44 protein-coding genes and 1 riboswitch are annotated in these 49344 nt (G+C 72.6%); of the genes, 20 read left to right on the forward strand and 24 right to left on the reverse strand.

The annotated features are described in order from the left end of the window. Positions 1-150: 150 nt before the first annotated feature. The gene (locus ACGFIE_RS24875; RefSeq protein ID WP_393298564.1) at positions 151-2427 is read right to left on the reverse strand and encodes an ATP-binding cassette domain-containing protein; all 2277 of its coding nucleotides are present in this window, start codon (positions 2425-2427) and stop codon (positions 151-153) included. Positions 2428-2589: 162 nt separating this feature from the next. Here ACGFIE_RS24875 and ACGFIE_RS24880 point away from each other — a divergent pair, with 162 nt between their 5' ends. From ACGFIE_RS24880 to ACGFIE_RS24890, 3 genes are read left to right on the forward strand one after another with little or no spacing between them, the layout of a single operon-like run. Continuing rightward, complete coding sequence (locus tag ACGFIE_RS24880) at positions 2590-3354, forward strand: MerR family transcriptional regulator (protein ID WP_393298567.1); 765 nt, start codon at positions 2590-2592, stop codon at positions 3352-3354. 10 nt (positions 3355-3364) lie between these two features. Then, positions 3365-4672 (forward strand): D-alanyl-D-alanine carboxypeptidase family protein, encoded by a 1308-nt coding sequence (locus ACGFIE_RS24885; RefSeq protein WP_393298570.1) that lies wholly within the window; start codon positions 3365-3367, stop codon positions 4670-4672. Positions 4673-4713: 41 nt separating this feature from the next. Further along, complete coding sequence (locus ACGFIE_RS24890) at positions 4714-5538, forward strand: peptidylprolyl isomerase (RefSeq protein WP_393298573.1); 825 nt, start codon at positions 4714-4716, stop codon at positions 5536-5538. A gap of 198 nt (positions 5539-5736) precedes the next feature. Here the strand turns inward: ACGFIE_RS24890 and ACGFIE_RS24895 are convergent, their stop codons facing one another. Continuing rightward, positions 5737-6759 carry a LacI family DNA-binding transcriptional regulator gene (locus ACGFIE_RS24895; RefSeq protein WP_363685329.1) on the reverse strand — a complete coding sequence of 341 codons (1023 nt, stop codon included), beginning with the start codon at positions 6757-6759 and terminating at the stop codon, positions 5737-5739. Positions 6760-7031: 272 nt separating this feature from the next. Here ACGFIE_RS24895 and ACGFIE_RS24900 point away from each other — a divergent pair, with 272 nt between their 5' ends. Together ACGFIE_RS24900 and ACGFIE_RS24905 are read left to right on the forward strand one after the other, a co-directional pair. Next, complete coding sequence (locus ACGFIE_RS24900) at positions 7032-8051, forward strand: acetylxylan esterase (RefSeq protein WP_393298576.1); 1020 nt, start codon at positions 7032-7034, stop codon at positions 8049-8051. Between the two features lie 66 nt (positions 8052-8117). Further along, a complete protein-coding gene (locus ACGFIE_RS24905) occupies positions 8118-8993 on the forward strand; it encodes a M15 family metallopeptidase (RefSeq protein ID WP_393298579.1) in 876 nt (291 codons plus the stop codon). A gap of 3 nt (positions 8994-8996) precedes the next feature. Here the strand turns inward: ACGFIE_RS24905 and ACGFIE_RS24910 are convergent, their stop codons facing one another. After that, positions 8997-10184, reverse strand: a complete 1188-nt coding sequence (locus ACGFIE_RS24910; RefSeq protein ID WP_393298582.1) for a spore photoproduct lyase family protein — start codon at positions 10182-10184, stop codon at positions 8997-8999. A gap of 160 nt (positions 10185-10344) precedes the next feature. On the opposite strand from ACGFIE_RS24910, the gene ACGFIE_RS24915 reads away from it, so the two are divergent. The 3 genes from ACGFIE_RS24915 to ACGFIE_RS24925 all read left to right on the forward strand — a co-directional run bounded on the left by ACGFIE_RS24915 (position 10345) and on the right by ACGFIE_RS24925 (position 14124). After that, the gene (locus ACGFIE_RS24915) at positions 10345-11667 is read left to right on the forward strand and encodes an RICIN domain-containing protein (RefSeq protein WP_393298585.1); all 1323 of its coding nucleotides are present in this window, start codon (positions 10345-10347) and stop codon (positions 11665-11667) included. A gap of 23 nt (positions 11668-11690) precedes the next feature. Beyond that, positions 11691-12152: a hypothetical protein gene (locus tag ACGFIE_RS24920; protein ID WP_393298588.1), complete on the forward strand. Its 462-nt coding sequence runs from the start codon at positions 11691-11693 to the stop codon at positions 12150-12152. 772 nt (positions 12153-12924) lie between these two features. Next, positions 12925-14124: an RtcB family protein gene (locus ACGFIE_RS24925; protein WP_393298591.1), complete on the forward strand. Its 1200-nt coding sequence runs from the start codon at positions 12925-12927 to the stop codon at positions 14122-14124. Positions 14125-14168: 44 nt separating this feature from the next. On the opposite strand, the gene ACGFIE_RS24930 is transcribed toward ACGFIE_RS24925, so the two are convergent. From ACGFIE_RS24930 to ACGFIE_RS24955, 6 genes are all read right to left on the reverse strand, one after another. Then, positions 14169-14960 (reverse strand): maleylpyruvate isomerase N-terminal domain-containing protein, encoded by a 792-nt coding sequence (locus ACGFIE_RS24930; RefSeq protein ID WP_393298594.1) that lies wholly within the window; start codon positions 14958-14960, stop codon positions 14169-14171. 100 nt (positions 14961-15060) lie between these two features. Continuing rightward, the gene (locus ACGFIE_RS24935; RefSeq protein ID WP_393298597.1) at positions 15061-16554 is read right to left on the reverse strand and encodes an MFS transporter; all 1494 of its coding nucleotides are present in this window, start codon (positions 16552-16554) and stop codon (positions 15061-15063) included. A gap of 33 nt (positions 16555-16587) precedes the next feature. After that, positions 16588-17199: a TetR/AcrR family transcriptional regulator gene (locus ACGFIE_RS24940; RefSeq protein WP_393298599.1), complete on the reverse strand. Its 612-nt coding sequence runs from the start codon at positions 17197-17199 to the stop codon at positions 16588-16590. Between the two features lie 157 nt (positions 17200-17356). Further along, on the reverse strand, positions 17357-18310 hold the full coding sequence (locus ACGFIE_RS24945) for a Gmad2 immunoglobulin-like domain-containing protein (protein ID WP_393298602.1): 954 nt from the start codon (positions 18308-18310) through the stop codon (positions 17357-17359). Continuing rightward, positions 18307-19773: an ATP-binding protein gene (locus ACGFIE_RS24950; protein WP_393298605.1), complete on the reverse strand. Its 1467-nt coding sequence runs from the start codon at positions 19771-19773 to the stop codon at positions 18307-18309. The genes ACGFIE_RS24945 and ACGFIE_RS24950 overlap by 4 nt, the downstream gene beginning before the upstream one ends. A 13-nt stretch (positions 19774-19786) precedes the next feature. Beyond that, positions 19787-20467, reverse strand: coding sequence for a response regulator (locus ACGFIE_RS24955; RefSeq protein ID WP_393298608.1), 681 nt, complete (start codon positions 20465-20467; stop codon positions 19787-19789). A gap of 230 nt (positions 20468-20697) precedes the next feature. On the opposite strand from ACGFIE_RS24955, the gene ACGFIE_RS24960 reads away from it, so the two are divergent. After that, complete coding sequence (locus ACGFIE_RS24960) at positions 20698-21036, forward strand: L-rhamnose mutarotase (RefSeq protein ID WP_393298611.1); 339 nt, start codon at positions 20698-20700, stop codon at positions 21034-21036. 27 nt (positions 21037-21063) lie between these two features. Here ACGFIE_RS24960 and ACGFIE_RS24965 read toward each other — a convergent pair whose 3' ends face one another. Further along, positions 21064-22014, reverse strand: coding sequence for an NADP-dependent oxidoreductase (locus ACGFIE_RS24965; RefSeq protein WP_393298613.1), 951 nt, complete (start codon positions 22012-22014; stop codon positions 21064-21066). A 96-nt stretch (positions 22015-22110) separates the two neighbouring features. Then, complete coding sequence (locus tag ACGFIE_RS24970) at positions 22111-22749, reverse strand: HD domain-containing protein (RefSeq protein ID WP_393298616.1); 639 nt, start codon at positions 22747-22749, stop codon at positions 22111-22113. Positions 22750-22941: 192 nt separating this feature from the next. Between ACGFIE_RS24970 and ACGFIE_RS24975 the strand changes: the two genes are divergently transcribed. Next, a complete protein-coding gene (locus tag ACGFIE_RS24975; protein ID WP_363685739.1) occupies positions 22942-23910 on the forward strand; it encodes a GlxA family transcriptional regulator in 969 nt (322 codons plus the stop codon). A 13-nt stretch (positions 23911-23923) separates the two neighbouring features. Here ACGFIE_RS24975 and ACGFIE_RS24980 read toward each other — a convergent pair whose 3' ends face one another. Next, entirely contained in the window at positions 23924-24487 is a 564-nt protein-coding gene (locus tag ACGFIE_RS24980; RefSeq protein WP_393298619.1) for a hypothetical protein, read from the reverse strand. 257 nt (positions 24488-24744) lie between these two features. Here ACGFIE_RS24980 and ACGFIE_RS24985 point away from each other — a divergent pair, with 257 nt between their 5' ends. Then, positions 24745-25401 (forward strand): hypothetical protein, encoded by a 657-nt coding sequence (locus ACGFIE_RS24985; RefSeq protein ID WP_393298622.1) that lies wholly within the window; start codon positions 24745-24747, stop codon positions 25399-25401. A 24-nt stretch (positions 25402-25425) separates the two neighbouring features. On the opposite strand, the gene ACGFIE_RS24990 is transcribed toward ACGFIE_RS24985, so the two are convergent. Further along, positions 25426-26271, reverse strand: a complete 846-nt coding sequence (locus tag ACGFIE_RS24990) for a DUF3152 domain-containing protein (protein ID WP_393298625.1) — start codon at positions 26269-26271, stop codon at positions 25426-25428. A 140-nt stretch (positions 26272-26411) separates the two neighbouring features. On the opposite strand from ACGFIE_RS24990, the gene ACGFIE_RS24995 reads away from it, so the two are divergent. After that, on the forward strand, positions 26412-26912 hold the full coding sequence (locus ACGFIE_RS24995) for a SigE family RNA polymerase sigma factor (RefSeq protein ID WP_363685377.1): 501 nt from the start codon (positions 26412-26414) through the stop codon (positions 26910-26912). Beyond that, positions 26909-27691, forward strand: coding sequence for a hypothetical protein (locus ACGFIE_RS25000; RefSeq protein ID WP_393298629.1), 783 nt, complete (start codon positions 26909-26911; stop codon positions 27689-27691). The genes ACGFIE_RS24995 and ACGFIE_RS25000 overlap by 4 nt, the downstream gene beginning before the upstream one ends. A gap of 18 nt (positions 27692-27709) precedes the next feature. Here the strand turns inward: ACGFIE_RS25000 and ACGFIE_RS25005 are convergent, their stop codons facing one another. Then, entirely contained in the window at positions 27710-30667 is a 2958-nt protein-coding gene (locus ACGFIE_RS25005; protein ID WP_393298632.1) for an ATP-binding protein, read from the reverse strand. A gap of 205 nt (positions 30668-30872) precedes the next feature. Here ACGFIE_RS25005 and ACGFIE_RS25010 point away from each other — a divergent pair, with 205 nt between their 5' ends. Together ACGFIE_RS25010 and ACGFIE_RS25015 are read left to right on the forward strand one after the other, a co-directional pair. Next, on the forward strand, positions 30873-32636 hold the full coding sequence (locus ACGFIE_RS25010) for a M28 family peptidase (RefSeq protein ID WP_393298635.1): 1764 nt from the start codon (positions 30873-30875) through the stop codon (positions 32634-32636). A 125-nt stretch (positions 32637-32761) separates the two neighbouring features. Then, positions 32762-33268, forward strand: a complete 507-nt coding sequence (locus tag ACGFIE_RS25015) for a hypothetical protein (protein WP_393298638.1) — start codon at positions 32762-32764, stop codon at positions 33266-33268. A 106-nt stretch (positions 33269-33374) separates the two neighbouring features. Here ACGFIE_RS25015 and ACGFIE_RS25020 read toward each other — a convergent pair whose 3' ends face one another. Further along, positions 33375-34073, reverse strand: a complete 699-nt coding sequence (locus tag ACGFIE_RS25020; protein ID WP_393298641.1) for an SDR family oxidoreductase — start codon at positions 34071-34073, stop codon at positions 33375-33377. Between the two features lie 207 nt (positions 34074-34280). Here ACGFIE_RS25020 and htpG point away from each other — a divergent pair, with 207 nt between their 5' ends. Further along, positions 34281-36197, forward strand: a complete 1917-nt coding sequence (gene htpG / locus ACGFIE_RS25025) for a molecular chaperone HtpG (protein ID WP_393298644.1) — start codon at positions 34281-34283, stop codon at positions 36195-36197. A gap of 56 nt (positions 36198-36253) precedes the next feature. Here the strand turns inward: htpG and ACGFIE_RS25030 are convergent, their stop codons facing one another. After that, positions 36254-36907, reverse strand: a complete 654-nt coding sequence (locus ACGFIE_RS25030) for a response regulator (RefSeq protein ID WP_393298647.1) — start codon at positions 36905-36907, stop codon at positions 36254-36256. Between the two features lie 55 nt (positions 36908-36962). Next, on the reverse strand, positions 36963-38111 hold the full coding sequence (locus tag ACGFIE_RS25035; RefSeq protein WP_393298650.1) for a sensor histidine kinase: 1149 nt from the start codon (positions 38109-38111) through the stop codon (positions 36963-36965). Between the two features lie 109 nt (positions 38112-38220). On the opposite strand from ACGFIE_RS25035, the gene ACGFIE_RS25040 reads away from it, so the two are divergent. Next, positions 38221-39648, forward strand: a complete 1428-nt coding sequence (locus ACGFIE_RS25040; protein WP_393298653.1) for a nitrilase-related carbon-nitrogen hydrolase — start codon at positions 38221-38223, stop codon at positions 39646-39648. Here the strand turns inward: ACGFIE_RS25040 and ACGFIE_RS25045 are convergent. Then, on the reverse strand, positions 39614-42436 hold the full coding sequence (locus tag ACGFIE_RS25045) for a BTAD domain-containing putative transcriptional regulator (RefSeq protein ID WP_393298656.1): 2823 nt from the start codon (positions 42434-42436) through the stop codon (positions 39614-39616). The two genes, ACGFIE_RS25040 and ACGFIE_RS25045, sit on opposite strands and share 35 nt — an antisense overlap. A gap of 183 nt (positions 42437-42619) precedes the next feature. Between ACGFIE_RS25045 and ACGFIE_RS25050 the strand changes: the two genes are divergently transcribed. Next, positions 42620-43021 carry a peptidase inhibitor family I36 protein gene (locus ACGFIE_RS25050; protein ID WP_393298659.1) on the forward strand — a complete coding sequence of 134 codons (402 nt, stop codon included), beginning with the start codon at positions 42620-42622 and terminating at the stop codon, positions 43019-43021. Positions 43022-43104: 83 nt separating this feature from the next. On the opposite strand, the gene ACGFIE_RS25055 is transcribed toward ACGFIE_RS25050, so the two are convergent. Then, positions 43105-43593: a peptidoglycan-binding protein gene (locus ACGFIE_RS25055; RefSeq protein WP_393298662.1), complete on the reverse strand. Its 489-nt coding sequence runs from the start codon at positions 43591-43593 to the stop codon at positions 43105-43107. Positions 43594-43876: 283 nt separating this feature from the next. Beyond that, positions 43877-44046: riboswitch (cyclic di-AMP (ydaO/yuaA leader) on the forward strand. On the opposite strand from ACGFIE_RS25055, the gene ACGFIE_RS25060 reads away from it, so the two are divergent. Continuing rightward, positions 44047-44724: a transglycosylase family protein gene (locus ACGFIE_RS25060; protein WP_393298665.1), complete on the forward strand. Its 678-nt coding sequence runs from the start codon at positions 44047-44049 to the stop codon at positions 44722-44724. Between the two features lie 75 nt (positions 44725-44799). Here ACGFIE_RS25060 and ACGFIE_RS25065 read toward each other — a convergent pair whose 3' ends face one another. From ACGFIE_RS25065 to ACGFIE_RS25075, 3 genes are all read right to left on the reverse strand, one after another. Beyond that, positions 44800-45162: a hypothetical protein gene (locus ACGFIE_RS25065; protein WP_393298668.1), complete on the reverse strand. Its 363-nt coding sequence runs from the start codon at positions 45160-45162 to the stop codon at positions 44800-44802. Between the two features lie 114 nt (positions 45163-45276). Beyond that, positions 45277-46464, reverse strand: a complete 1188-nt coding sequence (dinB, locus tag ACGFIE_RS25070) for a DNA polymerase IV (protein WP_393298671.1) — start codon at positions 46462-46464, stop codon at positions 45277-45279. Between the two features lie 57 nt (positions 46465-46521). Next, complete coding sequence (locus tag ACGFIE_RS25075) at positions 46522-46959, reverse strand: VOC family protein (protein ID WP_393298698.1); 438 nt, start codon at positions 46957-46959, stop codon at positions 46522-46524. 94 nt (positions 46960-47053) lie between these two features. Here ACGFIE_RS25075 and ACGFIE_RS25080 point away from each other — a divergent pair, with 94 nt between their 5' ends. Next, entirely contained in the window at positions 47054-48028 is a 975-nt protein-coding gene (locus ACGFIE_RS25080; RefSeq protein WP_393298674.1) for a helix-turn-helix transcriptional regulator, read from the forward strand. Here ACGFIE_RS25080 and ACGFIE_RS25085 read toward each other — a convergent pair. Both ACGFIE_RS25085 and ACGFIE_RS25090 read right to left on the reverse strand, forming a co-directional pair. After that, positions 47923-48492, reverse strand: coding sequence for a GNAT family N-acetyltransferase (locus ACGFIE_RS25085; protein ID WP_393298677.1), 570 nt, complete (start codon positions 48490-48492; stop codon positions 47923-47925). The genes ACGFIE_RS25080 and ACGFIE_RS25085 overlap by 106 nt on opposite strands. Next, on the reverse strand, positions 48489-49040 hold the full coding sequence (locus tag ACGFIE_RS25090) for a GNAT family N-acetyltransferase (RefSeq protein WP_393298680.1): 552 nt from the start codon (positions 49038-49040) through the stop codon (positions 48489-48491). The genes ACGFIE_RS25085 and ACGFIE_RS25090 overlap by 4 nt, the downstream gene beginning before the upstream one ends. Positions 49041-49344 lie beyond the last annotated feature (304 nt).

A 49344-nucleotide genomic window follows, 5' to 3' on the forward strand; every position in this document is an offset into this window, starting at 1 on the left:
CCACGCCGCTGGCACCGGACGCTGCCCCGCCCGCGCCGCCTGACTGACTACCAGTGCCGGACGCCGCGCCGCCTCGCCCCGGCCCGCCGCCCGCTGTGCAGCGACGGACGCCGGGCGGGCCGAGTCCACGTCGACCGCCCCGCCGACCCCTCAACCTCGTGCCGCTGGCCGGTGGACGTATTCGCGCAGGTGGGTGGCGGTGAGGGTTTCCCCGTGGGCGACCAGGTCGGCCGGCGTGCCGGTGAAGACGACGCGCCCGCCGTCGTGTCCGGCGCCCGGACCCAGGTCGATGAGCCAGTCCGCGTGGGCCATCACGGCCTGGTGGTGCTCGATGACGATGACCGTGTTGCCGGCGTCGACCATACGGTCCAGCAGGGCCAGCAGCTGGTCCACGTCGGCCAGGTGCAGGCCGGTGGTGGGCTCGTCGAGGACGTACGTGCTGCGCTTCTCCGCCAGGTGGATGGCGAGCTTGAGTCGTTGCCGCTCCCCGCCGGACAGGGTGGTCAGTGGCTGGCCGAGGCTGAGGTAGCCCAACCCGACGTCGACCAGTCGGCGGAGAATGGGGTGCGGGAAGAAGTCGTACGCCTCGGTGACCGACATGGCCAGCACCTCGCCGATGTTCCTGCCGCGCAGCGTGTACGTGAGGACCTCGTCGGTGAACCGTCGGCCCTCGCACCGCTCGCAGACGCTCGCCACGCCGGCCATCATCGCCAGGTCCGTGTAGATCAGCCCGATGCCCTTGCAGGCCGGGCAGGCGCCCTCGGAGTTCGCGCTGAACAGCGCCGCCTTGACGCCGTTGGCCTTGGCGAAGGCGGTACGGATCGGGTCGAGCAACCCGCTGTACGTGGCCGGGTTGCTGCGTCGTGACCCGCGGATCGGGGACTGGTCGACGATCACGACCCCGGATCGCCCGCGTAGTGACCCGTGGATGAGCGAGCTCTTGCCGGAGCCGGCCACGCCGGTGACCACGGTGAGGACGCCGAGCGGGATGTCCACGTCCACGTCGCGCAGGTTGTGCAGGTCGGCGTGGCGGATGGTGAGCTGGCCGGTCGGTTGGCGTACCTCGTCGCGCAGTGTCACCCGGTGGTCCAGGTGCCGCCCGGTGAGCGTGTCGGAGCGGCGCAGGCCGGGGACGTCGCCGGTGAAGCAGATCTGCCCGCCGGCGCCGCCCGCGCCCGGCCCCAGGTCGACGACGTGGTCGGCGATGGCGATGGTCTCCGGTTTGTGCTCCACCACCAGCACCGTGTTGCCCTTGTCGCGCAGGCGCAGCAGAAGGTCGTTCATCCGGGCGATGTCGTGCGGGTGCAGGCCTACGGTGGGCTCGTCGAAGACGTACGTGACGTCGGAGAGGCTGGAGCCGAGGTGTCGGACCATCTTCACCCGCTGCGCCTCGCCGCCGGAGAGGGTCGCGGACTCCCGGTCCAGGCTGAGGTAGCCCAACCCGATCTCGACAAGCGAGTCGAGCAGGTCACGCAGGTTGCCGACCAGCGGCGCCACCCCGGGGTCGTCGATGCTCCGCACGAACGCGGCCAGGTCGCTGATCTGCATGGCGGAGCACTCGGCGATGCTGCGCCCGGCGATCCGCGACGACAGGGCCGCGGCGTTGAGCCGGGTGCCGTCGCAGGTGGGGCAGGTGGTGAAGGTGACCGCCCGGTCGACGAAGGCGCGGATGTGCGCCTGCATCGAATCGCGGTCCTTGGCCAGGTAGAGCCGCTTGACCTTGACCGCGAGGCCCTCGTACGTCCAGTTGTTGCTGCCCACCTTGATCTTCGTGGCCGGCTTGTGGAGGAAGTCCTCCCACTGCTGTGGCGTGTAGTCCTGCAGTTTGACGTCCGGGTCGAAGAGCCCGGAGCCGACGATGGTCTGCCAGTACCAGGAGTCGACAGCGAAGTTGGGCACGGTGATCGCGCCGTCGTTGAGCGAGCGCTCGACGTCCACCAGTTCGTTGACGTCGAGGTCGGAGACCCGGCCCAGCCCCTCGCAGGTGAGGCACATGCCCTCGGGCAGGTTGAAGCTGAACGCGCCGGCGCCACCGACGGACGGCTCGCCGAGCCGGCTGAAGAGGATCCGCAGCATGGCGTACGCGTCGGTGGCGGTGCCGACGGTGGAGCGGGAGTTGACGCCCATCCGCTCCTGGTCGACCACGATGGCCGCGCCGAGGTTGCGCAGCGAGTCGACGTCCGGCCGGTTGAGGTTCGGCATGAACGACTGGAGGAACGCGCTGTAGGTCTCGTTGATCAGGCGCTGGGACTCGGCGGCGATGGTGCCGAAGACGAGCGACGACTTGCCGGAGCCGGAGACGCCTGTGAAGACGGTCAACCGGCGCTTGGGGATGTCGACCGAGACCGCGGCGAGGTTGTTCTCCCGCGCGCCGCGTACCTCGATCATGTCGTGGCTGTCGGCGGCGGACCTTGTTGGCTGCGACATGCGAACCCTTCACGAGGTCGTGGCGGGAGGTCTCCCGCCGGACTGGTGGATTACATTGTCTCATTCGTCCTCCTGTAGAGCCTTTTGCCGACCTCGCAGCGTGGGTCGCGCCGAAACAAGGGGGAAAGTCTCAAATCACGTGTCAACCGGTACGGTGGCTGCGTGGAGACGAAGGATCGCCTGCGGGCCGTGGACCTCGCCGCCACCGTCGGGATCTCGGTGCAGCAGGTGCGCAACTACGTCGAGGAGGGCGTGCTGCCGCCGGTGCGGCGCACCGCGAGCGGCTACCGGATCTTCACGACCGCGCACGCCCGCGCGCTGACCGTGGCCCGGCGGCTGGCCGAGGGGCACGGCTGGGGCCGTACCCGGGAGATCATGGCGGCGGTGCACCGGGGCGACGTACCGGCGGCCCTGGCGGCGCTCGACGGCGGCCATGCCGAACTGGACCGGGAACGCGCCGACATCCGCCGCGTGCTCGGCGCCTTCGAGACCGTGCTGGCCAACCCGCCCGCGACCCGGCCGGCCCCGCGCCGCGGCGTCCGCATCGGCGAGGTCGCCGCCCTGGTCGGGGTTCGGACCTCGCAGCTGCGCCTGTGGGAGGCGCGTGACCTGCTGCGGCCGGGCCGCGCGCCCGGCACCAACTACCGGGTGTACGACGAGACCGAGCTGCGGGCGGCGCAGGTCGTCGCGCTCCTGCGCCGGGGCGCCTACCCGTTCGAGATCATCGAGGCGGTGCTGGGCGAGTTGCGCACCACGGGCAGTGCCCAGCGGGTGCGTGCCGAGCTGGCCCGCCGTGAGCAGGACCTGCACGCCCGCAGCCTGCGCCGGCTGCGGGGCAGTGCCGCGCTGCACGACTACCTGGTGGAGCGGGCCGCCGCGGGATGGTCGAGCGGCCAACCGCTCCCGCTGGGCGATCTTGTTGACTAGGGTCGGGCGCATGAGAGCTGCGCTGCTGGCGGTCACGGCGTCCGCCGTCCTGCTCGCCCCCGCGCCGGTCCCGGCCGCCGCGGCAGCCCCCGCGCCAACGGCAGCCCCGGAGGCCACCGCCGCGGAGGGCAGTACCGCCACGCCGGGCAGCACCGCCGCGCGGGCCGTGCGCTGCCCACGGGTTGCGGCGCCGGCGGTGTCCCGCCCGCCACGGCCCTCGCCCCCGCCCGCCGTGCCGCAGGCACGGGTGGTCGGCGGCGCCGCGCTGGCCAGCAGCGGCCTGGTCGTGCCGGCCGGCGCGGGCGCGCCACCGGCGATCACCGCCACCTCGTGGCTGGTCGCTGACCTGGACTCCGGCCAGGTGCTCGGAGGCTGCGGCCCGCACGAGTACGGCACCCCGGCCAGCGTTCAGAAGCTGCTGCTGGCGGCCACGATGATGCCCCGGCTCGACCCCGCCCAGACGGTGACCGTGACGGAGGCGGACATGAACATCGAGCCCGGCTCCTCGGCCGTGGGCCTGGTCGAGGGCGGCCGCTACACGATCGAGACGATCTGGCTGGGGCTGCTGCTCAACTCCGGCAACGAGGCGGCGAACGCGCTGGCCCGGCTGGGCGGCGGGCCCGACGGAGCGGCCGGGGGAGTCCGCGCCATGAACGAGCAGGCGCACCACCTCGGCGCGCTCCAGACGCATGCGGTCACCCCGTCCGGGCTGGACGGCAGGGGCCAGTTCACAAGCGCGTACGACCTGGCGTTGATCGCCCGGGCCTGCTTCGCCCAGCCGACCTTCCGGCGGTACGCGCTCACCGAGCAGGCGACGATTCCGGCCCAGCCGGCGCAGCGCACCAAGGGCTTCCAGATCCAGAACGAGAACCAGCTCATCTACCGGTACCCGGGCGCGTTGGGCGGCAAGACGGGCTTCACCGACCTGGCACGGCACACCTACGTCGGTGCGGCGGAACGGGACGGCCGTCGGTTGGTGGTGACGCTGCTGGGCGCCGAGCCGGCCCCGATGCGTGGCTGGGAGCAGGGAGCGGCCCTGCTGGACTGGGGCTTCTCGCTGCCGGGTGACGCCAGCGTCGGCCGCCTGGTCGAGCCGGGCGAGTTGACCGCCACGCCGTCGGCCGTGCCGTCCGCGCTGGCCGCGCCCGGTGCACCGCGCCCGGCGGCGGCCAGCGGCCCGGCGCGTACCGGCTCCGGATGGCTGTGGTGGGTGGTCGCGCTGAGTGGCGCGGGAGTGCTGGCGCTGCTGGGCGGGTTGCTGTGGCACCGCCGCCGCCGGTTGCCCGGTCAGATCGACAACGGCGCTCGGCCTCCATAGACTCCGGTCTTTCTGGCCAGCACGAGCCCAGGAGGATCCCTGTGTCGAGTGAACTCGAAACGCCGTCCGGCGCGGCGGCACCCCGCCGGTCGGTGCGCGCGCTGACCCGCCTCGCGGGTGTGACGGCGTTCGCCGCAACGCTCATCGTCGGCGCGTCGGCTGCCGCGGTGGCCGCGCCGGGCGTGGCCGACGACGCGGTGAGCGCCGCCGCCGATGCCCGCCCGCCGCGCACCACCCACGGCCCGTGCGCCTACACCGAGACGCCCGACGAGCCGGCCGCCCGGCCGGTGCCGCTGCCGCCCGATCCGCGCCGCACCCCGGAGCGGGGCAGCGTCCGGGTGACCCTCTCCACCAACCAGGGGCCGATCGGATTGAACCTGGACCGGGCCGCCGCGCCGTGCACGGTCCAGAGCTTCCTGCACCTGGTCGGCAAGCGCTTCTACGACCGCACCCCGTGCCACCGGCTCACCGCGTACCCGACGTTGAGCGTGTTGCAGTGCGGCGACCCGTCCGGCACCGGCGAGGGTGGCCCCGGCTACCGGTACCGCGACGAGCTGCCGACCGACCTGCCGCCGGCCCCGACCGACCCGACCGGTGTACGCCGGCTCTACGCCCGGGGCGTGCTGGCGATGGCGAACGCCGGGCCGGACACCAACGGCAGCCAGTTCTTCCTGGTGTACGCCGACTCGGCGCTGCGCCCCAACTACACGATCTTCGGCACGGTCGACGCGGCCGGGCTCGCCACCCTGGACCGGATCGCCGCCCTGGGGATCGCGCCGACGGCCGAGGACCCGGCGCCTGTCGACGGCGCGCCCGCGCAGCCGGTGACCATCCGGCGTGCCGTCCGGGCACACCACCACCACTGAGCCGCTCGGCGCGGTGGACGGCCCCCGGGTCGCCCACCGCGCCGCGAGGCGTCCACGTCCGTCGCCCTGACCCGCGCGGTGCACCGGCAGACCGGCGGACCGGCGGGCCGGAAGGTGCGGCGGGCCGGAATTTTCGTAACTCGACCGGAACAGGTGGAACCGGAATCCGACCCGGTTCGGCTGTCGGAAGGGAGGGGGTCAGCCGGTTGGCGGCACAGCGGTGCTGTCCCGGACGACCAGCTCGGTGGCCAGCTCCACCCGGGGCGAGTCGATGCCCTCGCCCTGGGCCAGTCGCAGCACCGTCCGCACCGCCAGTCGGCCCATCTCGACCAGGGGCTGCCGGACGGTGGTCAGCGGCGGCGACGCCCAGCGGGCTTCCGGCAGGTCGTCGAAGCCGACCACGCTGACATCGTCGGGAACCCGCAGCCCGCGGCGACGGATGGCCTCGTAGACGCCGAACGCCATCTGGTCGCTGGCCGCGAAGATGCCTGTCGGCGGGTCGGCCAGATCGAGCAGCGCCGTGCCGCCGGCGAAGCCGGAGGCGTGGTAGAAGTCGCCGGGGTAGATCAGCGCGTCGTCCACCGGCACGCCGGCGGCCTCCAGCCCGGCGCGGTAGCCGTCGAGGCGGGCCCGGCTGCACAGCAGGTGCGTCGGCCCGGCCACGAACCCGATCCGCCGGTGCCCGACGGCCAGCAGGTGCTCGGTCGCGGCGAGCCCGCCGGCCCAGTTGGTGGCGCCGATCGTCGGGACGTCCATGGCCGGTACGCCGGCCGGGTCGACGACCACCACCGGCACGTTGAGGCGGCGCAGTTGCGCGTGCAACGGCGGGCTCAGGTGCGACGTCACGAAGATGACGCCGTCGGTGGCGCGCGTACGCAGGTTCTGCAACCACTGCCGGGCCGCCGTGGGCTGCCGGTGGATCGCGGAGACCACGGTGCCCACCCCGGCGCCGTGCCCGACGTCCTCCACGCCCCGGATGATCTCCACGGCCCAGGGGCTGTCCAGGTCGTTGAAGACCAGGTCGACGAGGCCCGCGCGGCGGACGCTGCGGCTGGTGCGGCGCCGGTAGCCGTGGTGGCGCAGCAGTTCTTCGACACGTTCCCGGGTGCCGGGGGCCACATCGGACCGACCGTTGAGCACCCGTGACACGGTCGGCACCGAGACCCCGGCCTCCCGTGCGATCGCGGTGATGGTCACCCTGCGTCCGTCGTCCGCGTCCACCCGCGTCTCCTTCACCGCTCCGGAGGGACGACCACGAGCGTCGTCCATCCAGTGTCCCGGAACGGCACGCCCGCCCCTCGCGCCATCTTGCCTCACGGACGGGGGTTGACGACACGCCAGGTCGGTTCTAGCGTTCGGCTGAGTTGCGGAAATGTTCCGGTAATTTGTCGGATGCGTATCGGCGTACGGTCTCGTCTGTGCCGCCCGGCTGTCGGCGTCGGCCACGCCGTGGACGCACCCTGTTCAGTGCCACGTGACAGACAAGGGGCGCCATGCACACGGATCTGCCCGAGGCGCAGCTACGCGAGTACCGCGGCGTGGTGCCGGACCCCGCCGACTTCGACGAGTTCTGGGCCGCCACCCTGGCGCAGGCCCGTGACGCCAACTGGCCGGTCCGGCTGGAACCCGTGGTGACCGGTCTGACCGCCATCGACGTGTACGACGTGACCTTCCCCGGGTTCGCCGGTCAGCCCGTCCGGGCCTGGCTGCGGGTGCCGCACGGGGCCGGCACGGCGCTGCCGACAGTCGTGCAGTACGTGGGCTACGGCGGCGGGCGCGGGCACGCGCTGGAGAACCTGCTCTGGGCATCGGCCGGGTTCGCCCACCTGCAGATGGACACCCGGGGGCAGGGCTCGGGCTGGAGCCGGGGCGTCACCGCGGACCCGGGCGCGGCCGGCCCGGAGACGCCCGGCGTGGCGACGCGGGGCATCACCGACCCCCGCACCTACTACTACCGACGGTTGATCACCGATGCGGTGCGGGCGGTGGACGCGGCCCGTACCCTGCCGATGGTCGACCCGACCCGGGTTGCGGTGCTCGGGCACAGCCAGGGTGGCGCCCTCGCTCTGGCGGCCGGCGCGTTGGCACGCGGTGTGCGCGCCGTGGTCGCCCTCGTGCCGTTCCTCTGCGACATCCCGCGCGCCGTGGTGATCACCGACACCCACCCGTACCGGGAGATCCGCGACTACCTGGCGGTCCACCGGGACGCCGAGGATCGGGTGCTGAGCACCCTGTCGTACGTCGACGGCGTCAACTTCGCCCGACGCTGCCGCCGGCCGGCCCGGTACTCGGTGGCGTTGATGGACGACATCGTGCCGCCGTCGGGGGTCTACGCCGCCCACAACGCGCACGCCGGGCCGACCGAACTGTCGGTGTGGCGTTACAACGGCCACGAGGCCGGTGGGATCGACGACGACGAGGCGGCCCTGCGCTTCCTCGACGCGCACCTGGTCGACACCCGCGACGCGGCGCCGACCGTGCCAGCTCCGGCTCCGCTGGCGGCCGGGGGTTGAGCGGGCTCGCGGCGGCCGAGCGCTGATCCGGCGCGTAAGCCGGACCGCTGCTGATAGACAGGACGTGTGCGCTGGTCAGGGCGGGTTGGTGGCGGCGTCGCGCTCGCGCTCGTCGCGGTGCTCGGCGGCTGCTCCCATCCGCAACCGCGTCCCCGCCCGGCGGCCCCGGTCCCCGCCTCGGCCCCGGTCGCCACCTCGGTGAGCCCTGCACAGCCGTCGGCCACCCCGTCCCCGTCGGCGACCGGCGGGTTGCCGGGTTTCGTGGTGCTGACCGACCTCGACCCGCGCATCCACGCCGACATCCGCTACGCCACGGCGCACAACTTCGTGGGCCGGCCGATCGTCGGCTACCGCGAGCCGCTGTGCCTGCTCACCAGGCAGGCCGCCGAGGCGCTGCGCCGGGTCCAGGACGCCGCGCTCGCCGGCGGCCACAGCCTCAAGGCGTACGACTGCTACCGCCCCCAGCCGGCGGTGGACGACTTCGTCGCCTGGTCGAAGCGGCCCGGCGAGCAGCAGACCAAGGCCGAGTTCTATCCGGACCTGGCCAAGGACCGGCTCTTCGCCGACGGGTACATCGGGGCGCCGACCGCGCACAGCCGGGGCAGCACGCTGGACCTGACCCTCGTCGACGAGCCACCCGCCAGCCAACCCGCGTACGTGCCCGGGCAGCGTCTCGTCGCCTGCACCGCTCCGCCGGGGCGGCGCTTCGCCGACAACAGCATCGACATGGGCACCGGGTTCGACTGTTTCGACGCCCGGGCGCACACCGCCGACGCCCGCATCACCGGCACGGCACGGGAGAACCGGCAGTTGCTGCGGCGGCTGATGACCGACGCCGGGTTCGTCAACTACGACCGCGAGTGGTGGCACTACAGCCTCCGCGAGGAGCCGTACCCGCGCACCTTCTTCGCCGCGCCGGTGGCCCGCTCCTCGCTCGGCTGACGGTCAGGTCCAGTAGAGGATGCGGCAGGCCGGTACCCGGGCGGCCAGCTCGGCGGTGAACCAGCCGCGCAGCTCCGCCATCGTGTCGCGGGGGTAGACGTACTTCACCGCGCCGAACTTGCCGTGTTTGCGGCTGCGGGACTCCTCGTCCATCTCCAGCCGGGTGTGCGGGTACCAGCCGAGCAGCACCTCCTTGCTGCCCGGCGTGAACCGGTGCGTGATCAGCTCGGCGGTCAGGTCCAGCTCGGGAACCCCGTCGACAGCCGCGCGGACCTGGTCGAGCAGCTCGCCGTAGCGTTCGCGCCAGTCCGGCAGCGGCATGATCGGGGCGATGGTCAGCCCGACGGGGTAGCCGTCGAGCGCGAGGCGGCGCAGCGCGGCGAGCCGGTCCGGCACCCGCGCGGTGCCGCCCTCGAACCGCTCGCTCACCGGGGCGCAGTTGACGCTGAACCGGACCCGGGTGCGGCCGGCATGCGGCAGCCCGACGAAGGTGTCCACGTCGGCGTACTTGGTGGTCCAGCGCAACTGCACGGGCGCGTCCCAGTCGGCGAAGTGCTGCACCGCCCGCCGCCAGCTGCCGGTCAGGTGCTCCAGCGCGAGCGGGTCGGTGTAGCAGGACGCCTCGAAGGTGGTGCCCTCGTCGGCGCGGCGCGCGTTGCGGCTGGTCACCGTTCCGCGCCCGGCGTACGCGGCCAGCCCGGCCAGGATGTCGTCGAGGTCCGCGTACACCCGGGTCACCGGCGGGCCGGAGAGTGAACCGGCGAGGTAGCAGTACTGGCAGTGCGCGGGGCAGCCCTCGGCGAGGTCGACGCGCCAGTCGGCGCTGGGGGCGATGGGTTGCAGAGCACGTCGCGAGGGTGGGCTCACCACGATCGCCATGGTCGCCTTGGCGCGGGCGTACGTCTCCCGGTCGGTCTGCCCGCGTACGCCGGTGAGCCGGTTGGACCGCAGTCGTTCCACCTCGATGCCCAGCGCCCGCACCCGCTCGACGATCCGCTGCCCGTGGGGGTGGTCCAGGGCGGCCGGGGTGGCCACCACCCGGCTCGGGGTCCAGCGGCGTGCCGGTCTCGTCGCCGGGGCGAGCCCGGCCAGGTCGCGGGTCGGCACGCGCTCGCCGCTGGCGTCGTGTGGCGCGGCGGGCACGTCCACGGCGAGCGGCACGTCGACGTCGACGGCGTCCGGGCTGGTCATCGGGCCGGGGTACCCGCTGCCGCAGGAATCCCACCCGATCGGCCGGCCCGTGATTGACGCACCGGTCGGCGGCGCATAACCTTTCATCTATCTGTAAACCTTGTGAACAGATAGTTCACGTCGACGCGTCGGCGCGCGTCCCGACCGAAGGGACGATCAGGTGATCGCAGAACTTCCCTCCCGTACCCGAAGGATCCTGGCGGTGTTCGTCGCCCTCGTCGTCGCCGTGAGCGCCGGGCTCGGCCTCGGGGTCGCGCGCAGCGCGCAGGCCGCGCCGACGTTCAAGGTCCTGGCCTTCTACAACGGCACCTGGGACGCCGCGCACATCGACTTCGACCGGGACGCCCGCGCCTGGTTCCCGCAGGCCGCCGCCCAGTACGGCTTCTCCTGGGAGGCGACCACCAACTGGAGCCTGCTGAACACGTCGAACCTGGCCCAGTACAGGGTCGTCATGTTCCTCGACGACGCGCCGCCCGCCGCGCAGCGACCCGCCTTCGAGCAGTACATGCGCAACGGCGGGGCGTGGCTGGGCTTCCACGTCAGCGCCTGGACCGACAACCCGTCGAGCTGGAGCTGGTACTACAACACGTTCCTCGGCTCCGGCTCCTTCCAGACCAACACCTGGGAGCCGACACGCGTCACGATGCGCGTCGACAACCGCACCCACCCGGCCACCCAGGCGCTCCCGGCGACCTTCGCGTCGTCGTTCAGCGAGTGGTACTCCTGGAGCAACGACCTGCGACAGAACCCGGACATCGACATCCTGGCCTCCGTCGACCCGTCCAGCTTCCCGGTCGGCACGGACTCCAACCAGTCCTGGTACGGCGGCTACTACCCGCTGGTGTGGAGCAACAAGCGCTACAAGATGCTGTACGCCAACTTCGGGCACAACCGCATGAACTACAGCACCAACACCGGCCTGTCCTCGACGTTCGACAGCCCGCAGCAGAACAAGCTGCTGATCGACGGCCTGCACTGGCTCGCCGGTGCCGGCACGGCGCCCACGTCGACGCCGACGCCCACGCCGACGGGCAGCGCCGGCCCGATCTCGCCGACCGCCTGGCACACGGTCGTCAACCGGGGCAGCGGCAAGTGCGTGGACGCGCGGGCCGCCGGCACCGCCAACGGCACGGCCATCCAGCAGTACGCCTGCAACAGCAGCGCCGCCCAGCAGTACCAGTTCGCGCCGACCAGCGGGGGATACCTGCGGGTCAACAACCGTGGCAACAGCGCCCAGGTGCTCGACGTGACCGATCGGTCGACAGCCGACTCGGCGCCCATCCAGCTCTGGTCCTACAGCGGCGGCAACAACCAGCAGTGGCGGGCGGAATCCGAGGGCGGCGGCTACTACCGGCTGGTCAACCGCAGCAGCGGCAAGTGCCTCGAAGTGCCGGGTGCGTCCACGGCGGACAGCGTCCAGCTCGTCCAGTACACCTGCAACGGCACGGCGGCGCAGTCCTTCCGGCTGGTGCCGCAGCCGTAGGCCGCGGGCGGTAGCGTCCGCGCATGGCCATCCCCGATCGCGTGCCCATCGCGTACGAGTCCGACTACCGCACCCGCTACATCGGTCGGTACGACAAGGGCCAGTTCTTCGGCTCCGTCACCGCGACACTCGCCGACGGTGCCGGAGCCGAAGACGACTGGTACCGCCACAAGCGGTGGTACGCGGTGCTGCACCGCTTCGACGCCGACGGCGTGCACACCGACTCGGACATCTGGTTCGCCGGCACCAGCGAGGACGAGGAAGCCTCGGGCACCCGTGCCGAGGCTCGCCTCCTCGACTGGCTCGACGGGCTGCCCGGCCTGGTCTTCGGCGACATCGCCATCGGACTGTTCCAGGTCGAGGTCGACGGGCACGTCTTCGGGCTGGTCGACTGGTCCGCGGAGTACGACGGCGAGGACCACGCCGAGTTTCTCCCCGACGACCTGGGCTTCGACCCGCCCTGGGACGGCTGCTACGACACCTGAGCCACGCGGCGCGGCGCGGTGCGGCGCGGCGCGGTGCGGCTCGGCTCGGCGCGGCTCGGCTCGGCGCGGCTCGGTGCGGTGCGGCGCGGTGCCCTGCCCGAGGCGGACCCCCTGGTAGGCGCCCTGTAGAGCTGCCCCACGAACGGGGCAGGCACGAGAGCCCACGGTCGCCGCCGCGACCACCGCCGCCGTGGGCGCGTGCCGCGACCACCGCCGACGCGTTGGTGGCGGCGCTTCCTCCGGCCGGACCCGGTGGGGGCGCCGCCCCACCTGCGGGGCAACTCGACAGGCCGCGAGAGTGACAGCCCGGGTCCGACGACGGTCCGCCAGGCCGACCAACTCTGCCCGGCCCGATCGCGGCCCGCCGGGCCCGAATCACGGCCTCGCCGGGCCTGACGCAATATCCTTTGCGGACAGCTTCTGACACACCTACCGTGATGCGGAGTACGGCCGACCGAGCACACCCGGGGGGAGCACGCCATGTCGCAACGCACAACCACCGACGCCACCTGGCGCGTGCCGGGTGCCGGTGCCGTCTTGCCGTCCGGCGCGTCGTACCGGTGTCTCGGCCGGCCCGCTCAGGATCGCAACCAGGACCGGTATCCGGGGCGGCGACTTCGCTGACGCCACGCGCGTCGCGCGCGGCCGCCCACCCCGCAGGGGTCGGCGGCCCTTTTCGTATCCGACGAGCTTTCACGCCGGCTCCGCCCGGCGCGCGATCATTTACGGTCACCAGGTAGCGCTAGTGTCGGCACGACACGAGGAGACCACGATGGGATTCACCCCTCTCGCCGGTACCCGGGCACCGGTCCGGGTCTGGACCGACCCGTACGCCATCGAGCCGCAGGCCGCGAAGCAGCTGCGCAACATCGGCGCGCTGCCCTGGGTGCAGGGCGTCGCCGTCATGCCCGACGTGCACTTCGGCAAGGGCGCCACGGTCGGTTCGGTCATCGCCATGCGGCAGGCCGTCTCGCCGGCCGCCGTCGGCGTCGACATCGGCTGCGGCATGTCGGCGGTGCGGACGTCGCTGACCGCCGCCGACCTGCCGGACGATCTGGCCGGGCTGCGCTCGGCGATCGAGGCCACCATCCCGGTCGGCTTCAACCAGCGGCAGGAGGCGGTCAACCCGCGCCGGATCCGTGGTCTGGAGCAGGCCGGCTGGGCCGACTTCTGGAGTCGGTTCGCCGGCCTGGACCGGCGGGTGGCGCAGCTGGAGACCCGCGCCCAGCGGCAGCTCGGGACGCTCGGCGGCGGCAACCACTTCATCGAGGTCTGCCTGGAACAGGGCGGAGACGACGAGGGTCGGGTGTGGCTGATGCTGCACTCCGGGTCGCGCAACATCGGCAAGGAGTTGGCCGAGCGGCACATCGGCGTGGCCCGGCGGCTGCCGCACAACGCCGACCTGCCCGATCGGGACCTGGCGGTGTTCCTCGCCGGAACACCCGAGATGGACGCGTACCGGCGGGACCTGTGGTGGGCGCAGGAGTACGCGCGGCGCAACCGGGCGGTCATGTTGGCGCTGCTCTGCGGCGTGGTGCGCGAGCACTTCCCGCAGGTCGGCTACGACGAGCCGATCTCGTGTCACCACAACTACGTGTCCGAGGAGAGCTACGACGGGGTGGAGGTGCTGGTCACCCGCAAGGGCGCCATCCGGGCCGGGCGGGGTGACCTGGGCATCATCCCCGGGTCGATGGGCACCGGGTCGTACATCGTGCGGGGTCGGGGCAACCCGGCCGCGTACTGCTCGGCCTCACACGGGGCCGGGCGGCGGATGTCGCGGGCGCAGGCCAAGCGGACGTTCAGCACCGACGACCTGGCCGCGCAGACCGCCGGCGTCGAGTGCCGCAAGGACGCCGGGGTGGTCGACGAGATTCCCGGCGCGTACAAGGACATCACCGAGGTGATGGCCCAGCAGGAGGACCTGGTCGAGGTGGTCGCGCACCTCAAGCAGGTCGTCTGCGTGAAGGGCTGACGAGGGTACGCGCGGGCCGGGAGCACCGGCCCGCGCGTTACCCGTCAGAAGCCGACGAAGACCCGACGCAGGTCGTCCAGGGTCAGCGGACCGGTCACCTGCACGCCGTCCGGCGTGTACTGCGGTCCGAGCCGGCCAACCACCAGCCGCAGCCACGTCTCGGCCGGCAGGGACAGCTCGCCGTCGGGCTGCTCCGGCGCGTCGGTCAGCTCGATCTGCTCGCCCAGCCGCAGTCCGAACGTCCGCTCCGGGTCCCGCAGCCGTACCAGCAGGGTGGCCTGGCGGCCGGCCAGCTCCTGCGGCCGGCTCGTCCAGCCCAGCATGCCGCCGATCTGCTCGATCAGCAGCGGCACCGCCTCCGGCGTCACCGCCGCGAACGAGTTGAACGAGACCTCGGCGTCCCACTGGTGCAGGGAGAACTCGCTGAGCCGGAACCGGGCGGCGGTGGCGACGTCGACCGGCTCCGGCAGGAAACCGAGGTCGATCCGCAGCGTCGAGCGGGTGTCGGCGTCCAGCGCCTCGTACGCCTCGACGAGCCGCTGGTTGGACTCCAGGAAGCCGGCAGCGTGCTCCTCCGGGGACATGGCGTCCCAGCGCGCCCAGACGGTGCGGTTGAAGTCGCCGTCGGGTGCGGCGGTGCCCGCACGGGCCGCGGTGAGCGCCGCGAGGCCGATCTCCGCGCCGCTGCCGAGGTGGCTGAGCACCTGGGAGACCTGCCACTCGCTGGCCCCGGAGGGGCGGCGCAGGTCGTCTTCCTTGAGGTCGCGCACGAGCGCGGCGAGCTCCTCGTGGCCGGAGCGTAACGCGTGGATGATCTGGTCGGCAGCCGTGGACATGTGTCTCCTCAACGGATCTTCGACGATGGTCCGGACGCTACCGGACGGGTACGGCGGCCGGCCCGCTCCGGTCGGGAGCGGGCCGGCCGTGTCACCCGGCTCAGCCCATGTGCACGGCGTTGCCGGCGGGGATGTCCTCCTTGCGCACCTTCACCAGGACCAGGGTGACCACCCCGGCGAGCACGATCAGGGCCGCGCCCCAGGCGAACGCCACGCGGTAACCGTGCACGAGCGCCTCGACCTGGGTGATCGGGTTCGGGGCCCGACCGACCAGGTACGCGGCGACAGCGCTGGTGTAGAAGGTGTTCAGCAGCGCGGTGCCCAACGAGCCGCCGATCTGCTGCGTCGCGTTCAGCGTCGCGCTGGCCGCACCGGCGTCGTGCTCCGGCACCCCGACCAGGGCCAGGCTGGACAGCGGCACGAAGGTGAAGCCGAGGCCCATGCCGAGGACGACCTGGGCGGGCAGCAGGAGGGTGAGGAACGAGGTGTCCACGTCGATCTGGGTGAGCGTCAGCATGGCCACGGCGGCGAGCACCGCGCCGCCGACCATCAGCGGCTTGGCACCCACCTTCGGCATGAGCTGGCTGGCGCCACCCGCCGCGATCAACACGCCCGCGGTGACCGGCAGCGACGCGAGCCCCGCCTCGAGCGGCTTGTACTGCAACACCACCTGGAAGTAGAAGGTGAGGAAGAGGAACGCCCCGAACAGGCCGGCGCCGATCAGCGTGGAGGCGAGGTACGCCCCGCCCCGGTTGCGGTCCAGGATGATCCGCAGCGGCAGCAACGGGTGGTTGGAGCGCAGCTCGATCACCACGAAGGCGGCGAGCAGCACCACACCGGCGGCGATGAAGCCGAGCGTGGCGGTGGCGTCCCAACCGTCCTCGGCGGCCTTCGTGAAGCCGTACACCAGGGAGACCAGGCCGGCGGTGACGACCACCGCGCCGGGCACGTCGTAGCGGGTGTTGCCGTGCGCCCGGCTCTCCGGCACCAGCGGGATCGCGAAGGCGATCGCGATGGCGGCGACCGGGATGTTGACAAGCAGGCACCAGCGCCAGTCGGCGTACTCGGTCAGCACCCCGCCGAGCAGCAGCCCGACCGCGGACCCACCGCCGGCGATCGCGCCGTACACGGCGAACGCCTTGGCCCGCTCCGTGGCCTCGGTGAACAGCACCGTGAGCAGCGCCAACGCGGCCGGGGCGAGCAGCGCGCCGAAGGCGCCCTGCAACGCGCGGGCGGCGAAGAGCATCTCGCCGCTGGTGGCGAGGCCACCCAGCGCGGACGCCAAGGCGAAGCCGACCATGCCGACGATGAAGGTGCGCTTGCGGCCCCAGTAGTCGGCGATCCGGCCGCCGAGCAGGAGCAGACCACCGAAGGCCAGTGTGTACGCCGTGATCACCCACTGCCGGTTCGCGTCGGTGATCCCCAGGTCGGCCTGGGCCTTCGGGAGCGCGATGTTCACGATGGTGGCGTCCAGGACGACCATCAGCTGGGAGACCGCGATCACCGCCAGCGCGATCCAGCGCCGCGGGTGCGGCGCGCCTGTCGACGTTCCGGCGCCGGGTGCGCCGGGGGAGGTCGAGGTGGTTCCGGACATGGTGAAGCCTTCCGTGGTGCGGATGTCGATGGATCAGGCCTGGGACGGGCGGTCGTGCTGGTAGCGGAGGACCGGGATCAGCACCTGGTCGACGACCTGGGTGAGGAACGCGTCGTCGGCGGGTAGCCCGTGCGCGAGGACGCGGGACATGGTGAGGGCGGGCGCCAGGTCGTGGAACAGCTCCCGTTCGCCGGCGTCCGGGGGGATCTCCCCGCGGGCGGCGGCGCGGACGAGGACGGCGGTGCTGGCCACCCGCCCGGCGGGCAGCACCTGGTGGCGCACCAGGCGTTCCAGCTCCGGGCTGGTCCGCATGGCGAAGGTCAGTGCCTGCATCAGGTCGCAGTCGGCGACGCAGATGGCGGCGGTGGCGCGCAGCAGCTCGATCAGGTCGCCCCGCAGCGAGCCGGTGTCGGGCGGGTTGTGCACGCCGACCTGGCGGTCGCTCAGGGCGGCGACGACCAGCTCGGCCTTGCCGTCGAAGCGCCGGTAGATGGTGGCCTTGCTGATGTGGGCCCGGGCGGCGACGGCGTCGATGGTCATCCGGTCGTAGCCGACCTCACGCAACAGGTCGATCACCACGGCGAACAGGTCGTCGGCGGTGCACCGCGCGGCCCGGGCAGCCGGCACCCCGGCACCCGCGTTCACCTGTCGACCATCCAGCACCCGTTGACCCCCCGTGAAACGATGTCGTACTGACCCTAGTTCGCGGCCGGCCGTTTCCGCAGGCTTTTATGAGGTGCGTCGCACTCGGTGGACGAAACGATTACGTTTCTGCCTGACGTCTGGCGGGTGAACCCCGTGCTCAACTCCCGCTCGGCGCGAGGATCACCGGCACGGCGACCGTGTGCGTCCGGGAGCCGTCGCGCGCGGACACCTCGTACACCTCGATCGTGCCGTGCTGCTCCCGGGCCGTGCGCCAGCCGACCACCAGCCGGTAGGCGCCCCGGCAGCCACTGCCGCAGCTGGCGGCGCCGAAGCCGGTGGCCACCTCCCGGCCGGCGGCGTCCAGCACCCGGATGCTCACCGTGGCCTCGAACACGTCGGCGGTGCCGGTGACGGTGAGCGGGGCGGTCACCCGGTCGCCGACGCTCGGAGCGGTGACCACGATCGGCGCGAGCAGGTCCGGATAGTCGGCCCGGCCGACGGGCGCGCCGCCGGGAAAGCGGACCTGCCGGACGGTGGGGAACTGGGTGAGCGTCCACACCACCTGCGCCTCGCGCAGTCGCCGACGCTCCGCCGGATCGTCACCCCACGGGACGGGACCGAGCGTCGCCACGCCGTCGGCGATCCGGGTGACCTCGACACCTGCCGGCAGAAGGGTGACCATGCCGGTGGCGGCCTCGGCCGGCGTGGGCCCGGCGGCCAGTTCGGTAAGCGCGAGCCGGGACGTGGTGACGGTGGCCGGCCGGGTGCGCCGGGTGGGAACGAGCAGGCCGGACCGCACGTACCACAGCTCGATCGTCACCGGCTCGGGCCGGCGGGTGCCGGCGGACGTCGGTGCCGGTGGACGGGGCGCGGTGCGGGTGGCCGCCGCCGACGGGGTTGGCCCGGTCGGCGGCCCGCTCGGCGGGGTGGACGCGGCCGACGGGCGGGCGGTGGGTGGAGGGCTCGGCGGCGGCGCGGTGGGCGCCGTGCCCAGGACGCCGGAGCGGGGGGTGCCGCACGCGCCGAGCAGGAGCGCGGCGACGAGCACCGGCACGCCCACCGCGCGCCACCCGCCGCGCCGGCCCACCCCGACCGCGCCGCGCCGGCTCATCCGACACCCTCCGACGGGCCGGCGGCGGCCGCGGCGTCCTCGTCGGGGTTCCCCGCCGGGCGTGGTACGCCGCTGGGTGGCCCGCCCGGGCCGAGCGCCGGCAGCTCCAGACGGAAACGAGTGCCGGCGCCCGGCGCGCTGCGGACGCTCAGCACCCCGCCGAGCAGGGCGGTGTGCTCCCGGGCGATGGCCAGGCCGAGCCCGCTGCCCGGCGCGGACCGCGACGCGTCGACCTTGTGGAACCTGTCGAACACGTGCGACAGGTGCTCGGCGGGAATTCCCGGCCCTTGGTCGCTGACCTCGACGACGACGAGCGGGCCGGCCCCGGTCACTGTCGCCCGGATCTCGCCGCCGCCGTGCTCGACCGCGTTGACCACCAGGTTGGCCAGGACGCGCTCCAGGCGGCGAGGGTCCGTGCGCAGCGCCACCGGGTCGCCGATGACCAGCACGCGGTCCGACCAGCCGCGCGCCGCGACGATCTCGCGCAGCAGCGCGGGCGCATCCACCGGCTCGACGCTCGGCCGTTCCCGCCCGGCGTCCAGCCGCGAGACCTCCATGAGGTCCTCGACCAGGCGGCGCAGCCGGGCCACGCCGCCCACCAGCAGCCGCGCCGCCGGCCGGGCGTCGTCCGGTAGCCGGTCCAGCTGCTCGCCCAGCAGCGAGGCCGCGACCACCAGGGCGGTCACCGGGGTACGCAGCTCGTGCGCCACGTCGGCGGTGAACCGCCGCTCACGGGCCTGTGCGGCCGACAGGGCGGCGATCTTCGACTCCAGCGCCTCGGCCATCTCGTTGAACGACGCCGCCCAGACGCTGAACTCGTCGCGCCCGCGTACCGGCAGACGGGTGTCGAGCAGCCCCTCGGTGAGTGACCGGGCGGCGCGGCTGGCTCGACCCACCGGCTCCAGGGTGCGCCGGGCCAGGAGGTGACCCACCCCGGCGGCGACCAGCACGACGAGCACCCAGCCGGCCAGCAGCGCGGTGCGCACCTGACCCAGGTCGGCGGCGATGTCGTCCTCCACGGTGATCACGTACAGCTCAGCGGTCGAGCCGGGGATGCGTCCGCCGACCACCAGCAGTCGGGGTCGCTGGGCCGGCGTCGAACGCTGGTAGGCGAGCTGCCCGTCGGCGACCGCCGCCCGCAGTCGCGCGCCCAGGGCGGGGGCGTACGCCGGGTGGGAGGGGCGGACGGGGCCGTCGACGAGGAGAACGTGCCGGCCACTGCCCTCGAAGCTGGTGAGCAGCTCCGTGCCGCGCTGCTCGGTCAGGGGCAGGAACTCGCCGGCGAGCAGGAGCTGGTAGCGGGCGTCGGCGGCGGCCTGGTGCAGCGAGGCGTCCAACCAGGACTGCCGCAGCAGCAGCCCGGCCCCACCGGCGAGCAGGCCGGCGGACACCCCGGCGACCAGCACGAACGCGATCGTCAGCCGGCGCCGCAGGCGGCCCGGTGCCACCGCTCGTCCGGCCATCGCCGACCTCCCGTCAGCCCGTGGACAGCTTGTAGCCGACGCCGCGCACGGTGCGGATGCGCCGGGGGTGCGCCGGGTCGTCCTCGACCTTGGCGCGCAGCCGCTGCACCGCCACGTCGACGAGCCGCGAGTCGCCCAGGAAACGGTGGTCCCAGACCAGGTCCAGCAGCAGATCCCGGGTGAAGACCTGGCCGGGGCGTCGGGCCAGCTCGAGCAGCAGACGGAACTCGGTGGAGGTCAGGGTCACCTCCCGGCCGTCGCGGCGTACCACGAAACCGCCCGGATCGATCTCCAGGTCGCCGACGGCGATGGTGTGCGAACCGACAGGCGCGCTCGCCCGCCGCAGCACCGAGCGGACCCGGGCCACCAGCTCGGGCAGGTCGAAGGGTTTGCGCAGGTAGTCGTCGGCGCCGCACTCGAGGCCGACCACCACGTCGAGCGTGTCGGTGCGGGCGGTCAGCATGAGGATCGGCACCTGGCTCGTCCGCCGGATCTCCCGACAGACCTCCAGGCCGTCCAGGCCGGGCAGCATGACGTCGAGCACGATCACGTCGACCGGGTGGGCTCGCCAGGTCAGCAGCGCCTGCCGCCCGTCGACGGCGGTGTCGACCCGGAAACCGGCGCGACGCAGGCCGAGGGCGGTGACCTCCCGGATGGAGGCGTCGTCCTCGACCACCAGTACGCGGCCCTCCACGATCTGAGGGTAGACCCGCCGCGACGCTGCGCAGCCCTGGCGAAACGGTCGGTGTCGGCGGCCGGTCGGGGCGGTGACATGGGAACGGTGGTCCTCGACCTCCGGGGGTGCTCCACGATCTTGGCAACGGCTACCATCGGGTCGCCAACAGCGATGGCCGACCCGCCCGGACCGCCGCCACCGCGTGACCAGTTCACCTGAGAGGACACGACGTGCAACGTCATGGCTGCGTGATCCGGCTTCGCCCGGAGCACCGGGAGACCTACCTGCGCCTGCACGCCGAGGTCTGGCCGAGCGTCGAGAAGACGCTGCGCGAGGCGAACTTCCGCAACTACACCATCTTCCTCCACGACGACCTGCTCGTCGGCTACTACGAGTACGTCGGCGACGACTACGAGGCCGACCTGCGGTACATCGCCGCCGACCCGCAGACGCAGGAGTGGTGGAAGCTGACCGACCCGTGTCAGGAATCGGTCGCCGAACCCGGCTCGGGGGACTGGTGGGCCCCGATGCGGGAGGTCTGGCACCTGGCCGACGAGGCGGGCGCGGAGAAACCCGAGCGGCCCTGACCGGGTTCCGCGGGTGACCCCGGTGAGCTAGTGGTCCGTGGTCGGGTCTGGTGTGCCGTGTTCCTCCGCGATCCGGATGATCGTCCGGCCCGGGGTGCGGCGGTGTCGGACGAACGCCGCGGCCGCTTCGGAGAGCGGCCGTACGGCGCCGACGACGGGCTTGAGCCGCCCGGTCCGGACGCGGTGGGCGAGGTCGGCCAGCCGGGCGCGGTCGGGTTCGACGACGAAGAAGACGGCACGCCCGTCCCTCGGCTGGACGGTGGGCGGCGCGGCGATGGTGACGAGGGTGCCGCCCGGGCGTACCAGTTCGGTCGACCGCCGGAGGATGTCGCCGCCGATGACGTCGAGCACCACGTCCACCTCACCGATGTGCTGCATACCGTCGGCGTCCAGGTCGACGAAGGTCTGCGCGCCGAGGGTGCGAGCCAGTTCGCGGTCGTCGGCGCGGCCGGTGCCGATCACGTGGGCGCCCACCTCGCGGGCGAGCTGGACGGCGATCGAGCCGACCCCGCCGGCGACGCCGTGGACGAGGACGGTCTGGCCGGTGGTGAGGTGGGCGTGGTCGAACAGTGCCTGCCACGCCGTCAGTCCGGAGATGGGCAGCGCGGCGGCCACGGTGTGGTCGATGTCGGCGGCGAGCGGAGCGAGGTTGCGAGCCTCCACCGCGGTGTACTCGGCCAGGGATCCGTCGCGCGCCCAGTCGGTCAGTCCGAACACCCGCTGACCCACGGTGAGACCTGTGGTCCCGTAGCCCAGCTCGACGACGACTCCGGACACCTCGTGCCCGGGGATGCTGGGTGTCCGGTCGCGGCCGGCACGATCGGTCCACGTCGCCGGCCAGTCGAGCTCGCCGGGGGTGAAGCCCGCGGCGTGCACGCGCACGATGACGTCGTTCTCCGCGGCGTGCGGGTACGGCATGTCGGTGAGGGTGAGTCCGCTGACACCCGCGTCGCGGTCGCGCACGGTGATCGCCCGCATGCTCAGGTCCTTTCGAAGGGGTTCGTCGGTGTGGCCGGCGGTAGGGGCCCGACGCCTGGCCGCCGCGTGACGCCGGCCGCGTGGGCCCGTGTCCGGTCAGCTCGGCCAGGGTGAGCCGACGATGCGCTCAACCGTCGTCACGCGGTCGAGATCGGGGATGAAGTGTTGCAGGATGTCGGAGTTCACTGTGCCGTTCGTGGTGTCCGGGCGGTTCCGCAGCCCGTCGAGGTGGGCCCGCAGGAACTCGTTCTTGAAGTCCCCTCGGGGATGAACGGCGAGGATCTCGTCCAGTTGATCGTGGTTCAGCCCGTCCAGGCCGAGGCCGAGCACGTCGGTCAGGACGCCGAGGTAGGTGGTGGCGATTTCCGGGCCCATCCGGTCGGGGATGCCCGGCGTGGTGTGCAGGGCGACCGCGGTCCAGACGGTCTCGGCGGCGGCAGTCGAGAAACCCCGGTTCAGCAGGAACGTGCGCGCGTGATCTGCGCTGTCGACCTCGAAGCGCTGTTCGACGTCGGAGAACGGTGTCAGGAGACCGCTGTCGTGAAACATGGACGCCAGATAGAGCAGTTCGGGATCCGGTTTCACGCCGAGCCTGTGCGCGTGCGTCAGGCCGAAGAGAAAGACCCGTCGGGAGTGGTGATAGATGAGCGGTCTGGTCGTCTCCCGGATGTGCCTGGTCGCTTCGGCGACCGCCGCCGTATCGGGAATCTCCAACCCCGCGATGACCTCTGACATGCCCTCCGACCTTCCCGGCGTGATGTGCGAACGTCCTGGTGGCCTCCATGCTGCCCACCGATCGTCGTACGCCGCCGCCCTCATCCGGCCAGGAACCACTCAGATCCGGACGGGGAAGTCGCGAGGTGGGCTACGGCTCCATGAGGATCACCGTCATCTCCGGTAGTGGCGTGCTACCAATACCCGGTGTCCATGCCGCCCCACCGCGTCGCGATCTTCGTCTACGACGGAGTGACGCTGCTGGATGTCGCAGGTCCGGCGGAGGTGTTCAAGGAGGCGAACCGCTTCGGCGCCGACTACCGGATCGTGCTGCTGTCGCCGACGGGCGCGGACGTCACGTCGAGTCTCGGCGTTCGGATGGCGGTCGACGGCGCCGTCTCCTCCGAGCCGGCCTTCGACACGCTGCTGGTTGCCGGGTCCGACCACTATCCGCGCGCCCACGTCCCCGCCGACCTGGCCGAGGCCGCGCGGAGACCGGCGGCGGTGGCCGGGAGGGTCGCATCGATCTGCACCGGAGCGTTCGTCCTCGCCGCTGCCGGCATCCTCGACGGCAAGCGCGCCACCACGCACTGGCAGGTCGCGCACGAGCTGGCAGCCCGGCATCCGACCTGCCGCGTCGAGCCCGACGCGATCTACGTGCGCGACGGCAGCACGTACACCTCGGCGGGGGTGACGGCCGGCATCGACCTGGCCCTCGCTCTCGTCGAAGAGGACCACGGGCCCGACGTGGCGCGCGAGGTCGCACGTGCCCTGGTGGTGTACATGCAGCGAGCGGGCGGCCAGTCCCAGTTCTCCGCGCCGCTGCAGGGCCCGCCGCCCCGCTCGCCGGCGCTGCGGCGGATCGCCGACATGGTGACCGCGAACCCCCGCGGGGACCACTCGCTCGGTGAGCTCGCCAAACACCTCAACGTGAGCACCCGGCACCTCACCCGGCTCTTCCACGACGAGCTGTCCACGACACCGGCCCGCTACGTGGAGAACATCCGATTCGACCTGGCCCGGGCGTTCCTCGACCAGGGCCACACGGCGACGCAGGCCGCGACCCTCGCCGGGTTCCCCAGTTACGAGAGCATGCGGCGGGTCTTCGCCAGGAAGCTGTCGATCAGCCCCGCCGCCTACCAACGACGGTTCAGCACGGCCCGCCGCCCCCACCATGATTAGTGGGCGGTTCCGCTCACCACTGGTGGGCGACGTCCAGCACGACGCGGCTGTGCGCGCCGGGGCCGGCGAGCGTGAACGTGCGGAACGGCAACCGGGCCCGTACGCCTACCGCGAAGGTGCTGTAGCCCTCGAAGCTGCCGCCGAAGACGACGTCGCGCAGCGTCGAACAGCGCAGCACGTTCGCGATGTGCTCGCCCACCGCGTAGGGCACGGTGCCCTGGTGCTCGTCGTCATACGCCGGGGCCCGCAGCGAGACCCGCAGCAGCGCGTCCCCGGCGGTGTACGGCGACAGCGCCAACCCTTCGCCCTCGGTCCACGTCTCGCCGTAGCCGACCGCGTAACCGTCGACCGGGCCGGCGAACTCGAACACCACCCGGTCGTAGCAGTCCTGTCGCCCGGTCCGTACGCCGACCAGCGGGGCGTCGCTCAGCGCGCCGGCCGACTTCTCGGCGCTGCCCCAGGTGATCCCGCAGTACGCCGATCCGGTCGTGCTGCCCGCCGCGGTGCTGCTGCCCGCGCTGGCGACCAGACCGGCGACGACTACCGCCAACGCGGTGAGTGTGCTCCTGATCCTCATGGTGATCTCTCCGTTCGATGCCGGGGTCACGTCGCGGCAGCGTTGCCGGTGACCCTCAGCCGTCACGGTCGTCCTCTCGTGGCACGCGCGCTTCGCCGCCGCGTAACCGCCGGGTAACAGTGGCCGACGGTCGTCGGACGACCGCAGGGGAGCGCGTGACGTCGGGACACCCTCCCCAGCCCCGGCGTGGCCGGGTCACCCACGCCGTCCCACAACGCGGTACTGTGCCGGACAGTCGACACCTTCGAGGTGAGCCTGTGCCTGCCGTCGCCGCCCTCGTCCTGACCCTCGCCCTCGCGCCCACGCCGTCCCCGTCGGCCACCTCGGGCCCGGTCGGCGACATCCTCGGTGGCGTCGGCCGCATCGTCGACGGTGTGCTCGGCGGTCACGGTGCGCCGAGTGCGACGCCGACGCCGAGCGTCACCCCCACCGTGACGTCCGCGCCGGGCCGGCCACCCGCGACCGGCCAGCCCAGCCCGGCGGCGCCTGGTGCGCCCGCCGCTCCCGCCGGGTCGTCGGCCGGTGTCCGGGGTCCGGCCACCCCCGACCGTCCGGCCGGTGGCTCCGGCACCGACGCCCAGGACGCGGCCGTGCCCGAGCGCGCCGGTGACACCCCGGCGTCCGAGGTCCCGCCGACGCTCGCCAGCCCCGCCCGCGGTGGCTGGCCGCCCGTGTCCTACCTGCTGGTCGCGGCCGTCCTGGCGGTGCTGGCGCTGCTGCTCCTGCGTCGCCGCGCTCCCGACTCCTCCGCCGCTCGCACACCGGATCCCGCTCCGCAGCCGGATCCCGCCCGGCAGCCGGATCCCGACCCCGGGCCGGACAATGTCCGTCGCCTGCCGACCACCCTCAACGGCATCTACGAGCTGGGTCGGCTGGATGAGCGACTCGAGCAGGAGCGTCGGCGCGGCACCTGACGTACGGCCTCCCGGTCGTCGGGGTCAATGCGCCGGATAGGCGCCCTCGCGCCGTGGGATCTCGTCGTCGTACGCCCCGACCGGCCCGCCGTAGCGGGTCGTGCCGTTCGGGTAGGGCCAGGCCCCTGCGCGGCACCCGTGCAGGCCCAACGTCTGCTGCTGCATCACCGGCGCCGGCCGGCCCCGCCCCGGGCAGCGTTCGTGACCGAATCCGAGTTTGTGCCCCACCTCGTGGTTGACCATGTACTGCCGGTAGGTGGCCAGGCTCGCGCCGTAGCCCGGCACCCCGGTGACCCAGCGCGCCACGTTGAGCACCACCCGGGCACCGTTGCGGCACGACGTGTAGCCGTCCGGCTCGTCCTGGCAGAGGGTGTCACGCGTGCCGGGGGTCGCCAGGTAGATGGTGAAGTCGGTCGCTTCGGTGGCACCGACCCGGCGCAGCCGCCACGTCCCGTCCGCCGTCCATCCGCGCCTGTCGTTCAACGTGGCGGAGACGGCCGTGGCGATGTCGCCTGCCGTGAGGCCCCGGATGTCGCGCTCCACGGCGACCCGGTAGCGCAGCAACTGACCCCTGCTCCCCCCTCCACCCGTCGTCTCGGCCGCGGCCACCGACCAGCGGTTACTGCCGGTGGCGGGGTAGTGGACCGGTACGACAGTGGGAGCCGCCGTCGCGACGCCGCCGCTCCCGGCCGCTCCCGCCGGCCGTCCCGCCGCGACCGTCGGCGGCAGGCCGGTGGGGTCCGGTCCGGCCGCGGAACCGCCGGCCGGCCCGTTGCCGGCGGCGGGCCGGCCACACGCGGTGAGCAGCGCCACGGCCAGCAGCAACGCCGCTGAGGCTCGGTACCCCCGACGGGTAGCCTTCGTCGACATGTTCCTCTCCCCTCGCGTGCCGGTCTGCGGCGACGCGGGAGAGAAGACGGGCGAGACCGGCAAAAGGTTGACCTCGCGAGGACTCAACCTTTGCGGGGTCTCACCCGTCTGAAGCGGTGTGGCACGGGGGAGGGTTCGCGGTGGCGCGGGGTGACGCGGAGTTCGTCGAGTTCGCGCGGGCGGCGTCCGCGCGACTGGTGCACGCCGCGTTCCTGCTGACCGGTGACCACCACCAGGCCGAGGACGCCGCGCAGACCGCGCTGGTCCGCACCTACGCGTCGTGGTCGCGGATCCACGACGACGACGCCTACGGGTACGCCCGTCGCACCCTGGTCAACCACCTGGTGGATCGGTGGCGGCGGCCGATGCGGGAGTACCCGACCGAGGAGGTGCCGGAACAGCGGCGTGGCGACGTGGCCGACGATGTGACGACCCGGCGCTGGTTGGTCACCATCCTCGGTGCGCTCAGTCCTCGGGAGCGGGCCATCGTCGTGCTGCGCTACTACTTCGACCTGCCGGAGGCGCAGGTGGCCCGGGAGCTCGCCGTATCCGTCGGCACCGTCAAGAGCACCAGTTCGCGCGCGTTGGAGAAACTGCGTACCGCCGTGCCCCGCACCGCCGACGAGGAGGCGCGTCGATGAGCGAGCTGGATCGGCTCCGCGACGCCATGCGGGTGACCGAACGCCCGGATGCCACGCTCGACCTGGTCAGCGTCATGCGTGCGGGACGGCGGCTGCGTATCCGTCGGCGGATTGCCGGCGGCGCCGCCGCGACGCTCGTGGCAGGGCTGGCCGCCGTCGCCGTGGTGGCGGTCGACGCGTCCGGCCCGGGCGGTACGGCACCTACCGGTTCCGCACCACCGGTCGCCGTCGCGCCGCCCTCGGCCGCCGTCGCGCCGACGGTGTCGCCGTCGACTTCGGCGTCGCCGTCCACGTCGCGGGAGCCCACGCCACCGCCGACGATGGCCCGCGACCTGCCGGGTCCGAAGCCCCTGGGCCGGGTGATCGACACGGGGGTGCGGCAGGGCGTCGACTGGCGGGTCTGCTACGTCGTCGCGGTGTCGGTGCCCGGCGCACCCAAGGTGACCATCGGGTTGGCCGCCGGTCGTCGCGCCCCCGACGGCACGTTGCAGACCGACATCGTGGTCAACGACGTCGAGGGCGCCGACCGCAGCCCGGGGTTCCACCAGATCGGCTACGACGAGAGCTCGTCGGCCGCGCCGACGCCCACCTTCGGCTACTTCGTCGGCCCCGCCGAGCGGATCATCGGCACGGTGAACGGTCGGCAGATCGATGCCCGGCTGGCGCGCTGGAGCGTGGACAAGCAGGTGGTGATCTTCTGGTTCGACCCGGCCACGCTCACGCCGGGGGAGCGGCTGGATGGCATCATCGCCCGGGCCCCGGACGGCCGTCGGCTCTGAGGCGCCGGCGGCGGTGAATCAGGCCGGATCGGTCAGCCGGCGCTCGATGGTCACCGTCGTGCCCTCGCCGGTGGAGACCAGTCGTACGTCGCCGTAGGCGTTCATCAACAGCGCACCCCGGCCCCGGTCCATGGCCGGCCGGCGGTCCCGCCAGGTGCCGAAGTCGCGCACCGAGATCCTGACCCGGTCGCCACCGACCTGGAGCCGGACCCGCACCTCGGGGCGACTGGGTCGTTGTGCGTGTTCGACGGCGTTGTTCATCGCCTCCGACGCGGCGAGCAGCAGATCCTCCAACACGTCCGCGTGGACGTCCACCTCGGCCAACGCCAGCCGGACGTCGCGACGCATGGCGGCCGCCGAGGTGGACACCGACGGGTACGTCCATTCCGCCGCCAGGGTGTCGCCGAGCCCGTCGTCGGCCGTGCCGACCGCGGACGCGCCGGCCAGTCCGCCGTCGGCCGATCCCGGGTTGGCAGGTTCCCTGTTGGCCGGTCCCGTGTCGGCCGGCTCGGCGGCGGCCCTCTTCCCGTTGGCCGGTCCCGTGTCGGCCGGCTCGGCGGCGGAGCGCACGGCGGGCGCGCTCCCGGTGGGCTTCGCCGTAGGCGGAGCGGGCGCGCCGGCGGTGACCCCGGCGGTTCGCCTCGACCCCGGGGCGTCGACCGTGCTCGGGCTGTCGTCGGCGGCCGGTCCGGTGGCATCTTCGCCGGCCGGTGCGGCGGGGTCGTCGCCGGCCGGGTCGGTGCGGGCACGGCGGATGGCGGTCCGGATGCGGGCGATCAGCTCCGCGGCGGCGAACGGCTTCACCAGGTAGTCGTCGGCGCCGAGGCTCAGGCCCACCACGCTGGCCTCCTCGCCCGCACGCGCGGAGAGCACCAACACGGGCAGCGCCCGGGTCGCCGGATCCGCGCGCAGTCGACGGACCAGGTCGAAGCCGTCCAGCACCGGCATCATCACGTCGGTGAGCACGAGGTCCGGCGGCTCTCGGTGGATCGCGTCGAGGGCCTGCCGGCCGTCGGTGACCGACCGCACCCGCCAACCCTGAGCGGCGAGCAGCCGACTCAGGTACGCGCGCATGTCGCTGTTGTCGTCGGCCACCAGGATCCGGGCGCCGGCCAGCTCGTCGGTGGCCGGGCCGGGAGCCACGGCGGGCTCGGCGACGCCGCCGGCAGGGTTGGTCAGCCAGCCCACCGCCTCCGCGACGGCGGCGCGGGCCGCGCCTCGATGTCCGTTGGGCGCTGGCCCGGCCGTTGTCGTACGCCGCGCCGCCGACCACGGCAGGGCCACGGTGAAGGTGGTGCCCGCACCCACAGTGCTGCTCACCCGGACCTCGCCGCCCTCCAGCCGGGCCAGCTCGTGCACCAGGGCCAGGCCGATGCCGGTGCCCTCGTGGCTGCGCGAGCGCGCGCCCTGCACCCGGTGGAAGCGCTCGAAGAGCTTCGGCAGGTCCGCCTCGGAGATCCCGATTCCGGTGTCGGCGACGGTGAGTCGTACCTCGTCGTGGTCGGCGTGCACCGCGATCCGGATGCGGCCGAGGAACGTGTACTTCAGGGCGTTGGACAGCAGGTTGGTGACGATGCGTTCCCAGTTGACCGGGTCGACGGTGACCGGCCGGGGTAGCGGCGGACAGTCGACCTCCAGAGCAAGGCCGGCCCGTTCGACGGCGGCCCGGAAGACGCTTGCCAACTCGGCGGTGAGGGCGGGGAGGTCGACCTCGCGGGCATCGCTACGAGCCTGCCCCGCCTCCAGGCTCGAGAAGGTCAGCAGGCTGTTGACAAGGGTCAGCAGCCGGGTGGCGTTGCGCCAGGCGGTCTCGACCCGCTCCCGCTGCGCAGGCGCCAGCGGCGCGCCGGTGTCGGCGAGCGCGTCGGCGAGCGGTCCGAGCATGAGGGTCAGCGGGGTACGGAACTCGTGGCTGACGTTTGTGAAGAAGGTGGTCTTCACCCGATCCAGCTCGGCCAACGTCTCGGCCCGGCGCCGCTCCTGCTCGTACTCCTTCGCGTTGCGGACCGCCACGGAGACCTGTTGGGTGAGCAGCTGGTAGAAGGAGCGGTACGCCTCGTCCAGCTCCCGGTTGGGGCTGACGCCGGCCAGCAGGACGCCGAGCGGCTGGTCGTCGGCGGCCGAGGGCAGTGGCAGCGCCAGCGCGGTGCGGGTGGGATCGCCCCACGGGCCGGCGGGCACGGGCAGTCGGTCCGCGACGCCTGTCACGTCGACGGCTCGACCCTGCGCGGCGTCCGCCAGCGCCCAGGCGCGGGCCGCCGGACTGGGGTCGGCCATGTCGACGACGTCCGGCAGTGCCCCGGCCACCGTGGGGTCACCGCCCGTGCGGGCCGTCCGACGAAGCACCGCGCCGTCACGTAGGTAGATCGCGGCGAACGGCACGTCCAGCGGGTGGCCGCCGATCGCGTCGATCAGCCGGGCGCAGGTGGCGTCGACGTCGACGGTGCGCCCGTCGCCGCGCAGGCTCAGGTCGCGCAGCAGTCGCAGTCGCCGTTCGCCGACGACCTGCTCGGTGACCTCGCTGCACACCGTCAGCACGCCGACGGTGCGGCCGTCGTCGTCGCGGGCCGGGGCGTGCGAGACGCTGAAGTACGCCTCCTCGCGGTAGCCGGCGCGCTCCAGCAGGAGTTGCAGAGCGGGCACCCAACTGGCCACCCCTGTCGTCATGGCCTGCTCGATCAGGGGGGCGAGGACGTCCCAGCCCTCGGCCAGGGTCACCCGCACGTCGTCGCCGAGCGCGGCGGGGTGCTTGTCGCCGATCAGCGCGGAGTACGCGTCGTTGTAGAGCTGGGAGAGGCGCTCGCCCCAGAGCAGGAGCATGGGGTAACGGGAGGAGAGCACCACCCGTACGGCGGAACGCAGGCTCTGTGGCCAGTTCGACACCGCGCCCAGCGGGGTGTCGGCCCAGTCCAGTTCCGCCATCAGCCGACCGGTGTCGCCCCCGTCGTCGAACAGGTCGGTGCGGGGTCGTGTCACGCTCGACCCGGCCTCATCGCAAGCCCCCCGTTCCGGGCCCGACGACCCCTGCTGGCGTTACCTACCCATCCTGGCACCTCTACTCACCTGTGCCGACGCCGGTACCCATCGTCGAACCGGCGGGGGTTCGGGACGAACGTCCGATGCCGAAGACATAGATCTCTGTAAGTGTCTCGGTTATCCCTCCAACCCCCGAGGAGCCCCCATGAGAGGCAGAACGCTGAGCGCGGGAATCGCGCTCGCCGTGTTCGCCGGGATGACGGTGACGCTGGCCGCCCAGCCGGTGAGCGCGTCACCCTCCGCCGCGACGACAGCGACCCGGCCGATCGCCGGGTCCGCCGCCGTCCTGGCGGCGCCGGACATCTCCGTCACCAATGTCCAGGCGCACCTGACCCAGTTCAACTCCATCGCCAGCAGCAACGGCGGCAACCGGCGGGCCGGCTCGGCCGGCTACACCGCCTCGGTCAGCTACGTGAAGAGCAGGCTCCAGGCGGCCGGCTACACCGTCAGCGAGCAGACCTGCTCGAGCTGCACGTACCCCTCGAACAACCTCATCGCCGAGTGGCCCGGCGGTCCGGCCGACCAGGTGGTCATGTTCGGCGCCCACCTGGACAGCGTCTCGGCCGGCCCGGGCATCAACGACAACGCCTCCGGTTCGGCCACCCTGCTGGAGAACGCGCTGGTCCTCGCCGCGCAGAACCCGACAATGACGAAGAAGGTGCGCTTCGCCTGGTGGACCGACGAGGAGCAGGGGCTCAACGGCTCCCGGTTCTACGTCAACTCGCTCTCCAGCACCCAGCGCGGCTACATCAAGGGCTACTACAACTTCGACATGGTCGGCTCGACGAACGGTGGCTACTTCATCAACCGGGTCAGCTCCACGACGGCGGCGCCGCTGAAGGCGTACTGGGACTCGTTGGGGCTGCAGCCGGAGGAGAACGTCGAGGGTCAGGGCCGCTCCGACGACTACTACTTCCAGCAGGCCGGCATCCCCACCTCCGGGTACGCCGCAGGCGCGAGCGCCCGCAAGACCAGCAGCCAGGCGGCCAAGTGGGGCGGCACCGCCAACGCCGCCTACGACTCGTGCTACCACCGTTCCTGCGACACCACCGCCAACGTCAGCGCCACGGTGCTGAACCGGGCTGCCGACGGCGTCGCGTACGCGCTGTGGCAGCTCGCCGTGGGCAGTGGCACCCCGACGAACGACTTCTCGGTGGCGGTCAGCCCCACCGCGCTCGCCGTCGCGCGGGGCGCCAGCACCACCGCCACCGTCACCACCGCGACCACCTCGGGCTCGGCGCAGACGGTCAGCCTCACCGCCTCGGGTGCGCCCAGCGGGGTGAGCGTCTCCTTCAGCCCGTCGTCCGTGACGTCCGGCGGGTCGGCCACGCTGACCCTGACCGCGTCGGCCAGCGCGGCGACGGGCACCGTCACGGTCACGGTCACGGTCACCGGCACCGGATCGGTCACCCGCACCGCGAGCCTCACCCTCACGGTGACCGGCACCGGTGGCTGCGCCGGCGGGCAGGTAGTCGGCAACGGTGGCTTCGAGAGCGGCAGCACGCCGTGGACCGCGTCCTCCGGCGTGATCACCAATTCCAGCGGCCAGCCGGCCCGGACCGGGTCGTACAAGGCGTGGCTCGACGGGTACGGCAGCACCCACACCGACACCCTGTCCCAGTCGGTGACCGTCCCGGCCGGCTGCGCCAGCTACACGCTGTCGTTCTGGCTGCACATCGACACCGCCGAGACCACCACCTCCACGGCGTACGACAAGCTCGTCGTGCAGGTGGGTTCGACCACTGTGGCGACGTACTCGAACCTCAACGCCGCCACCGGCTACGCCCAGCGCACCGTAAACGTGGCCGGGTTCGCCGGGCAGACGGTGACAGTGAAGTTCACCGGCACCGAGGACTCGTCGTTGCAGACCAGCTTCGTGATCGACGACGTGACGCTGCAGGCGAGCTGAGGAGACGTCGGGTGGGGGCACGCGCCCCCACCCGACGTCTAGTCACGGCTGTCTATCTCTGGTAGAAATCTTTCAAGGCCGGCCCCTGATTCGCAGAATTCCGCCCCCACGCGAACGGGAGTCCCATGTCACAGACCCGATCCACAGTGCGCCGCCGCGTGCGCACGCTGCTCGTGGCCACCCTCGCCACGGTCGGCGCCACGTTCGGCCTGGCCGCCCCGGCCTTCGCGATCAGCCACTCCAGCGCCACCTCGCAGCTGCGCGCCGCCGGCATCTCCTGGACCTCAAGCGGCAACTGCAGCGACCGCAACGTGGCCACCTGCACCTCGTTCGACGGCGTCCGGCAGGCCACCATCGACGGCATCATCACCTTCAAGCGGGCCAGCGGCTGCGCGGTCACCATCACCGCCGGCACCGAGGTCGGGCACGCCGGGGGCACCTACAGCCACTGGACCGGTTACAAGCTGGACATCGCGTTGAGCACCTGCATCCAGAACTACATCTCGGCGAACTACACCTATGTCGGCTACATCGCAGGCTTCGGTTACCAGTACCGGGCGGCCTCGGGCAACCTCTACACCAAGGAGGGCAGCCACTGGGACATCCTCTTCTACAGCTGCGGTGGCTGCTGAGCGAGCGATGACGGGCCGGGGGCGTGGAGAGAGCTGACCGCGTACCCGAGGATGGGCCGCCGCCGGGATCCCGGCGGCGGCCCGATCACGGCCGTGGCGTCGCGGCTCAGGGAAGCTGCGGGTAGAGAGCGGCGACCCCGCCGGCGAGCCCGGCCTGCACCTGCCGGCTGGTGTCGTCGGTGACGATCTCGTACGCGTCGGCCTCGATGCCGTCGATGCCGATCCGGGCGATCACCGCCGGGTCGGACTTCGCGGCGGTGACCCCGGCGGTCATGTCGGTGTCCATGTAGCCGACGTGCAGGCCGGACACCCGGACGCCCCGCTCGGCGAGCTGGAGGCGCAGCGCGTTGGTCATCGCCCACTCGGCCGACTTCGCGGCGCCGTACGCCCCGACGTTCGGGAAGTTGACCCAGGACAGCGCGGAGAGCACGTTGAGGATCGTGCCGCCGCCGTTGCCGGTGATGACCGGCGCGAACGCGCGGATCATCGACAGGTTGCCGAGGTAGTGGGTCTCCAGCTCCAGTCGGACGAGCTTCAGGTCGCCGTCGAGGAGATCGGTGCCGGTCTCGATGCCGGCGTTGTTGATCAGCAGGTTCACGTCGCCGGCGAGTTGCGCGGCGGCGGCCACCGAGGCGGGGTCGGTGATATCGAGGCGCACGGGCGTCACGCCGGGCAGGTCGACGCTGTCGGGGTTGCGGGCGCCGGCGTAGACCGTGGCGCCCCGGGCGACGAGTTCGGCGGCCAGGTGTCGGCCGAAGCCCCGGTTGGCGCCGGTGACGAGGGCGGTGCTTCCAGCGATCTTCATGGGAGTGCTCCAGGTTCGTGGTCGGTGCGGCGCGACGGTGCTTCGCTGATCGGAACGCTATCCAGCTGACTTCTGTTGAGCAAAGTCAGCTATGTCACGCCCGCGCATTCCGCGGATCGGGAATACGACCGGACGCGGGCACGACGGCGTCGGTGACGACTCGTATCCTGTGCGCGAACCTCCGCACGAGCCGAGAAGGGAGACGGTGTGAGCAACCAGGCCGAGACGTTGGAGTTCCAGGCCGAGGCGCGTCAGCTCCTCCAGTTGGTGGTCCACTCGATCTATTCGAACAAGGACGTCTTCCTGCGGGAACTCATCTCGAACGCGTCCGACGCCCTGGACAAGCTGCGGCTGGCGACGCTCGTCGACAAGGATCTCGTCGCCGACACCGACGACCTGCACGTCGCCATCGAGGTCGACCGGGACGCCCGCACGCTCACCGTCCGGGACAACGGCATCGGGATGACCCGCGACGAGGTGGTCCGGCTGATCGGCACGATCGCCAAATCCGGCACCGCCGAGCTGCTGCGCCAGCTGCGCGAGTCCGCCGACGCCCGCGCCTCGCAGGACCTGATCGGGCAGTTCGGCGTCGGCTTCTACGCCGCGTTCATGGTCGCCGACCGGGTCACCCTGCTGACCTGCAAGGCCGGCGAGACCGGCGGCACCCGCTGGGAGTCCACCGGCGAGGGCACCTACTCGATCGAGGCGGTCGACGAGGCACCCCAGGGCACCGCGGTCACCCTGCACCTCAAGCCGGTCGACACCGAGGACAACCTGCACGACTACACCGCCGAGTGGACCGTCCGCGAGATCGTCAAGCGCTACTCCGACTTCATCGCGTGGCCGATCCGGATGAGCGTCGAGCGTCCGGGCGCCGACGGTGAGGCCGCCACCAGCGAGGTGCAGACCCTCAACTCGATGAAGGCGCTCTGGGCGCGGCCCCGCGACGAGGTCGACGCCGCCGAGTACAACGAGTTCTACAAGCACGTCAGCCACGACTGGGCCGACCCGCTCGAGGTCGTGCACATGAAGGGCGAGGGCACCTTCGAGTACGAGGCGCTGCTGTTCCTGCCCAGCCACGCCCCGCTGGACCTGTTCTCCCCGCAGGGCCGCCGCGGCGTCCAGCTCTACGTCAAGCGCGTGTTCATCATGGACGACTGCGAGGCGCTGGTCCCCACCTACCTGCGCTTCGTCAAGGGCGTCGTCGACGCGCACGACCTGTCGCTGAACATCTCCCGCGAGATCCTCCAGCAGGACCGGCAGATCCAGATCGTCCGCCGCCGCCTCGTCAAGAAGGTCCTCGCCACGGTCAAGGACCTCAAGGCCAACCACCCCGAGCGCTACCGCACCTTCTGGACCGAGTTCGGCACGGTGGTCAAGGAAGGGCTGATCGACGACACCGACAACCGGGACTCCCTGCTGGAGATCCTGTCGGTCGCCTCCACCCACGACGCGGCGGAGCCCACCGACCTGGCCGGCTACGTCTCGCGCATGAAGGACGGCCAGAGCGACATCTGGTACGCCACCGGCGACTCCCGCGCCACCATCGAGAACTCCCCGCACCTGGAGGCGTTCCGGGCCAAGGGCCACGAGGTGCTGCTGCTCACCGACCCGGTCGACGAGGTGTGGGTCGAGCGTGTCGGCGAGTACGACGGCCGTCCGCTGCGCTCGATCGCCAAGGGCCAGGTCGACCTGGACACCGACGAGGAGAAGCAGCAGGCCGAGGCCGAGCGCGAGCAGCAGCGGCAGGAGTTCGCCGCGCTTGTGGAGTGGCTGGGCACGACTCTCGCCGACAGTGTTCGGGAGGTTCGCCTGTCGTCGCGGCTCACCACCTCACCGGCCTGCGTCGTGGGCGACGCGCACGACCTCACGCCGACGTTGGAGAAGATGTACCGGGCGATGGGACACGACGTCCCCTCGGCCAAGCGCATCCTGGAGATCAACCCCGGTCACCCGCTCGTCACCGGGCTGCGCAAGGCCCACGAGCAGGGCGACTCCTCCGAGAACCTGACCGAGACCGCCGAGCTGCTGTACGGCCTGGCGGTGCTCGCCGAGGGCGGTGAGCTGGCCGACCCGGCCCGGTTCACCCGTACGCTCGCCGACCGGCTGGCGCGCACCCTGTAGTCGTACGACCCTTCCGGCCGGCGGGTTCCGCACAGCGGGCCCGCCGGCCGGTCACGTCACTGGCCCGGAATCACCAGACCGGACTCGTAGGCGACCATCACCGCCTGGGCGCGGTCGCGCAGGTTGAGTTTGGCGAGCAGATTGCCGACGTGCGTCTTCACCGTGTGCTCGCTCAGGTGGTGGTGGGCGGCGATCTCGGCGTTGGACAGACCGGCAGCGATCAGGCGCAGCACGTCCGTCTCGCGAGCGGTAAGGGCGGTCACCGCGGCCGCCCGGACCGGATCCGGGTGACCCCGCCTGTGCAGTTCGCCGATTACGCGTGCGGTGACGCCGGGGGCGAGCAACGCGTCGCCGGCGGCGACCACACGGACCGCGTTCACCAGGTCGGCTCGGGGGGCGTCCTTGAGCAGGAAACCGCTGGCCCCGGCGCGCAACGCCGCGTACAGGTAGTCGTCGGTGTCGAACATGGTCAGGGCGAGGACCCGGCTCGGCGTACGGGCGCAGACCTGCCGGGTGGCGGCGACGCCGTCGAGGACGGGCATCCGCATGTCCATCAGGACGACGTCGGGTAGGTGTTCGAGGGCGGCACGCACCGCGTGCGCGCCGTCGGCGGCCTCGGCGACCACCTCGATGTCCGGCTCGGCACCGAGGATCGTCGCGAATCCGGCCCGGAACAGGTCCTGATCGTCGGCGAGCACGACGCGCAGCATCAGCGCGACACCATTGGCGTCGAAGGCCGCGGAGCGACGACGGCGACTCCCACCATCAGGCCACCGCCGGTGCCCGCAGGGGGAGAGTGGCGGTGACGATGAAGCCGTGGCCGTCGGCGGCGGGACCGGTGCGCAGCGTTCCACCGCAGGCCTGGGCTCGCTCGCGCATACCGACGATCCCGTATCCGGGCCGGCCCGCGCCGGAGGCCCGATCGCCGAGGCCGTCATCGGTGATCGACACGGTGAGCGCCTCAGCGGTGTGAGCCAGCAGGACGTGGACCGACAGTGCCCCGGCATGCCTGACCACATTGGTCAGGGACTCCTGCACGATCCGGTAGGCGGCGACCCCGACGTCCGCGGGCGGTTCGACAAGCTCCCCGGCCGGCGACCCGGACCGGACTCCGTCGACGGTCCCTTCCGGTGCGGACGCGACTGTGAGAACGGCGTCCAGCCCGGTGGCGCCGACGCGTTCGACGAGGGCGGTGAGGTGAGCCAGGCCCGGCTGGTCGAGTGGATGGTCGCCGGGCTCGTGCAGGCTGCCGACCGCGCGGCGGAGCTGGACGACCGCGTCCCGGCCGGTGGCGGCGATCGTGGCGAACGTGGCGTCGGCACGGTCCGGGTGGGGGCGGACCAGGAGCGGCCCCGCCTCCGCCTGAACGATCATGACACCGACCGCGTGGGTGAGGATGTCATGCAGGTCGTGGGCGATGCGGGCGCGCTCGCGCAACACGGCCGCCTCCCGCTCACCAGCGACGCGACGCTCGCGTTCGGCGAGGGCTGCGGTCTGGGTACGGCGCGCGCGGGCACTGGTGCCCAGGGCGTACGAGAAGATGTAGGCGACCGACAGGTAACGCAGCACCTCCACGTCCGGGCGCGGATGGAGCAGCGACACCACCAGGCCGGCCGCGGTGAGCACGAGGCCGAGCAGGCGGATCGGCATGGAGGCCCGCGCGGCGAACGTGTAGAGGCAGACGAGCGGCCCGACCGGCAGCAGCGGGGGTGCGCCGAGCGCGGCCGAGACGGTCGTGGCGACGCCCACGACGACGGCGACGGGAACCAGCGCCCGGTCCCGCCACAGCACCGGCACCGACGACAGGACCGCGAGCGGCAGCACCCACCAGGCGCGTGGCCCGCCGGCCAGCGCGGGCAGCACGGTCGCGGCGACGGCGGCCACGGTGACGGCGAGATTGACGTACCGCTTCACCTCGGCAGTATCGTCCGGCCCGGCGCTCCCGCGCCTCCCGCCACGGGACCAGATCCAACCCGGTTCGTACGGCGATCCGCCCCCGCCGCTCCGGCCGCACGATCGACGCATGATGACGATCGTCGCCGCGCTCCTCAGTGGCCTGCTCTGGCTCGGTGGTTCCGGGCTGCACCCCGTCGCCGCGCTGACCTGGCTCGCCCCGGTTCCGCTGGTCCTCGCCTCGGTGCGGGTACGCCCGCGTACCGCACTCGGCGCGACGCTCCTGGCCTGGTCGATCGGTCAGCTCGGCATGGTGGGGTACTACCTCGACACCCTGCGCCTACCGGTCCCCGCGGTGGCCGGTGTGTTCGGGCTCGGCCTCGGCCTGGCGGGCGGCACGGTCCTGCTCGCCCGCGCCCTGCTGCTGCGGGGGCGCACCGTGCGCGCCGTCCTCACCGTGCCGTCCCTGTGGGTGGCGGGCGAGTACGCGGCATCGCACCTGTTCCCGCACGGTGCGTGGTGGAGCCTCGCCTACACGCAGGCCGACGTCCGACCGGTCATCCAGGTGACCGCGCTCACCGGCGTGTGGGGCGTCACCTACCTGCTGCTCGCCGTCCCGATCGCCCTCGCCGCCCTGCTCGGCAGCGCACGGCCAACCCACACCGGCCGGCCCTATCGCCCAGGCCCCGCCCTCGTCTGTCTGCTCGCCCTCCTGCTCGGCGCCGGGGGGTGGTCGGCCTGGTCACTGAGTCGTTCCCCGGACCCGGCCGAGCCGCTGACCGTGGGCCTGGTCGCCCTGCGGCAGCCCGAGGACGGGCTCCCGATCGACGAACCGGCCGGCCGTGACCTGCTCGCCCGGTACGGCGCGCGGGTCGCGGGCCTGACCGCCCGCGGGGCGCGGGTCGTCGTACTGCCGGAGAAGGTGTTCGCCGTGACGGACACGACGCTGCCCCTGCTCGTGGACGCGTTGCGGCAGGCCGGGGCCCGGGTGGTCGTCGGCGCGGTGCGGTGGCGGGCCGGCACGGCGAGCAACGTGGCGCTGGTGCTGGGCGCGGACGGGAGCGTCACGACGTACCAGAAACAGCATCTGATCCCGGGCCTGGAGGAGTGGCTGACGCCGGGTGACGACGACGTGGTCGTGGACGGGCGGTTCGGCGTCGCGATCTGCAAGGACCTCGACTATCCCGGCCTCGTCCGGCGGTATCGGGCGGAGGGAGCCTCGGTGCTGCTCGTCCCCGCTCTGGACTTCACCTCCGACGGCTGGCTGCACAGCCGCATCGCCCTGGTCCGGGGCGTGGAGAACGGGCTCACAGTGGTCCGGCCCGCCGTGTCCGGCCGACTGACGGTCAGCGACGCCGGCGGCAGGCTGTTGGGCGAAGCCACCGCCGGTGACGCGGAGGTGCTGGTCACGGGAAGTCCGACGACAGGCTGGGGCACGGTCTACTCGCGTACGGGAGATTGGCTTCCGTTCTTGGGCCTGGGCTTGTTGGTCGTCTCCGTTGCCGGGGCGCGGCGGCGGACGGTCACGTTCCCTCGGCGGCCGCGAGCCGACGTCTGACCTTCTCCGCGTCCGGGTGCCCGAGGTCATCGAGGAGGCTCAACGCTGTCCGCCAGCTCCGGGTCGCCCCGACCGGATCGCCCGCGTCGACCTGCGCCTCGGCCAGGTGCCCCAGCGTGTCCGCCTCGTAGTACCGGTCCCGGAACTCCCGGTACAGCTCCGCCGCGTGCCGGTACGCGCCGACCGCCTCCATCGGTCTGCCCGCGCGGTGCTGGGCGTAACCGAGGGTGTCCCAGGTGGCCGCCTGGCCGTGCCTGTCGTCGAACTCGCGCAGCAGCTCCAGCCCCTGTTGGCACGCCTCGATCGCGGCGTCGTGCGCTCCGAGCTGGGCGCGGTACCAACCGATCGCGTTCAACGCCATCGCCTGCCCGTACCGATGCCCGGCCGCCCGGTACAACCTGAGTGCCGCCTCGGCGTGTTCGACCACCTCGTCGCGCCGACCCTGCCGGTCGGCCATCTCGGCCAGATCCAGGCAGGTGTGCGCCTGGTTGGCCTGGTCGTCGAGGGTCCGGAACAGCTCCAGTGCCCGCTGGAGCTGACCGGGTGCCTCGTCGAGGCGGCCCAGCCGGGCCTGTGCCCGGGCCAGACTGCGACGTGCGTGTGCCTGCCCGGCCGAGTCTCCGCCGCGGCGCGCGGCGATCAACGCGGTGTGCTGTACCGCCAGCTGGTCGTGCCAGCCGCCCTGTCGGTCCAGGAAACTGGTCAAACTCCAGGCCAGTTGCCAGGCGTGCCGGTCAAACCCGCTGGCAGCGCACCGCTCGACGAGCGCGATCAGGACCTCCCGCTCCCGGGAGAACCACGCCGCCGCCTCGTCGTGGTCGCCGGCCTTCTCCGGTCGGACTCCGGCGACGGCGGGCGGCAGCGCGATGGGGTCCCAGTGCGGATGCAGCAGCACGGCCGCACCGTGCGCGCTGTGCAGGTAGTGGTCGAAGAGCCGGCGCCGCGCCTCGGCCCGGTCACCTGTCGGGTCCTGCTCACCGGACAGCTCGGCGGCGAAGGCCCGCAGCAGGTCGTGCATCCCGTACCGGTCCGGGCCGCGTTCGAGCATCAGGTGCGCGTCGGTGAGTTCGGTGAACGCCGTTCGGACGTCGCGGCGGTCGACGCCGGCGAGACTGGCTGCGGCCGCCGTGCTGAGCGTCACGTCCGTGCTGCCGCCTACCAGCCGGAAGAGCCGGGCCGTCGGCCCGGTCAACAGGCGGTACGACCAGGACAGCGCAGTCCGTACGCTGCTCGCGTGGTCGCCCGCGTCCAGCCCGTCCAACCCGCCGTCGGTGCGTAACTGCGCGCCCAGCTCGGCCAGGGAGAGTTGAGGCCGGACCACCGCCCGGGCCGCCACCACGACCAGGGCCAGCGGCAACCGGTCGCAGAGCCCGACCAACTCGCCGACGGCGTCCCGTTCCGCCTCGGCCCGCGCCCCGATCCGCGCGTGCAGCAGCGCCTCCGCGTCCGCGGCGGTCAGCAGGTCCAGCACCAGCGGCTCCGCTCCATCGGTGGCGACCAGACCGGTCAGGCGATCCCGGCTGGTCACCAGCACCAGACAGCGGGCGGAGCCGGGTAGCAGCGGTCGGACCTGCGCGGCGTCGAGGGCGTTGTCCAGCAGTACCAGCATCCGCCGACCGGCCAGGAGACTGCGGTACAGCGCGGTCTGCTCCTGCGGGTCGACCGGCAGTTCCCGGGGCGACACCCCGAGCGCCGCGAGGAAGCCGCGTACGACCTGCTCGGCGCTGCGCACCACGCCGCTGTGGCTGTAGCCCTCCAGGTTGGCGTAGAGCTGCCCATCGGGGAACTGGCCGACCACCTGGTGCGCCCAGTGCACGGCCAGCGCGGTCTTGCCCACCCCGGCCTGCCCGGACAACACCGCCACCGGTACCGCCCCGGGATGCGCGTCGGCCGTCGCTCGCAGCGCGTCCAGTTGGGCCAGCTCGACCCTTCGTCCGGCGAAACCCCGGACGTCCGACGGCAACTGCGCCGGCACCGGGTGGGTCAGGGCCGGCCGGGTGACGGGGCCGGCCGTGGTGTGCGTCGAGGTGGGTTCCGTGCCGGCGGTCGGCACGGTCACCTCACCGCGCAGGATGGCCTGGTGCAGCTGGCGAAGCTCCACGCCCGGGTCTACGCCGAGCGCGTCGGCGAGTCGCTTCCGCAGCCGGGCGTAGTAGGTCAGCGCCTGCGCGCCGCGCCCGGCCACGGCCAGCGCGTGCAGCAACACCGCGGCGACCGGCTCGTCCAGGGGTTGGTCGTCGGCGAGTCGGGTCAGCGGATCGATCACCGCCTCCGCCTCGCCCCGGCGCACCAGGGCGCGGGCCCACTGCACGGCGGTGTCGGTGTACCGGCGGTGCCAGTCCTGCCGGACCCGGGCCGCCCACTCTCCGGGCAACCCGGAGAGCGGCTCGCCGCGCCACAGCTCCAGTGCCCGGCGCAGCAACTCCACCCGCTCGGGGTCGTCCTCGGCCAACCCGTCGGCCGTCGACCGCAGGATGTCGAAGTGCTGTCCGTCCACGGTCTCCGGAGGCAGGTCCAGCACGTATCCGCCGGAGCGTCGGCCCAGCGCGTCCGGTGCGCCGGCCTCGGCCAGCACGCGACGCAGCCGGGCGAGGTAGACGTGCAGGTTGTGCCGGACCCTGAGCGGTGGAGCGTCGCCCCAGACCCGGTCGACAAGCGACTCCACGTGGACCGGCCGGCCCACGTCGACCGCCAGCGCGGCGAGGACGGCACGTTGCCGGGCCGCTCCGGCGTCGACCAGGTGGCCGTCCGTCCATACCTCGACCGGCCCGAGGACCCGAATCTCCATGAACCGCCGCTCGCCGTGCCGCCAGTCATTCGACCCGGCCCCGGGGCGGCCGGATTGAGGTTCCGGCAGGAATTCGTCGATCTGCCGCGCGAATCATCGTCGGCACAGCGACATCAATCAACGCGATGTCGGCAATTCGACTCACGGCCCGTTCCGGTCGTGACGACACCGGAGGTCACCATCGTGCGAAGTGCTCTGCGAAGGTTCACGTCCGCGCTGCTCGGCGTGGTTGCCGTGGGCGCCACGCTCGCCGTCGCCCCGAGCCCGGCCCAGGCCAACTACGCCTGCCCCTCGGGTCTGCTCTGCCTGTACGCCGGCACCAACTTCAGCGGCGACATCTTCCTGCTCGACGGGCCCTACAACGGCTGCAACGACGTTCCGCTGCCCTCGTACTTCCGCAACAAGACTCAGTCGATCATCAACAACCGGCCGTCCGGCACCGTCTCCACCTTCTGGGACAACGCCAACGCCACGGGGCTGCTCGGCTACCAGCACGCCTACGGCTACCGGGCGAACCTGGCGTACGACTCGGCCGCCATCGGGGGGAACTGGAACCAGCGGATCGAGGCGGTCCGGGTCTGCTGATCCGGGGGCCCGAACCGGGCCGGGGGGCACGACGGCGCCGGCCGGAATCCAACGGGGGACTCCGGCCGGCGCCGTCGCGCGGGTCAGCCCGGGTAGTAGCACTGGTTCGGGATGACCGGACCGCCGTTGACCCCGAAGATCGCGAAGCCCATCCACGCCCGGGTCTGCGGGCCGTACTCGCCGTCCTCGGCGATGTTGGCCCACTCCCAGGTGTCGTTGATCTTCTGTTGCGCGGCCCGGACGGCGTTGCGCGTGTTGGTGCCGTACTGGCCGTCGAGACGCAGGGACTGGGAGTAGCAGTTGTTCAGTGCCTCCTGCAACACCTTGACCGCGCTGTTGGAGTTGCCGTACTTCAGATAGCAGGTCTTGTTGCGGTCCTGCCAGCCGACGGTGGGCACGTGCATCTCGGCGCCACCCGGGTAGCCGCCGACGTTGTAGTAGGTGAGGCTGGTGCAGGTGGTGGCCGCCTGCGCGGCGGTCGGCGCGAGCCCGACGAGTCCGGCGCTGACGAGGACGGTCGCGAGGGTGGCGGCGGCACTGCGGCGGCCGATGCGGCTCTGGTGGATCGGCATGCTCTCCTCCTGGGATGGGCTGCCGGGTTGACCCGGCATGCACTGGAGCATCGCGATCGCCGATCTATGGAATCCTGCCGGAATGTCAATCGCGCCCCGCAGCGCCCGGTCGGCGGCATCCCGGCCCGATCGGAAACGGTCCATCGTGGTCGCTGCACAGTCGAGGACCGTCCGCAACCGCTGAGCGGGCCGCTCCGCGTGCCCCGGTGAAGAACTTCACAGGGGTTGGGCGATGGTCACCGGCCGTGCCTACCGTCGGTCGGGTCCGCCGCTGCGGACACCGCGACCGGCAACGCCAAATCCTGCCCCCGGTCGTCGGAAACAGAACCCGGGCAGGAGCGGGGGACCCAACGTTCCTCGGTGCATGTCACCTCGGGGTGAAGCCGCCACCGCGCGGCCGGGCGCCTCGGCCCGAACCCGACAGCTCACCTCGCCGGCGTGGAGGAAGCACACATGACGTCTGTCTACACGCCCCGTCACCGACGGGTCACCACCCGCCGCGTCGCCGTCGGCACCCTGGCCGTCGGCGCGGTCACCGGCGCTGTCGCCCTCTTCGGCCCCGCGGCCCCGGCCCAGGCCGGTGTCAACTGGGACGCGGTCGCCCAGTGCGAGTCCGGCGGCAACTGGAAGATCAACACCGGCAACGGCTACTACGGTGGCCTGCAGTTCTCCCAGAGCACCTGGGCCGGTTACGGCGGCAAGAAGTACGCCGCCCGCGCCGACCTGGCCAGCCGCGGCGAGCAGATCGCCGTCGCCGAGAAGGTGCTCGACGGTCAGGGCATCGGCGCGTGGCCGACCTGCGGCCGCAAGGGCGGCTCGTCGGGCGGCTCCGCCACGAAGTCCTCGACGAAGTCGACAGCGAAGTCGTCCACGTCCACCGCGCCGAAGGACCGCTCCACCGCCCCGAAGGAGCGGTCGTCGCGCGGCGACCAGCCGGCGACCCGCAACCACGAGCGCACCGCTCCCGCGGCCAGCGGCGACACGTACGTCGTCACGCCGGGAGACACCCTGTCGCAGATCGCCGACAGCCACCGCCAGGCGGGCGGCTGGCAGGCCCTGTACGAGCGCAACCGGCAGCTGATCGGTGCCGACCCGGGCCTGATCTTCCCGGGTCAGCGGCTCGCTCTCTGACGTACGACACTCGAACGCTCGGCCGGGTCACCGGCCGAGCGTTCGGTCGTTCTACGGCCCCGGTCGGGGCGCGGGTCACGCCGCGGCGGACGCCCTCGACCCCCGGCGCGACATCACCGCCGTGGCGTCGCGGTCCCAGCGGGGGGCAGGTGCCGCCGCCTCGCCGGGCCAGCCCGTGCCGACACCGTCGCCGTCACCGCCGCTGGTCATCTCGACCGAGTCGGCAGTCCTGCGAGCCAGCCGCAGCGACTGCTCGGCGCCCGCGCGAGCCGAGCACGGCCAGGACTGGCCGGCGCACTGGAGGTTGCGGCAGTGACCCTCGTCGTCGGGCTCGTGGGCACTCAGCACGTCGACCGCCAGCTGCCAGAGCAGGGGGTCGGTCACGTCGTGCGGGCGTTCGGCGCGCCGGCTCGGTCGGTTGCTCGTGTCGTCGGACATGATGGCCCCCCTCGTCAGGCTGTTCCCCACAAGGGTCACCCGTGAGCCGGCGGCTAAACCGTCGACCTGCTGTGATGTGTCTCCGGTCGCAGCTGGCGGGGCCCCATACGTCGCTCAGTCCGGCAATAGCGGCATCTCGACGCCCGGGTCCCGGCCGAGAAGCACCGCCCGGGTGAGCGCCGCCGAGCCGAACCGGTCGCGCACCGCGTCCACCGCCGCGTCCAGGTCGGCGCCCGTGTCGGCCTCGAACGGCAGTTCCGGCTGCACCGGGTTGTCGTCGAGGTTGCCCACCGAGACGCCGATCAGGGTGACGCCCCGCCGGTCGATCTCCGGCAGCGCGGCCCGCAGCAGTGCCCGCGCGGCGGCCAGCAGCGGCGTGGTGTCCGCTGTCGCCTTGCCGATGGTGTGCGAGCGGGTGGCCCGGGTGTAGTCACCGAAGCGCAGCCGCAGCACCACGGTGCGCCCCGACCGCCCGGCCGAGCGCATCCGACGGCTGACCCGGTCGACAAGGCCGGCCAGGATGGCGTCCAGCTCCGTCGGGGCGTGCGGGGTGCGACTCAACGCGTGCTGCGCGCCCATCGAGCCCCGGCGGCGGCCCACCTGCACCGACCGGGGGTCGCGGTTGTGGGCCAGGGCGTGCAGGTGCCGGCCGGCGCCCGCCCCGAGCAGGGACACCAGCGCGGCCTCGCCGAGCCGGGCCACCTCCCCGACGGTACGGATCCGACGTTCCCGCAGCTTCGCCGCGGTGATCGGGCCGACGCCCCAGAGCCGTTCCACAGGCAGCGGGTGCAGGAACGCCACCTCGGCGTCCGGGGCGACGACAAGCAGCCCGTCCGGCTTCGCCACCGCGCTGGCCACCTTCGCCAGGAACTTCGTCCGGGCGACGCCCACCGTGATCGGCAGGTGGACGCGGTCGCGGACCTCCCGGCGCAGCCTCTCGGCGATGTCGGCAGGTGCGCCGACCAGCCGCCGCAGGCCGCCCACGTCGAGGAACGCCTCGTCGATGGAGAGCCCCTCGACCAGCGGGGTGGTCTGCCGGAAGATCTCGAACACCGCCCGGCTGGCCTGCGTGTACGCCGCCATCCGGGGCGGCACCACTATCGCGTCCGGGCACAGTCGGCGTGCCTGCTGGCCGCCCATCGCGCTGCGCACACCCCGCGCCTTCGCCTCGTAACTGGCGGCGAGCACCACGCCGCCGCCGACGATCACCGGCCGCCCCCGCAGGCGCGGGTCGTCACGCTGCTCGACCGACGCGTAGAAGGCGTCCAGGTCGGCGTGCAGGATGTGGGCGCCGGTCGACACGAACACATGTTCGCACGACACCCGACCATCGCGGCAGTGAGCTGGGCGAACACCCGGTCAGTCGAGGCAGAACTCATTGCCCTCGGGGTCGGCCAGCACGAGGTGACCGGCGCCGAGTGGGGGAGCGGGCTCGTGCCGTGCGAGACGGGTGGCGCCCCGGGCGACGAGCCGGTCGGCCTCCGCCTCCAGCGCCGCCATCCGGTCGTCACCGGTGAGCCCGGGGGCGGTCCGCACATCGAGGTGTACGCGATTCTTGGCCTGCTTGCCCTCCGGCACCCGCTGGAAGAACAGACGCGGCCCCGCGCCCTTGGGGTCGACCACCGCCGACGCGTCGTTGCGGCGCTCCGGCGGTACGCCCATCGCGTCCAGCGCGGCCTCCCACGAGTCGAAGTCCCCGGGTGGGCCCTGCAACTCGTAGTCGAGAACGTCGGCCCAGAACGCCGCCAGGCTGGCCGGGTCGGCGGCGTCGAACGTTATCTGCACCTCGCGGGCCATGACAGCTCCCTCGTCTCCGGTCTGCTTGGTCATGCTGCCACCCTCTCGTGGCTGGCGGACAGAATCGTTCCGCTATTGATGAAACGATCGGCGGGTGACGGTGGAGGCGACGACCGAGCGGGTGCTGCGGATGCTGGCCCTGTTGCAGCGGCGGTCGTCGTGGACGGCCACCGAGCTCGCCGTCGAGCTGGGTGTCACCGACCGCTGCGTGCGCCGCGACGTGCAACGGCTGCGCGCACTCGGCTATCCGATCCACGCGACGGCGGGCGTGGGCGGCGGCTACCAGCTCGGCGCGGGCACCCGGCTGCCGCCGCTGCTGCTCGACGACGAGGAGGCGATCGCCACAGCGGTTTCCCTGCGGCTGGCGTCGGGAGGCACGGTCGCCGGGGCGGGCGAGGCGGCCCTGCGGGCACTGACGAAACTCGACCAGGTGATGCCGGCGCGGCTGCGGGCCGAGGTGCGAGCGGTGCACGGCTCGACGGACACGCTCATCGGCCCGGTGGTCGAGATCGACGCGGAACTGCTTGTGACACTCGCCCGCGCCTGTCGCGACGCGGTACGGGTGCGGTTCACCTACGCCAGCCGCGACGGCGGGGAGCGGGAGCGGACGGTCGAGCCGGTCCGGATGGTCACCACCGGCCGTCGCTGGTATCTGATGGCCTGGGACGTCGACCGCGACGACTGGCGTACGTTCCGCCTGGACCGGATGCGGGCCACGGTGGCGACGACCTGGCGCTTCCCGGCGCGCGACCATCCGGATCCGATCGCCTTCGTGCAGCGGTCCGTGACCGACGCGCCCTACCGTTATCTGGCCCGGGTGCGGGTGCACGCCCCACCCGAGCGCGTGCGGGAGGTGCTCCCGCCGCAGGTGGGGCGCGTCGAGGCCGGTAGTGACGGCTGGTGCGTGCTCGTCGTCGGCGGTGACAGCCTGGACTGGCTCGCCGCGCACATCGCCCGCCTGCCCTACGAGATGGAGGTGGTGGAGCCCGCGGAGCTGCGCGAAGCCGCCGCACTGCTCGCCCGCCGTCTCGCGGCGATGGCCGGTTCGGCGTCCGAGCGCACGGTGTAACGCCGCAGCGACACCGGGCTGCCGTCCGGGGCGGTCCACGATGCCGTGCCGGTGCCCGTGCACCGCCATCCGGTCCGCTCGTAGAGGGCGACTGCCGCGGGACTGTCGGCGACCACCTCGAGCATCAGACGCAGCCCGCGCGCATCCGCCCAGTGCCGTGCGCGGACCAGCAGAGCGGTACCCAGCGCCGACCCCCGGGCGGCCGGCGCCACGAAGAGGCGAGAGACCTCGGCGGTCGGTTCCTCCGCCGAATCGGGCAGGCGACGTACCGCGACGTGTCCGACGATCGTCCCCCCGGCGTCGACGGCGACCCAGGCGCGCGCCGGGTGCGGCTCGCGTAGCCAGCGGTGCGGGTCGGCGGGCCAGTTCAGCGGATAGCGGTCGACCCGGTGGACGTCGGCGAGCGCCGCGACGCAGCCGTCGAGGTCGGCGGCACGGCGGCGGCGGATGCGCGGCGGGCTCACAGGTCGTCGAAGGGGCGGGCGTAGCGGAACTCGCCCCGGATCGACTTGCGCCACGCGGTCAGCGGGCGGGCCATGAAGTACCGCGGACCCCACGGCTGCGGCGGGGTGACGCCCAGTTCGACGGCGGGCCGGAACCCGAAGCGTGGGTAGTACTCGGGATGCCCGAGCAGCACCACGAGGGGTTCGTCGCGGGCCTCGGCCGCGCCGAGCACCGCGTGCATCAACGCCGTGCCCACGCCGCGCCGCTGCCAGCCGGGCAGCACGCCGAGCGGACCCAGGCCCAACGCCACCGACTCACCGCCCACCCGGCCGCGGGTGGCCACCACGTGCCCCACCACCTGGCCGTCCGAATCGATCGCCACCAGGGAGTACGCGGGCAGCCAGCCCTCGTCGGCCCGCAGAGCGTCGACGAGCGTCGCCTCGACAGGCAGTGCCCCGAGCGGCGTCGCCTCGACTGGCGCGGCCTCGCCCGTGGTTGTGGCGAAGGCGGCGGCGTGCACCGCCCGGATGGCGTCGGCGTCGGCGGGCGTCTCGCGTCTGATCAGCACCGCGCCACGATACGGGTGTCTCCGGCACCGGCTCTACGCGTTTCTCGACGGCGGTCGGCCGATGACGCGGCGTCGGCCGGGTCCTCGCTCTCGGTCGGCTTCGTCGACTGTCGACGGCGGGTGCTGCGTGTGCCCCGATCCTCGTCCGACCCCTGCGAGGCGGCCGGGAGGGCATGTCGCGGTAACGGCATATACCTGTGAGTCATAGTTACTTGCGTTTTAAGGTGGCGGGTCGCCGGGTGTGGTGGTGACCGGCGTGGCGACGTGACGTAAAGCGGCCACCGTCTCAAGATCGGTTCTGCGA

The organism is Micromonospora sp. NPDC049275 (genome assembly GCF_043197115.1).
GTDB lineage: Bacteria > Actinomycetota > Actinomycetes > Mycobacteriales > Micromonosporaceae > Micromonospora.

Coding starts and splice junctions, on each gene's coding strand:
- ACGFIE_RS24875 (WP_393298564.1), bottom strand. CDS start 2,427: ATGTCGCAGCCAACAAGGTCCGCCGCCGACAGCCACGACATGATCGAG.
- ACGFIE_RS24885 (WP_393298570.1), top strand. CDS start 3,365: ATGAGAGCTGCGCTGCTGGCGGTCACGGCGTCCGCCGTCCTGCTCGCC.
- ACGFIE_RS24900 (WP_393298576.1), top strand. CDS start 7,032: ATGCACACGGATCTGCCCGAGGCGCAGCTACGCGAGTACCGCGGCGTG.
- ACGFIE_RS24910 (WP_393298582.1), bottom strand. CDS start 10,184: ATGACCAGCCCGGACGCCGTCGACGTCGACGTGCCGCTCGCCGTGGAC.
- ACGFIE_RS24920 (WP_393298588.1), top strand. CDS start 11,691: ATGGCCATCCCCGATCGCGTGCCCATCGCGTACGAGTCCGACTACCGC.
- ACGFIE_RS24925 (WP_393298591.1), top strand. CDS start 12,925: ATGGGATTCACCCCTCTCGCCGGTACCCGGGCACCGGTCCGGGTCTGG.
- ACGFIE_RS24930 (WP_393298594.1), bottom strand. CDS start 14,960: ATGTCCACGGCTGCCGACCAGATCATCCACGCGTTACGCTCCGGCCAC.
- ACGFIE_RS24935 (WP_393298597.1), bottom strand. CDS start 16,554: ATGTCCGGAACCACCTCGACCTCCCCCGGCGCACCCGGCGCCGGAACG.
- ACGFIE_RS24945 (WP_393298602.1), bottom strand. CDS start 18,310: ATGAGCCGGCGCGGCGCGGTCGGGGTGGGCCGGCGCGGCGGGTGGCGC.
- ACGFIE_RS24950 (WP_393298605.1), bottom strand. CDS start 19,773: ATGGCCGGACGAGCGGTGGCACCGGGCCGCCTGCGGCGCCGGCTGACG.
- ACGFIE_RS24965 (WP_393298613.1), bottom strand. CDS start 22,014: ATGCGGGCGATCACCGTGCGCGACCGCGACGCGGGTGTCAGCGGACTC.
- ACGFIE_RS24970 (WP_393298616.1), bottom strand. CDS start 22,749: ATGTCAGAGGTCATCGCGGGGTTGGAGATTCCCGATACGGCGGCGGTC.
- ACGFIE_RS24975 (WP_363685739.1), top strand. CDS start 22,942: ATGCCGCCCCACCGCGTCGCGATCTTCGTCTACGACGGAGTGACGCTG.
- ACGFIE_RS24980 (WP_393298619.1), bottom strand. CDS start 24,487: ATGAGGATCAGGAGCACACTCACCGCGTTGGCGGTAGTCGTCGCCGGT.
- ACGFIE_RS24990 (WP_393298625.1), bottom strand. CDS start 26,271: ATGTCGACGAAGGCTACCCGTCGGGGGTACCGAGCCTCAGCGGCGTTG.
- ACGFIE_RS25000 (WP_393298629.1), top strand. CDS start 26,909: ATGAGCGAGCTGGATCGGCTCCGCGACGCCATGCGGGTGACCGAACGC.
- ACGFIE_RS25010 (WP_393298635.1), top strand. CDS start 30,873: ATGAGAGGCAGAACGCTGAGCGCGGGAATCGCGCTCGCCGTGTTCGCC.
- ACGFIE_RS25015 (WP_393298638.1), top strand. CDS start 32,762: ATGTCACAGACCCGATCCACAGTGCGCCGCCGCGTGCGCACGCTGCTC.
- ACGFIE_RS25020 (WP_393298641.1), bottom strand. CDS start 34,073: ATGAAGATCGCTGGAAGCACCGCCCTCGTCACCGGCGCCAACCGGGGC.
- ACGFIE_RS25030 (WP_393298647.1), bottom strand. CDS start 36,907: ATGCTGCGCGTCGTGCTCGCCGACGATCAGGACCTGTTCCGGGCCGGA.
- ACGFIE_RS25040 (WP_393298653.1), top strand. CDS start 38,221: ATGATGACGATCGTCGCCGCGCTCCTCAGTGGCCTGCTCTGGCTCGGT.
- ACGFIE_RS25045 (WP_393298656.1), bottom strand. CDS start 42,436: ATGGAGATTCGGGTCCTCGGGCCGGTCGAGGTATGGACGGACGGCCAC.
- ACGFIE_RS25055 (WP_393298662.1), bottom strand. CDS start 43,593: ATGCCGATCCACCAGAGCCGCATCGGCCGCCGCAGTGCCGCCGCCACC.
- ACGFIE_RS25060 (WP_393298665.1), top strand. CDS start 44,047: ATGACGTCTGTCTACACGCCCCGTCACCGACGGGTCACCACCCGCCGC.
- ACGFIE_RS25065 (WP_393298668.1), bottom strand. CDS start 45,162: ATGTCCGACGACACGAGCAACCGACCGAGCCGGCGCGCCGAACGCCCG.
- ACGFIE_RS25075 (WP_393298698.1), bottom strand. CDS start 46,959: ATGGCCCGCGAGGTGCAGATAACGTTCGACGCCGCCGACCCGGCCAGC.